This window comes from Niallia sp. WK069_GA_01 (assembly GCF_983173855.1).
Window position 1 is genome coordinate 4,152,342 of sequence record NZ_OZ470138.1, and the last position, 57,671, is coordinate 4,210,012.

49 protein-coding genes (2 of these 49 cut by a window edge) are annotated in these 57,671 nt (G+C 34.0%); 23 read left to right on the top strand and 26 right to left on the bottom strand.

The window, feature by feature from the left end:
- The 8 genes from AC5LWL_RS19360 to AC5LWL_RS19395 all read right to left on the bottom strand — a co-directional run.
- A protein-coding gene (locus tag AC5LWL_RS19360) for an ATP-binding protein (protein ID WP_493435838.1) crosses the window boundary here: on the bottom strand, positions 1 to 1,458 show its beginning. Its footprint begins 1,530 nt before the window's first position; the window shows 1,458 of its 2,988 coding nt (coding positions 1-1,458); the start codon lies at positions 1,456 to 1,458; its stop codon lies beyond the left edge, outside the window.
- A 15-nt stretch (positions 1,459 to 1,473) separates the two neighbouring features.
- On the bottom strand, positions 1,474 to 2,685 hold the full coding sequence (locus AC5LWL_RS19365; RefSeq protein ID WP_493435839.1) for a metallophosphoesterase family protein: 1,212 nt from the start codon (positions 2,683 to 2,685) through the stop codon (positions 1,474 to 1,476).
- A 235-nt stretch (positions 2,686 to 2,920) separates the two neighbouring features.
- A complete protein-coding gene (locus AC5LWL_RS19370; protein WP_493435840.1) occupies positions 2,921 to 3,793 on the bottom strand; it encodes a S66 family peptidase in 873 nt (290 codons plus the stop codon).
- Positions 3,794 to 4,071: 278 nt separating this feature from the next.
- The gene (locus AC5LWL_RS19375; protein ID WP_493435841.1) at positions 4,072 to 5,316 is read right to left on the bottom strand and encodes an ABC transporter permease; all 1,245 of its coding nucleotides are present in this window, start codon (positions 5,314 to 5,316) and stop codon (positions 4,072 to 4,074) included.
- A complete protein-coding gene (locus AC5LWL_RS19380; RefSeq protein ID WP_493435842.1) occupies positions 5,309 to 6,208 on the bottom strand; it encodes an ABC transporter ATP-binding protein in 900 nt (299 codons plus the stop codon). Before AC5LWL_RS19380 ends, AC5LWL_RS19375 begins: the two co-directional genes overlap by 8 nt.
- Positions 6,209 to 6,497: 289 nt before the next feature.
- Positions 6,498 to 7,799 carry an NCS2 family permease gene (locus AC5LWL_RS19385; RefSeq protein ID WP_493435843.1) on the bottom strand — a complete coding sequence of 434 codons (1,302 nt, stop codon included), beginning with the start codon at positions 7,797 to 7,799 and terminating at the stop codon, positions 6,498 to 6,500.
- A 404-nt stretch (positions 7,800 to 8,203) separates the two neighbouring features.
- Entirely contained in the window at positions 8,204 to 9,706 is a 1,503-nt protein-coding gene (locus tag AC5LWL_RS19390; protein WP_493435844.1) for a coproporphyrinogen III oxidase, read from the bottom strand.
- 186 nt (positions 9,707 to 9,892) lie between these two features.
- Entirely contained in the window at positions 9,893 to 10,759 is an 867-nt protein-coding gene (locus tag AC5LWL_RS19395; RefSeq protein ID WP_493435845.1) for a Cof-type HAD-IIB family hydrolase, read from the bottom strand.
- A gap of 358 nt (positions 10,760 to 11,117) precedes the next feature.
- On the opposite strand from AC5LWL_RS19395, the gene AC5LWL_RS19400 reads away from it, so the two are divergent.
- Positions 11,118 to 11,315, top strand: coding sequence for an alpha/beta-type small acid-soluble spore protein (locus AC5LWL_RS19400; RefSeq protein ID WP_493435846.1), 198 nt, complete (start codon positions 11,118 to 11,120; stop codon positions 11,313 to 11,315).
- 334 nt (positions 11,316 to 11,649) lie between these two features.
- Here the strand turns inward: AC5LWL_RS19400 and AC5LWL_RS19405 are convergent, their stop codons facing one another.
- Positions 11,650 to 12,000, bottom strand: coding sequence for a YlbF/YmcA family competence regulator (locus AC5LWL_RS19405; protein ID WP_493435847.1), 351 nt, complete (start codon positions 11,998 to 12,000; stop codon positions 11,650 to 11,652).
- A gap of 1,043 nt (positions 12,001 to 13,043) precedes the next feature.
- On the opposite strand from AC5LWL_RS19405, the gene AC5LWL_RS19410 reads away from it, so the two are divergent.
- From AC5LWL_RS19410 to AC5LWL_RS19440, 7 genes are all read left to right on the top strand, one after another.
- Entirely contained in the window at positions 13,044 to 14,417 is a 1,374-nt protein-coding gene (locus AC5LWL_RS19410; protein ID WP_493435848.1) for a YheC/YheD family endospore coat-associated protein, read from the top strand.
- A 1-nt stretch (position 14,418) separates the two neighbouring features.
- The gene (locus tag AC5LWL_RS19415) at positions 14,419 to 15,513 is read left to right on the top strand and encodes a YheC/YheD family endospore coat-associated protein (protein ID WP_493435849.1); all 1,095 of its coding nucleotides are present in this window, start codon (positions 14,419 to 14,421) and stop codon (positions 15,511 to 15,513) included.
- Positions 15,491 to 16,858, top strand: coding sequence for a YheC/YheD family endospore coat-associated protein (locus AC5LWL_RS19420; protein ID WP_493435850.1), 1,368 nt, complete (start codon positions 15,491 to 15,493; stop codon positions 16,856 to 16,858). Before AC5LWL_RS19415 ends, AC5LWL_RS19420 begins: the two co-directional genes overlap by 23 nt.
- A complete protein-coding gene (locus tag AC5LWL_RS19425; RefSeq protein ID WP_493435851.1) occupies positions 16,855 to 18,042 on the top strand; it encodes a YheC/YheD family endospore coat-associated protein in 1,188 nt (395 codons plus the stop codon). Before AC5LWL_RS19420 ends, AC5LWL_RS19425 begins: the two co-directional genes overlap by 4 nt.
- Positions 18,043 to 18,086: 44 nt before the next feature.
- Positions 18,087 to 18,260, top strand: a complete 174-nt coding sequence (locus AC5LWL_RS19430) for a hypothetical protein (RefSeq protein ID WP_493435852.1) — start codon at positions 18,087 to 18,089, stop codon at positions 18,258 to 18,260.
- 175 nt (positions 18,261 to 18,435) lie between these two features.
- Positions 18,436 to 19,338, top strand: a complete 903-nt coding sequence (locus AC5LWL_RS19435) for a PucR family transcriptional regulator (RefSeq protein WP_493435853.1) — start codon at positions 18,436 to 18,438, stop codon at positions 19,336 to 19,338.
- 132 nt (positions 19,339 to 19,470) lie between these two features.
- The gene (locus AC5LWL_RS19440) at positions 19,471 to 20,097 is read left to right on the top strand and encodes a metal-dependent hydrolase (RefSeq protein WP_493435854.1); all 627 of its coding nucleotides are present in this window, start codon (positions 19,471 to 19,473) and stop codon (positions 20,095 to 20,097) included.
- 1,027 nt (positions 20,098 to 21,124) lie between these two features.
- On the opposite strand, the gene AC5LWL_RS19445 is transcribed toward AC5LWL_RS19440, so the two are convergent.
- Together AC5LWL_RS19445 and AC5LWL_RS19450 are read right to left on the bottom strand one after the other, a co-directional pair.
- Positions 21,125 to 22,585: an ATP-binding protein gene (locus tag AC5LWL_RS19445; RefSeq protein WP_493435855.1), complete on the bottom strand. Its 1,461-nt coding sequence runs from the start codon at positions 22,583 to 22,585 to the stop codon at positions 21,125 to 21,127.
- Between the two features lie 288 nt (positions 22,586 to 22,873).
- Positions 22,874 to 24,097 (bottom strand): MFS transporter, encoded by a 1,224-nt coding sequence (locus tag AC5LWL_RS19450; RefSeq protein WP_493435856.1) that lies wholly within the window; start codon positions 24,095 to 24,097, stop codon positions 22,874 to 22,876.
- A 678-nt stretch (positions 24,098 to 24,775) separates the two neighbouring features.
- On the opposite strand from AC5LWL_RS19450, the gene AC5LWL_RS19455 reads away from it, so the two are divergent.
- Complete coding sequence (locus tag AC5LWL_RS19455) at positions 24,776 to 25,873, top strand: ABC transporter ATP-binding protein (RefSeq protein ID WP_493435857.1); 1,098 nt, start codon at positions 24,776 to 24,778, stop codon at positions 25,871 to 25,873.
- A 205-nt stretch (positions 25,874 to 26,078) separates the two neighbouring features.
- On the opposite strand, the gene AC5LWL_RS19460 is transcribed toward AC5LWL_RS19455, so the two are convergent.
- Entirely contained in the window at positions 26,079 to 26,321 is a 243-nt protein-coding gene (locus AC5LWL_RS19460) for a hypothetical protein (protein ID WP_493435858.1), read from the bottom strand.
- A 266-nt stretch (positions 26,322 to 26,587) separates the two neighbouring features.
- Between AC5LWL_RS19460 and AC5LWL_RS19465 the strand changes: the two genes are divergently transcribed.
- Positions 26,588 to 26,803: an alpha/beta-type small acid-soluble spore protein gene (locus AC5LWL_RS19465; protein WP_493435859.1), complete on the top strand. Its 216-nt coding sequence runs from the start codon at positions 26,588 to 26,590 to the stop codon at positions 26,801 to 26,803.
- Between the two features lie 72 nt (positions 26,804 to 26,875).
- Here AC5LWL_RS19465 and AC5LWL_RS19470 read toward each other — a convergent pair whose 3' ends face one another.
- From AC5LWL_RS19470 to AC5LWL_RS19480, 3 genes are all read right to left on the bottom strand, one after another.
- Positions 26,876 to 28,891: an ABC transporter ATP-binding protein gene (locus AC5LWL_RS19470; protein WP_493435860.1), complete on the bottom strand. Its 2,016-nt coding sequence runs from the start codon at positions 28,889 to 28,891 to the stop codon at positions 26,876 to 26,878.
- Entirely contained in the window at positions 28,888 to 30,648 is a 1,761-nt protein-coding gene (locus AC5LWL_RS19475; protein ID WP_493435861.1) for an ABC transporter ATP-binding protein, read from the bottom strand. The genes AC5LWL_RS19470 and AC5LWL_RS19475 overlap by 4 nt, the downstream gene beginning before the upstream one ends.
- Positions 30,649 to 31,115: 467 nt before the next feature.
- Positions 31,116 to 32,417, bottom strand: a complete 1,302-nt coding sequence (locus tag AC5LWL_RS19480) for an MFS transporter (RefSeq protein WP_493435862.1) — start codon at positions 32,415 to 32,417, stop codon at positions 31,116 to 31,118.
- Between the two features lie 276 nt (positions 32,418 to 32,693).
- Between AC5LWL_RS19480 and AC5LWL_RS19485 the strand changes: the two genes are divergently transcribed.
- A complete protein-coding gene (locus AC5LWL_RS19485) occupies positions 32,694 to 32,981 on the top strand; it encodes a hypothetical protein (RefSeq protein ID WP_493435863.1) in 288 nt (95 codons plus the stop codon).
- 200 nt (positions 32,982 to 33,181) lie between these two features.
- On the opposite strand, the gene AC5LWL_RS19490 is transcribed toward AC5LWL_RS19485, so the two are convergent.
- From AC5LWL_RS19490 to AC5LWL_RS19510, 5 genes are all read right to left on the bottom strand, one after another.
- The gene (locus AC5LWL_RS19490; protein ID WP_493435864.1) at positions 33,182 to 33,643 is read right to left on the bottom strand and encodes a helix-turn-helix transcriptional regulator; all 462 of its coding nucleotides are present in this window, start codon (positions 33,641 to 33,643) and stop codon (positions 33,182 to 33,184) included.
- A 291-nt stretch (positions 33,644 to 33,934) separates the two neighbouring features.
- The gene (locus AC5LWL_RS19495) at positions 33,935 to 34,111 is read right to left on the bottom strand and encodes a FeoB-associated Cys-rich membrane protein (RefSeq protein WP_493435865.1); all 177 of its coding nucleotides are present in this window, start codon (positions 34,109 to 34,111) and stop codon (positions 33,935 to 33,937) included.
- Between the two features lie 14 nt (positions 34,112 to 34,125).
- A complete protein-coding gene (feoB, locus tag AC5LWL_RS19500) occupies positions 34,126 to 36,123 on the bottom strand; it encodes a ferrous iron transport protein B (protein ID WP_493435866.1) in 1,998 nt (665 codons plus the stop codon).
- Positions 36,124 to 36,348, bottom strand: coding sequence for a FeoA family protein (locus AC5LWL_RS19505; RefSeq protein ID WP_493435867.1), 225 nt, complete (start codon positions 36,346 to 36,348; stop codon positions 36,124 to 36,126). It lies immediately after the preceding gene.
- Positions 36,349 to 36,641: 293 nt separating this feature from the next.
- Positions 36,642 to 37,943, bottom strand: a complete 1,302-nt coding sequence (locus AC5LWL_RS19510; protein ID WP_493435868.1) for a methyl-accepting chemotaxis protein — start codon at positions 37,941 to 37,943, stop codon at positions 36,642 to 36,644.
- 613 nt (positions 37,944 to 38,556) lie between these two features.
- On the opposite strand from AC5LWL_RS19510, the gene AC5LWL_RS19515 reads away from it, so the two are divergent.
- The 3 genes from AC5LWL_RS19515 (at position 38,557) to AC5LWL_RS19525 (ending at position 43,210) form a co-directional block, all read left to right on the top strand.
- Entirely contained in the window at positions 38,557 to 39,123 is a 567-nt protein-coding gene (locus tag AC5LWL_RS19515) for a GNAT family N-acetyltransferase (protein ID WP_493435869.1), read from the top strand.
- A 356-nt stretch (positions 39,124 to 39,479) separates the two neighbouring features.
- The gene (locus AC5LWL_RS19520; RefSeq protein ID WP_493435870.1) at positions 39,480 to 40,793 is read left to right on the top strand and encodes a hemolysin family protein; all 1,314 of its coding nucleotides are present in this window, start codon (positions 39,480 to 39,482) and stop codon (positions 40,791 to 40,793) included.
- Between the two features lie 1,031 nt (positions 40,794 to 41,824).
- Positions 41,825 to 43,210 carry a hemolysin family protein gene (locus AC5LWL_RS19525; RefSeq protein ID WP_493435871.1) on the top strand — a complete coding sequence of 462 codons (1,386 nt, stop codon included), beginning with the start codon at positions 41,825 to 41,827 and terminating at the stop codon, positions 43,208 to 43,210.
- Between the two features lie 285 nt (positions 43,211 to 43,495).
- Here the strand turns inward: AC5LWL_RS19525 and AC5LWL_RS19530 are convergent, their stop codons facing one another.
- Positions 43,496 to 44,197: a winged helix-turn-helix domain-containing protein gene (locus AC5LWL_RS19530; RefSeq protein ID WP_493435872.1), complete on the bottom strand. Its 702-nt coding sequence runs from the start codon at positions 44,195 to 44,197 to the stop codon at positions 43,496 to 43,498.
- A gap of 411 nt (positions 44,198 to 44,608) precedes the next feature.
- Complete coding sequence (locus tag AC5LWL_RS19535) at positions 44,609 to 45,235, bottom strand: nitroreductase family protein (RefSeq protein ID WP_493435873.1); 627 nt, start codon at positions 45,233 to 45,235, stop codon at positions 44,609 to 44,611.
- Between the two features lie 204 nt (positions 45,236 to 45,439).
- Here AC5LWL_RS19535 and corA point away from each other — a divergent pair, with 204 nt between their 5' ends.
- The 5 genes from corA to AC5LWL_RS19560 all read left to right on the top strand — a co-directional run bounded on the left by corA (position 45,440) and on the right by AC5LWL_RS19560 (position 51,012).
- The gene (gene corA / locus AC5LWL_RS19540) at positions 45,440 to 46,390 is read left to right on the top strand and encodes a magnesium/cobalt transporter CorA (protein ID WP_493435874.1); all 951 of its coding nucleotides are present in this window, start codon (positions 45,440 to 45,442) and stop codon (positions 46,388 to 46,390) included.
- Positions 46,391 to 47,003: 613 nt separating this feature from the next.
- Positions 47,004 to 47,906 carry a YitT family protein gene (locus AC5LWL_RS19545; protein ID WP_493435875.1) on the top strand — a complete coding sequence of 301 codons (903 nt, stop codon included), beginning with the start codon at positions 47,004 to 47,006 and terminating at the stop codon, positions 47,904 to 47,906.
- A gap of 430 nt (positions 47,907 to 48,336) precedes the next feature.
- Positions 48,337 to 49,131, top strand: a complete 795-nt coding sequence (locus tag AC5LWL_RS19550; protein WP_493435876.1) for an SGNH/GDSL hydrolase family protein — start codon at positions 48,337 to 48,339, stop codon at positions 49,129 to 49,131.
- Positions 49,128 to 50,039, top strand: coding sequence for an ABC transporter ATP-binding protein (locus AC5LWL_RS19555; RefSeq protein ID WP_493435877.1), 912 nt, complete (start codon positions 49,128 to 49,130; stop codon positions 50,037 to 50,039). The genes AC5LWL_RS19550 and AC5LWL_RS19555 overlap by 4 nt, the downstream gene beginning before the upstream one ends.
- Positions 50,032 to 51,012 carry an ABC transporter permease gene (locus AC5LWL_RS19560; RefSeq protein WP_493435878.1) on the top strand — a complete coding sequence of 327 codons (981 nt, stop codon included), beginning with the start codon at positions 50,032 to 50,034 and terminating at the stop codon, positions 51,010 to 51,012. Before AC5LWL_RS19555 ends, AC5LWL_RS19560 begins: the two co-directional genes overlap by 8 nt.
- 101 nt (positions 51,013 to 51,113) lie before the next feature.
- On the opposite strand, the gene AC5LWL_RS19565 is transcribed toward AC5LWL_RS19560, so the two are convergent.
- Positions 51,114 to 51,452 (bottom strand): DUF3889 domain-containing protein, encoded by a 339-nt coding sequence (locus AC5LWL_RS19565; protein WP_493435879.1) that lies wholly within the window; start codon positions 51,450 to 51,452, stop codon positions 51,114 to 51,116.
- Positions 51,453 to 51,479: 27 nt separating this feature from the next.
- The gene (locus tag AC5LWL_RS19570; protein ID WP_493435880.1) at positions 51,480 to 52,478 is read right to left on the bottom strand and encodes a M14 family zinc carboxypeptidase; all 999 of its coding nucleotides are present in this window, start codon (positions 52,476 to 52,478) and stop codon (positions 51,480 to 51,482) included.
- Positions 52,479 to 52,728: 250 nt separating this feature from the next.
- Between AC5LWL_RS19570 and AC5LWL_RS19575 the strand changes: the two genes are divergently transcribed.
- Positions 52,729 to 52,974: a YhdB family protein gene (locus tag AC5LWL_RS19575; RefSeq protein WP_493435881.1), complete on the top strand. Its 246-nt coding sequence runs from the start codon at positions 52,729 to 52,731 to the stop codon at positions 52,972 to 52,974.
- Between the two features lie 433 nt (positions 52,975 to 53,407).
- Here AC5LWL_RS19575 and AC5LWL_RS19580 read toward each other — a convergent pair whose 3' ends face one another.
- Positions 53,408 to 54,946: a GNAT family N-acetyltransferase gene (locus AC5LWL_RS19580; protein ID WP_493435882.1), complete on the bottom strand. Its 1,539-nt coding sequence runs from the start codon at positions 54,944 to 54,946 to the stop codon at positions 53,408 to 53,410.
- Positions 54,947 to 55,192: 246 nt separating this feature from the next.
- Between AC5LWL_RS19580 and AC5LWL_RS19585 the strand changes: the two genes are divergently transcribed.
- Entirely contained in the window at positions 55,193 to 55,645 is a 453-nt protein-coding gene (locus AC5LWL_RS19585) for a disulfide oxidoreductase (protein WP_493435883.1), read from the top strand.
- Entirely contained in the window at positions 55,642 to 56,112 is a 471-nt protein-coding gene (locus AC5LWL_RS19590) for a thioredoxin family protein (RefSeq protein ID WP_493435884.1), read from the top strand. Before AC5LWL_RS19585 ends, AC5LWL_RS19590 begins: the two co-directional genes overlap by 4 nt.
- 147 nt (positions 56,113 to 56,259) lie before the next feature.
- Here AC5LWL_RS19590 and AC5LWL_RS19595 read toward each other — a convergent pair whose 3' ends face one another.
- Positions 56,260 to 56,667 carry a DUF5365 family protein gene (locus tag AC5LWL_RS19595; protein ID WP_493435885.1) on the bottom strand — a complete coding sequence of 136 codons (408 nt, stop codon included), beginning with the start codon at positions 56,665 to 56,667 and terminating at the stop codon, positions 56,260 to 56,262.
- 176 nt (positions 56,668 to 56,843) lie between these two features.
- Here AC5LWL_RS19595 and AC5LWL_RS19600 point away from each other — a divergent pair, with 176 nt between their 5' ends.
- A protein-coding gene (locus tag AC5LWL_RS19600) for an RluA family pseudouridine synthase (protein WP_493435886.1) crosses the window boundary here: on the top strand, positions 56,844 to 57,671 show its 5' portion. The gene runs 93 nt beyond the window's last position; the window shows 828 of its 921 coding nt (coding positions 1-828); its start codon is at positions 56,844 to 56,846; the stop codon falls past the right edge of the window.

Genomic DNA, 57,671 nt, shown 5'->3' on the forward strand with positions numbered 1-57,671 from the left:
CATAGCTGCCGTTATCAGCCAAAACAGGGAAAATAAAGTCCATTGAACAGTTTCCTGCTTTTTCTTTTGCTGCGTCTTTTTAAGGCGATTTTTTATCTCCACGAATTCTTTTTCAAGTGACTGATATTTTTCTTTATAAAAGGAGTAATGACGTGCCGAATCAGCTCTTTCTTCTAATTGCTTCCTCTTATCGTTTGGCAATAACACGGATTCATGCACTTGTATATCCTTTTCGAGTCGTTCCAGCAGTTTTTGCTCTTCCATTAGACGAAAATCAAGTTCATCCCTAAATTCTTTTAATCTCTTTTGGGTTGAACTAGCATTAGCGCATTGTTCTTTTAAGAAAACACTTGTATTGCTTTTTAACAAGTTGTTACGGTCAACAAAATGAAGCTTTTCCTCTATCACATGAAGTTCTGTTTCCAACGCCTCAGCTTGTATTAACAAGGAACTTTTGCGGCTAGTCCATTGTTCTGCTAATGGCAGCTTTTCCATCGCATACAAGATTTCACTTTCTTTATTTAACAAGCTGAAATTTGGAGACAATTCTGTTTGTTCTTCTTCTATTTTTGTTATTTTATTGTCTATCTGCTGCATTCCACTTTCAATCGCAAGTATTCGTTCTTTTATTTTTTCCCATCTATTTAATCCATCTATAGGAAAGGATAATTCTTTATATTGCTCTATTCGTTTTTTAAGTTCCGTTTTTTCTTGCACTAATGGTTTTATTTTTATCCATTCTTCTAGCTGACGTTTGTTTTTTTCCATTTGTCGCTTCGTTTCATCCGCTTGTTGTATCGATTCTTCCAAATTCCCCTTCTGGTTAAGCAGCTGCTGATATTGGCTATTTGTTTTTTCTGCCATTTTCAACTGTCGATACTTTTCTTTTAATAAAGCTAATTTTTCATTAAGCTGCGGTTTTTTTCCATTTGGTCTAAATCGTTGATCGAGTTCCTTTTGCAACTCATTTTCTGCCTTTAACAAAGCATCTGATCCTACTGCACCCGTTGAAAATAGAAACCTTCCCAGTTCTTCTCCTCTTAATTGATGGACATTTTGTAATCCTTGAAGATTAAAAGAAAAAACAGACTGAAAAAGTGCTTTATCCACACCTTTTAACAACTCTTCCAGTAATTCTTCCTGCCCTCTTCTGCCATTTTCTAATGTGACCGTTACATCTCCTGCTGCTTTTCCTTTTACACGTTCAATCGTAACTAATCCATAGTTTGGAAACAATCCAGATAATTTTCCTCCGTACTTATGCTGATGTTTTGGTTCATATCGTAGTTCTGATTGCTGCTTCGTGGGAAAGCCAAATAATATGCTATGTATAAAACTCATAATCGTTGATTTTCCTGCTTCATTTTCCCCGAAAAAAACTTGAAGAGGACCATTAACAGAAAATGATTGATTCTCAAGCTTGCCATAACCATAAATCGTAATCGATTTAATAAACATCACTTCACCTCCTATCTATCGCTTATATAGTAAACTGATTAGCAAATTCTCTGCTTCTTCCGCCAGGTCTTTTTTGTCTTCTTCTGTCAGCTCTGTTAAAAAGCGATGAGCAGCTGGATTTTGATAAAGAGGTGCTACTCCCTTTACCACTTCTGTCCTATTTTCTGCTATTGTAAAAAGCTCTTTATAAAAATCAGACTCATTTATGACATTATCCTTTATCCAGGTAGTATCTCTTTTTAATTTAATCGAAGAGATCCATACAAACTGCCTTTCTTCTGCCTCTTCCATTTCTTCCGTTTGCAATATTTCCAGTAAATCTGTCGGATAAACCGACTCCATGCTTACATTTGTTATTTCGACAAGAAGAATACTAGAAACCTTCTCTTTTCTTTCTTCCTCTATTTTTTGCCTGCATAATAAAATAAGCTCATCAACTGTTTGCACACTTGCGGCATCCAACTCGATTTTTTTCCATATAACATCTGCCGTTGAAAGAAATATGGATTCTGTTCCTGTCTCGTTCAATCGAACATAGTAGGCACCTTTTTCGCCTGTTTCCTTTTTATGTCTGCCTTGAATATTGCCGGGATAAACAATAGGAGGAGAAGATTGCAAAACCTCTCTTTTATGTATATGTCCAAGCGCCCAATAATCCATTAATTTAGAGTTCAAATCATGTAATCGAAATGGAGCATACGGACTGTGGCCGCTTGAACCTTCCACGCTGCCATGCAGTATGCCTATATGAAAGTCGGTACTATCCTCTTTTTTATAGGTATCTATTTTCCGATCATAAATATGTCTTGTCTCATAACTAAAACCATATAATGAAACAGTCGCATTGTCATTTGTAAAGACTGCTTTTGTTACTTCCGCGGGGAAAATATAGACATTATCCGGCCACTGTAAATGCACCCAGCTTCCACTTAAATGATCATGGTTACCATGAACGATAAATACTTTAATATTCTGTTTTTGAAGACGTTCCAATTCTTTTTTAAAACGAATTTGTGCTCTTATACTTCTATCTTCTCCATCATAAATATCGCCTGCAATAATGATAAAATCAACTTGTAGAGAGAGTGCTTTTTCCACTAGTTTTGCAAATGCAGTAAAGGTGCTTTCCTGCAGTCGCTTCTGAATAGACGAAGGTAAATTTCTAAGCCCAATCATCGGACTGTCTAAATGCAAATCCGCACAATGGATAAAGGAAATCTCTTTCATCCTAACACGCCCCTATCTTTTTCTTCTATTTTATCATGACAAAAAAACGAATGCACGTTCTGATATTTTTTCTTTTTCTTGTCGTATGGGAAGTTGTGCCATTGGTTTATCTTCTTCATTCACATCGCTTGCAGAAAAGCTTCGTCATGAAATTCTTGCTTTCTTTCCGCCTGTCTCGCTTCAACTGGAGTTTAGCTTAGTGCTACATAAATAGATGCTTTTTTAAGATTGTCCTTTAATCAAATGTCATTTTTAATCCTAATGGCAAGCAATGGGCATTTGTTCCATGACCTAAAAAGGATGTTTTAGCGACTGGCAGCTGATGCAAATGTGTTACTTCCAAAAGAAGCTCTTCTGCAGTCGGCATGCTCCCTTTTGTTTCCATTTCTGTGAATTCACCTAGCAGAATCCCGCTGCATTTTTCAAAGATGCCGATTTGCTCTAATTGCGTAAATAAGGACATTAATCTTGCCGGCCCGCCTCCTAGGCTTTCTAAAAATAAAATTCGATTACTCCCATCAGGCAAATACTTTGTTCCAGCTAATTTTAGAAAACATCTTGTATTTCCCCCTATAATTTCTCCTTCCATAAACTCTCCACGAATCCAGGTATATGGGAAAGTCTTATAGCTAGCTCCATCCGTTATATCAGAAAAAAACAATTCCTTAAATAAGCTGAGTTGTTCTTGCTTATCTGCCTGAACTAAATTACTTATTTGATAATGATAAGCAGGAATACTGCTGCATGCTACAATAGCATTATTGATAACAGATAAGTCACTTAATCCAACAAATGGTGTTTGACTTTTTCTGATTCGTTCAAAATCTAAATATGGCAGCACTTGATTGGCTGCATCCCCTCCTGAAATATCAAATATTACTTTCACAGCTGGATCAGTAAATAGATTCATTAATGCTTTTGCTCGCTCTTTTGGCGTACCGCTAAATGGTGTTCCATTCACACTATAAATAGTCTTGGCAAACTTAACTTCTAGCCCCATTTGTTTTAATGTTATTTCCAAAGCATCCATCTGCACTTTCGCTTCGATTGGTCTCCCATTTGAACAAGCAATCAGACCGACCGTTTCTCCTTTTTTTATTATTGCCATACAAAATCGTCTCCTTTTTTATTTTCTTTCTATAACGTAACATATTGCTTCCTACAACATAAGAAAAGCGCAAGCGCCTTGTTCAGCCCCGAAGAAAAATGTTCTCTTGACTCAAAAAGTGTTCTTTACTTTTAGAGGCAAGAGGTTATCTTTCACAGGGGCTAGGCGCTGGAGCTAGACAGACTTCTCATTTCAAAAATTTTATGCTTTTTTATCTCCCCAAAAAAGCACTTTTCTTTATCAGAAAAGTGCTTTTTTCGTAATTTTACATTTTTAAACTATTCTTTTTTGGTAAGCTGTAGTGCTTTTTTAATATCCTTATAGGAATTTGATTTTCCATACATTAATACGCCGCCTTTATATACTCTTCCTCCAAATGCAGCCAGTATAACAATAGAAAGCACTAGAATGACAACGCCCAAAATTGGCTCCCATACAGGAAGATTTAACATTCCTACTCTCATAAACATAAGCATAGGAGTGAAAAATGGTATATATGAAGTAACCGTTACAAATCCTGTATCAGGAGCATTCAATCCAAACATGGCAATCATAAAACCGGCCACTACTAATAAAGTCATTGGTGTAATCATTTGTTGAACATCTTCTATTCTGCTGACAAGAGAACCGAGAAGAGCTGCCAATGTTGCATATAAAAAATAACCTAGAATAAAAAAGACTGCTGCATAAATAATGGTAGAAACAGGCACTTCAGCAAAACCTAAAAACCCGCCCATTGAACCTAAATCTTTATTATTTGTCATAAAATAATAGCCAACAGAAAGTAAAAGGACCAATTGTGTTAAACTTAGAAGTCCTACCCCAATTATTTTAGCAAACATATGCTTAATCGGAGACACACTTGAGATAAGAATTTCCATGACACGAGAAGATTTTTCTGTTGCCACTTCCATCGCAATCATATTGGCATACATAATAACAGCAAAATAGATTAGAAATAATAAAACATATACAAGTCCACGTGCCTGATTTAGTTCTTCAGCTGTTTTTGCATTTTGTTCCAGTGCCACTTGGTCAAAGGACACAGGTTCATTTAATTTCGTAAGCTGATCAATCGTTAAATTTAATTGCGCTGCTGCTAAATTTCCTTTTACCGCTTGAATACTCGCCATTAAATCACTTGATACAGAAGAATCAGCAATATTCATAGAATAATAAGTAGCAACTGGAAGCTTTTCCTTATTATAATCTACTACTAATAATCCTTCGTAGTCCTCATTCTCTACCGCTTGTTTTCCTTGTTCTTCACTGCCTTTATATTTTTCAAGCACCGTATCACTATTCGACTGCTTAGCCACTTGTTGAATTGGTGTAAATAATTCATTTGTTTGATCAATAACAGCAATCGTCGATTTATCCTCCTTATCAAAAGTATGAATGATAGACTGCATATTGGATAAAGCGACAATGAGTACAAGGGTTACAGCTGTAGTAATAATAAATGATTTTGTTTTTAATTTACTTACATACGTATGAAAAAGAATAATCCAAAAGTTATTCAAGAGAAGCACCTACCTTTTCGATAAAAATATCATTTAGTGACGGCTCTTCTAATGCAAACTTTCGAATAAATCCTTTATTCACAATATCCTTTAGAATTTTCTCCGCAATTTCCTCTCCTTCAATTTGCAAAGAAACGCCTTCTGTTGTCTGCTTTAATTTCACTACACCAGGGTAATCTCCTAAAAATGCAAGATCAAAATCAGCATGTATCGTTACATTCTTTTTTCCAAAGCTTCTTTTCACTTGCTTTAACGATCCATGCACAACTGGTTTCCCTTTGTGCATAATGCAAAGGTGTTCACACATTTCCTCGACATGCTCCATACGATGACTGGAAAAAACAATTGTAGTTCCGTTATTTTTCAAATCAATAACCGCGGATTTTAGTTGCTCTACATTAATAGGATCAAGACCGCTGAATGGTTCATCTAAAATTAATAACTTCGGTTTATGTAAGACAGCACTGATAAATTGAATTTTCTGCTGATTTCCTTTTGAAAGCTCCTCCACCTTTTTATTCAAATATTCAGGAACCTTAAATCGATTTAACCAATATTCTAATTCGTGCAGCGCTTTCTTTTTATCCATTCCCCTTAATCTCGCCAAATAGACTAGTTGATCTTTTACTTTTAGTTTAGGATATAATCCCCTTTCTTCTGGGAGATACCCAATAAAAGGACTTGTTTTGTAGTCAATTCTATTATTGTCCCAAAGAATTTCCCCTTCGCTGTTTTCTAAAATCCCAAGTATCATGCGAAAGGTTGTCGTCTTACCAGCACCGTTTCCCCCTAAAAATCCAAACATCTCTTTTTCAGGTATAGAAAGGGATAAATTGTCCACTGCAAGAAAAGACCCAAACTTTTTCGAAACATTTTTTAATTCTAACGTCATTCCGCTCTCCTCCTTCATTCTTTTTACGATTAAAAAAGGAAAAGGTTTCAAGTATTTAATAAGAAAATCGCAAGCTCGTTGTTTAGCCATAAAGAAAAATGTTCTTTTGACTTACAAAAAGTGTTCTTTACTTTTAGAAGCAAAAGACAATAGTCAATACTCACTAGAGCTAGGCGCTGGCCGGCTAAATATGCGTAAAAAAGGACATTCTCCAAAATAGAAGAATATCCTTATGTTTTACATTTAAATTTTATATATTTCAAGCTAGAGAGCGCTTCTGTTTTCTTTTTTAATGCGGTAAAAATACTAGTTGATATAAAAATAAAATGGCAAATACGTATACTAATGGATGAACGGATTTTCCTTTGCCTTTCACGAGCTTCATAAGCGGATGTGAAATAAATCCTAATGCAATTCCTGTAGCAATACTGGATGTAAGTGGCATGCTTAATATAACAAGGAAGGCAGGAAAAGCCTCATCAAATTCTGACCATTTCACATGAGCAATGGCACCCATCATTAAACTTCCAACGATAATTAAGGCAGGAGCTGTAATGGCAGCAATGCCAGAAACTGCACCGACTAATGGAGCAAAAAAGGCTGAAATAATAAACAGCACTGCAACAACAACACCGGTTAATCCAGTACGACCCCCAGCAGCAACACCTGCTGTTGACTCGATATATGCAGTTGTCGGGCTTGTTCCAAAAATTGCACCAACAGTTGTTCCAACAGAATCTGCTAATAACGCTTGTCTAGCTCTAGGAAAATGATTGTTTTTTATCAGACCAGCTTGTTCTGCAACGCCAACCATTGTTCCAGTCGTATCAAAAATAGTCACCAATAAAAAAGAAAATACAACTGCATATAGACTATGTTGAAAAATATCCCCAAATGCATCAAGTGGATTACTAATAATAAATCCTTCCGGTAAATGTGGGGCTGCAAGGAACCCCTCTTTAAATTCAAGCTGTCCAGTGAAAAAGGCGATGATTCCTGTAACAATCATCCCTAAAAATAAAGCGCCTCTTATATTCATCGCATATAAAATAATCGTGATCGCAAGCCCAACAAGTGCCAATACGACAGAAGGAGACTGCAGATTGCCTAGACCTACTAAATTTTCTGGATGTCCGACAATAATTCCAGTTTGCCTTAATCCGATAAAAGCGATAAATAAACCAATCCCAGCTGTTATGCCGTGCTTTAAGTTTTCAGGGATTGCCTCAATTAATTTTGCCCGAAACGGGGTTAACGATAATATAATAAAGATAATTCCGGCTACAAATACTGCAGAAAGTGCCGCCATATAATCAATTCCACCATGAGACCCTACAACAGAATAGGCAAAATATGCATTCATTCCCATTCCAGGAGCAATTGCAATCGGATAGTTTGCCAATAGCGCCATCCATAATGTTCCAAGTACAGCTGAAATAATAGTGGCCAAAAATACCTGATCAAAAGGCACACCTGCACTGGATAAAATAACCGGATTCACAATCACAATATATACCATTGTTAAAAAAGTAGTAAAACCAGCAATAACCTCTGTTTTCACATTTGTATTATTTTGCGTTAGCTTAAACATAAATACCTCCAAAAAACGAACATTTAAAAACAACATTATCTATAGTATTCGTTATTTTATAAAATTGCAATGATTTTTGAATAAAAAAGCAGGAAACCATTACTCGTTTACTTAATCAGTTGAAAATACAATATTAGAAATATAACCGTTGGTTTAGTTTTTACATTCATGCTAATCTCATTCATTTCTACTTTATTTTTTTTAATAGCTTTTACTTTTAGAGGCATGAGACAATACTTACAAGCACTAGGCGCTGGCCGGTTAAATACACCACGTCCAGTGGAAGCGCCGGCACTTGTACATCTTGTACGGCGAAGCTAGACATTTATCAGACTTTAGAAAACTTATCCTTTCTTGCTTTATAAAAAACAGCCCTCGCTGCTGCAAGGACTGTTTCGCTCTTCTTATTTATTCGATTCTTCCGTTAAAAAATGCTCGTTTAATAGATCAATTTTACGTTCTGTATATTCTTTAAAGCTATCATTGTACGTTTTAGGATCTTTTGGGTTAGAGAATTGAGTGATTTTTCCTGTTAAAGGATGGATAAACTTGCTGGATGCTCCACAGCCAATACCAATTACTGTTTGCAACTCTTCCATCATTATAATATTGTAAATACTTTCTTGATTACGTTTGGAGTATCCTACATTTTCTAAATTTCCTAAAATATTTTTTTGACGATATAAATAATACGGAACATACTCAAATTGTTCTGTCCACTCTTCTGCCATTTTCATCATCTTTTCAATTTCGCTTCTTTCTGCCACCTTATATTTTGCTTTATTTCGTGTCATTTCAGATGCACGTTTAAAAGATAAAGTATGGACCGTTAACGATTCTGGCATCAGTTCCTCTGTTTTTGCCAACGTATGTTCAAACTCTTTTATTCCTTCTCCTGGCAGACCAATAATTAAATCCATATTAATATTATTCATCCCATGCTTTCTTGCCATATGGTATTTATCAATTGTCTCTTCCACCGTATGATGACGCCCGATGGCTTTTAACGTTTCCTGCGTGTAGGACTGTGGATTAATACTGATTCGATCAATATTCCATTTGTTCAAAACGGCTAATTTTTCAGGAGTAATTGTATCTGGACGTCCTGCTTCCACAGTAATCTCACGAATATTTTCTACATTTGGAAAAGATGCCTGCATTTGTTCATAAAGCAAGTCCATTTCTTCTGCTGTTATACTAGTTGGTGTTCCTCCGCCATAATACAAGGTTGTAATCTTAATATTTTTTTCTTTTAGCCATTCTCCCATTTTTTGCATTTCATAATGCAATCCACCTAAAAAGGAAGTAACCGATCCTTGTCTGCCATTAATGGCATAGGCCGGAAAGGTGCAATACGCACATTTAGTTGGGCAGAATGGAATACCAATATAGATGCTTACTTCTTTTTTCAAGTCATATAAATCTGGTATAACCGTTAATTGTCGGTCGATAATTTTTTGCATTAATTCTATTTTTTCATCCGACATCAAGTATTCTTCTTTTAATGATTGATGTGCAACATCCATTGGTACTTGATTTTGCATATGACGATGTAATAATTTAGTCGGACGAATACCAGTTAAAATTCCCCATTTCTGAACCATGCCTGTAAACTCTTGCAGCACCATTAAGTACACTTGAGATATAGCATTTTTTTCTTGTCTAAAACGCTCTTTGTCTGTAAGCTGCTTGATATTTTTTGTACAGCTAAAAGAAGGTCTGTTGATTATTTGTCCGCTTACTGTGTACAGATCATCAGAAAGACTTGCTTCAAATTGTATGGTAATATCTGCTTCCTCATCCTCGATAAACATCACTTTTGTATCTTCAAAAAATAAATTGCCTATATGTTCTAATGGTCTGATTAAACGGTCATCCGTTAAACCACTTATAGAAATTACTTTCATTTTTATTCACCTTTTATTTTGGATTCTGTAAATTTTAATTATACTTTAGTGTACAAAAAGTAACTAGTCCGGTCAAAAATTTCTTTTAGATTCTGTTCCGCGTTCCTCCCATTTACAGAACACAAAAGATCCTCCGTTTTTCAACGTGAGGATCCCATTAATAATAAATAAAATTATAATATCTGCTTACTTGATAATATTCATTTTACGAAGAAATTCTATTGGCTGTTGTTTTCGGAAATGTTCTTTTACCATATAGGCTACACCATGCTGGTCATTAGATCTTGTTACCCAATCGGCTGCTAATTTTAATTCATTTGATGCATTTCCCATTGCAACACCAAGTCCAGCTGTTTCAATCATTTCTAAATCATCCATACTGTCGCCTATAACAACCATCTCTCTGCTTTTTATACCGAGATGCTCACCTAAATATAATAAACCATTTAATTTTGAAACACCTTCTGGCAATATTTCTAAACGTAACTCATTTATTTGCACAATATTGATATCATCAAACATTTTCCCCATGACTTCTATTGCATCATGGCAGTCCTTTTTATCTTCAAAATAAACTTCAATTTTTGGTGTACTCACAGGTTCTTCTAGCAAAACTTCGCTCAGCACATCGACAAATTGATGGGAATAAAAGACTGGATCACCTGACGAAAAAACAGTTTTTGCCAACATATTATGATTTAACTTCGATTTATTCGCAAGAGAAAATTTTTCATGAACTAATCGAATTTGACAGATAAATCCTTCTAAAAAACGGACTATATCATACGTTAAATCATCTGCAATTCTTTTTACATAAATGGTTTGTTCTAAATTATTGGCAATTAACGCCCCTTGATGTGTAACGATATGGCTATTTAAGCGTAATGCTTTTGCCACTTTTTTTGCAGATGGAAAACTCCTTGATGTTACTAATGTCACATATATTCCTTTTTGCTGAACATATTCAATTGCATCTTTTGTTGATTTGTTTATACGACCATTTGACTGCAGGAGAGTGCCATCAATATTTAAAGCTAATAAGCGATAAATCATTTTTTTCCCCCATTTCTAGGATGTTTTGTCTTTATATATCATGTATGTCATAAACAAGCATAATAGAACTGAGCTCCTAAATTATCATAATCCTCTGTACTTATTTAGCATATCTAACAACAACTGTTCAGGAGGAAAAATACAAGTATTTCGACTGGTAAATAATAACATAACGGAATACAATCTTTCTCTAACAGCCTCGTAAAATGGTGAAAAACCCTTTATACCAACACTATGGAATTTTCTAGTATTTTAATGGAAATAATTTCACAAAAAATATACGTATAAATTGTGACAAATTTTTTAAACTAATATATGTAAGGCGCAACAAAAACACTTAAAGGAGGAAACATTCATCATGGCAAATAGTTCAAATCAACTTGTAGTACCAGGAGTATCTCAAGCATTGGATCAAATGAAATATGAAATCGCAACTGAGTTTGGAGTAAGCCTAGGTGCTGAAACAACAGCTCGCGCTAACGGTTCTGTTGGTGGAGAAATTACAAAAAGATTAGTTCAAATGGCTGAGCAACAACTTGGCGGAAGTAAATACTAATACTTTATATGGCTAACAAAATTCCCACTCCTTTTTAGGAGTGGGTTATTTTTTGTATGCGGTAGTCGATACTGACAAGCTTTTTATTGGACACTAATCGGCTTTTTCCACCCCTTTTTGGTCCTGATTCACCTTTTTTCGGACAAATCCACGCTTACTTCATCCTATTTGTCTTACTTCGGATAAGCCACATTAATTCCTACCAATTATGAACAAAATAAACTTTCTACAAATCAAACAAAAATTATAAGAATTTTTCTCCCTATCTCTTCTAAACCAAAAAGAAGAGTGAACTTCTCCCGCAGGACAATTTCACTCTTCTTCCTTATTCTACTTATTGTGCAGGACCATAAAGATCTTCTAATGGTTTCATAATAATTTGATTTAACTCACCAATAACCATGCTCATACGTTGCTCTGCTTCCATCAGCTTTGAAATCTTTTCATGCTGTTGGACAAGTGCTACTGTTTTTTGGGCTTGCTCTACTTCTTCTTCTGAAATTTCTTGCCCAGTCATTTGTTTTTGTTGTAATTCGATTTGAATCGTACGGAAGTTATCAAACATTGCTTTCGCAGATGCATCTCCATTCACTTCATCATACATTTTTTTCAAATTATTATATTCATCACTTTGACGAATCGCCTTTTCCAATGAGTAGGCAGAATCATGCAAATTTACCGTCATTTTAACAACTCCTTTTTAACAATTGACTTCACTATAACAAACTATAAGGTAGATTGCCAGAATGAAGAATTAAATGATGCTTCATCTATCTACTAGAACTAACTACTAATAGAAATAACCTCCCTATTCCATGCCCTTAGACACCACCTATTAAACCAACAAATAAATATTAACTACTCAAAAACTTCGCACCATCAAATTCGTTTGCAAGTCTTGATATTAGTCGGTTTAAGAACAATAAAATAGGAGGCTTATTTTTAGTGTGGGGGGTTGCTTTCCACTACGGGTTGCTTCCCTTTCCGCGGGTGGGATATGAGCCTCCTCAGTGTTGCCTTGCGGGGTCTTTAGCCTTCCCAGATTTCCCGCAGGAGTCTTCGCACCCTCCGGTTACAAGCAACCTGTTTTAGAATAAGTTCTTGTCTTCGAATTTCATTACAAGGTATGATGACTAAACACTAGTAGCATTGATTTTTTATGTTATTATTCAACGTTGTTCTTCCAAAATGTGCACTGTTAGTCTATTTCTATCAGATGGATGTTTTCACCAGTTCAACGACAGCAACTAATGAATCAAAACGGCTTGATTGGAGTGTAAGGTGCGAGACTCCTGTGGGATTAGCGGGTTAGATGAGACCTAAGCAGGCGCTTGCACCGAGGAGGCACATCGCACGCCCCACGGAAAGCGAGCATCCTGAAACGAGAATCTTGCCCCTATTTATAAGGAATAATGTTTGCAAGATTAATCAACCACCCTTTTCTAATTGCTCTAAACCAAGTTATGCTAATACATGAAACATGAAGAGGAATGTATAACTGCGAAGTTTGAGTTAACTTTCTGTTTAAAGATAATTCATCTAGATATTTATCACCATTTTTCTTTTTTTTCATACGATACCGTATCAACTCGCCTAGATTAGAACCTATTACAAGAAATAGTGAGGCTTCTCAACTGGATTTTTACAAACATAAACAGCTGAAATAGCAATTCTCACGCTTCATTTGCATTTTTTTAATAGGTTTTACAGGGTAAATGAGGAATTTTTATGACTAATCATTTCTTACAGATTTCCATAAAAAAAGATTCTTCTCTGTCAGGATATACGATTGCACTGAGTCCTTCTTTACTTCATTATTGGAGAATCAATCAAAAAAAGCCGATCTACATCCGCATTGGAATATCGAAACTGCCAGTATTAATTCAGGAATTGCCACTAGAAAAACAAGATATTTCCTTTAGTGAGGATCTATTCGCTGCATTTAAAATTCCTAAGCAAAATATATCTTTTCTCGCTCAATTTTCCAAACATACACAAACAATTTCTCTTGGTCCCATTATTGCCATATTAACAGAAATAAAAGACAATAATGGCTCACCAAATTTCCGTTCTATTCATCAGCTCTGCGAGGAATTAACGGAAGAAATCTCATTAATTGGCGGTTTATTGTATGTTTGTGGATTTCAAGATTTTTCTACTGATTCCATTAATGGCTACTTTTATCATCAAGATAAATGGGAAAAAGTAGAACTTCCTTATCCAAATGTCATTTATAATCGGATACATTCTCGTAAATTAGATAGTAGTAAACATTTTCAAGAGTTAAAAAAAGTGCTGAAAGAAAAGGAAATTCCATTATTTAATTCACAGTTTTTTTCTAAATACGAAACACATCTACTATTAGAAAAAAATACATTGTTGCACAAACATACACCTGAAACGGAACTACTATCAAATGAAACCACCTTGAGGATGTTAGCTAAGTATCCTTCTATTTATATAAAACCCGTTCATGGCAGTCAAGGTCGCCATATCCATCATATTCGCAAAATAGACAATACGTATAATGCTATATCCTCATCTGGCAAACAAAAGGGAAAAAACTACTATTTTCTTTCGATAGAGAAGCTATTGAAATGGATACAGCGTTTTACTAAAAATAAAACCTATCTTATTCAACAAGGAATTGCTTTTCAACCATTTCAACAACGTTCCCTTGATTTCCGAGTGCTTTGTCATAAGAATTTTTATAATCAATGGAAAGTGACTTCTGTTGTCGCAAGAGCTGCTCAGAAAGATTCATTTGTTTCAAATCTTGCGCAAGGAGCAGAAATTCTACAGGCAAAAGTTGTTTTAAATGAATTGTTTGGGAAAGAAAAATCTCAACAATTATTAGCTGAATTAAAAAACTTAGCATTGGACGTTGCAACGGTGATTACAGAAAATACAGACGGCTATTTGGGAGAAATGGGTATTGATATCGGCATCGATACAACAGGAGAATTATGGATTATTGAAGCAAACTCCAAGCCTTCTAAAAACCTTGATGACCAGTCTGCTAAAATCAGACCTTCTACTAAAGCACTTTTAGAATATTTCATCAGACTTTCTTTTCCACATAAAGATAAAGGAGACAACTAACATGAATCATTTCGGTATAATGACACTTTCTCTAGATAGTGAATCTAGTTATATAAATGAAATCGCCAAACATGCAGATCCCTCTTCCTTTCTTATCTATCATTTTGTTCCATCTACTTTCCATCCATTTACAGAAAAGGTAAAAGGCCGCATCTATAAACATGAAACAAATTCATGGGTGTCAGGCGAATTTCCTATTCCAACTATTCTGTATGATCGTTGTTTTTATCATGAAAGCAGTCATTCTAATCAGTGTAAAAATATTGTCACTTGGTTAAAAAAAAGAGAGGATATTGCTTTCATCGGAAATGGTCTGCCAAATAAATTAACCCTATATAATGTTTTAAAACAATCCAGCTTGCAAGCTTATATACCGAAAACGAAAACATTGGATCATGCAGAATCTTTACTTGCTGAACTTTCTCCTGCTTATCCTGTCATCATCAAACCGATTAACGGTTCACAAGGAAATGGCATTTATTATATCGAAAAAAGACATAAAGAAATTCTTGTAAAAACAGATAAAAAAGACAAACAGGTAGAGCATATTTTTTCCCATTCAAAAAAATTCACTTCCTGGTTAAACAGCTTATTAGCGAAAAACGCTTATTTAAGTCAACCCTATTTGCCTTTATATAATAAAAAGAAACAGCCATTTGATATTCGTTCCCTTTTACAAAAAAGCCCTTCTGGAAAATGGAAAATAGTAGAAAAAGGGATTCGGGTAGGGGAAGCAAATCGAATTATTTCCAATTTAAGTGCTGGAGCTGAGGTAATTCCCTTTCAAGATTGGCTGAAAAACACTTCCTTTCCTCTTAAAAACTTTTTGGAAAATGAGGTAAATGACATTCTCTCCAGTATCCCAGAAGTTTTAGAAAAAGCATTTCCTTCTCTTTTTGAAATTGGAGTCGATATTGGAGTAACAGAAAACGGATCTTTATGGATTCTCGACATCAATTCAAAGCCAGGAAGAAAAGTAATCTTAAGCGCCTATCCTCAATTAGCAGAACAATTGTATAAAGCTCCTACACTTTATGCAGCAACTGTTTCCTTGAAAAAAGGAGGAAAAGTAAATGAAAAAACATTATCCGATTGAGATTACAGCCAACTCAAGCAATGTTATATCTATACCAAATGATTGTGAAATTGCACTTCCTCTTCAAAAGGTGTCTTTTGGCTCTATTAAAATCGATGCCATTGTCAAAAAACAAGATTCTAAAAAAAACAGCATCAGCATCAGTCAAGATTTAGCCAAATCCTTACAGCTCCCTATAGAATCATCTGCAGTTCACCTTTTTTTTGATCATGATACCCTTTATATTGGCCCATTAATAGGCATCTTTACTTCTGGTTTTTCATCTATTAAGGTAAAACCAATTGGCGAGAGAACGCTTATCTTCTCCAAGCTTCTATCTGTTCAAAAAACTGCTGGAGTAATTGCCTTTTTGTTTGGAGAACAGCATATCAACTGGGAAACCTCTACCATCAATGGTCTATTTTATTGTGATGGCGGCTGGAAAACGATGGAGGTTCCCTTCCCGAATGTTGTGTACGATCGAATTCCCAATCGAAAAAGTGAAAAACAGGCACGGATAAAAATTGCTAAAAATCGATTGCAAAATGATTACTCTATTCCTTGGTATAATCCCGGTTTTTTTAATAAACTAGATATTTATGAACGATTGCTGCAAGATCATTCCATTTCTGATTACTTGCCTGAAACACAAGCTTTCACTTCCTTCTCTACTGTAGAAAGAATGCTCTCAAACTTTGGGCATGTGTATATTAAACCGAAAAATGGCAGTTTGGGGAAAGGCATCTATCAAGTGATTTATGATAAAACAGAAAATAATTATTATGTACGATTCAAAGATAATGATGGGGAAAATCGATTGCAGAAATTTGAATCCCTTGAAAAACTGATGAACCATACATTTAGCAAAAAAAATATTTCCAATTTTATTATTCAACAAGGAATTTTTTTAATACGTTCTGATAATAAGCCGATTGATTTTCGCATCCATACAAATAAAAACAAATTTGGTCAATGGGAAGTTACCGCAATTGCTGCAAAAATTGCTGGAACAGGCAGTGTCACCACCCATATGAATAATGGCGGCATGATTAAATCGATAGAAGAATTAGATGAAATTAATATGGAAACTGTTGAAATAAAAGATAAATTAAGCACTGCCGCTTTAAAAATAAGTGCTGCATTAGAAAAACAGCTAAAAGGCATTGTTGGTGAAATTGGGTTTGACATAGGGATCGATCGTAAAGGAAGAGTATGGCTCTTTGAAGCAAACTCCAAACCAGGAAGAAGCATTTTTAAATATCCTTCCTTAAAAAAATATGATGTATTAACAAGAAGACTATCTTTAGAATACGCTGTTTTTTTGATGGAAAAAAGGATAAAAAAACCTGAGGATATTTATCGATGAATGTTTATTATGACTCCAACAGAAAGTGTTGGAGTATTCTAAATAAAATCGGCCTAACAATAGGAAGCAATAAAAAACAGCTTACTACCATCGAAACGGTCGAAAAACATCTTTACCGATTCCCTATCCTTATAACAGAAAAAAACGCAGGACCGATTGTAGGTATCCTTACTTCTTATAATAAAAAAAAGAATATTGTTGGAAACGCTCGTTTATTCACGGAGCTTCAAACTCTGTTAAGGACTCATGGTGGCATTATTATAGTATTTGCACCAGAGGACATCGACGAAAGTGGTATAAGTGGATTTGCCTTTTTATGCGAAGAAAATCGCTGGATACATGTGAATAGTCCACTTCCACATATTGTATACAACAGAATTCCTTTTCGAAAAACGGAGAAAGGTGTTCCTTTTCAAGATGCTTTAGATATTTTGTCTAATAATCATATACCATATTTTAATCCGTCCTTTATTAATAAATTTGATCTGTATGAAGGACTTAAACAGCATCCAGTTTTAAAAAAATATTTACCTGAAACAATTTTAATAACAACAGCAACAGATTTAATTCAATTTCTTCAACTGCATAAGGATATATATATTAAACCCGTACAAGGCTATAAAGGAAAGAACATTGTAAATCTTATAGGACATCAAGATTCTTCTATTACATGCATTAGTCCGACAAGCACTACTTCCTTTCCATCCTTTTCATCTTTTTGGCATAGTTTTCAACAAATACAAAAAAACACTTTATTTATTGCTCAAAAAACAATTAATGCGGCAACATTTAATCATCATCGTTTTGATTTTCGCATTCTCGTCACCTTTGATCATGACGGGTACGCATTAACTGGCGTTGGAATTAGACAGTCCGGTTCCCAAGAGGTTACGACTCATATACCCAAAGGGGGACAGCTTCTCTCCTATGATCTTGTCCAAACAAAAGAGCATGATGAATTTATCAAAATTTTAGTGGAGAATTGCGGTCCTGCATTATCTGAGCATTTTGGTTTTTTTGGAGAATTTTCAATCGATGCTTGTGTTGATAAAGAAGGAAACTATTATTTATTTGAAGTGAATAGCAAACCAATGCTGTTTGATGAAGCAGAAATCGAGGCAAAACGCTGTACACAGCTAGTCAATCTCTTTTATCAGCTTTCTCAAATAAAACTCCCCGAATGAAAATGGCTGGTGCAACCCATCCTACTAGTAAAGGGGGAACAAAAATGACAAAAGAAAAGAAAGAGTTACTTTATGAAGGAAAAGAAATAGCATATCTAGACATTGACCGCATGATTAATGAAGGAATGAGCGGCGGTAATGTTGTTCAGCGCTCTAAATCAACCAATATAGAAGAAGCGAGAGATCTTGCAAAAGAAGAACCACCTTATACGGTTTAGTGCTGTATACTAGTTGCTCGTTCTAAATCTTAAGCGTCACTTCAAAAAGAGAATCAGAAAATGCTGATTCTCTTTTTATTTATTGCCGCCTGCTTTTTTCTATTATAAAATGAAATGGAACAACTTTATTTACCATAAAAATTAAGCGCTTTCTTCATTGCTGACAGGAGGCATTATGAAACATAAACTATCTTCTTATTTCCAAAATGGGATGGAACAAACATCTCCGCCTGCGCCAAAACAGTTAGAAACCTATTATTGGTTTACACTTCCGGCACAAGAGGAATGGTTTGGCATTCCCAAGGAGGAAGTAAATGACTCACAGTTAGACTTGCTTAAAAACTTATTTGATTACTTTATACCAGAGGAAAAGAATCAAAAAGAGGAATCACAATGGAGCCAATTCCTTTACTTGCAAGGTGAACTGCCGCATAAAACAGAATCAGAAAAGATCCGTATTATTCAGTTTTCTATCAAAGGAAAAGAGTTAGAGAATAAACTATTAGAAGATGCATTTACCGATTTTATTTATGCAGATAGTTTGTTAATTTGGAAAAATTATCATGAAGGAGTCATCGTCGAAAGAAATCAGCATTATATACAGGAGGAAGCATTTCTTTCATTTGCCCAAGCAATACAAACTGACTTTTACGGGACACTTACTTTTTTTATCGGTAAAGAAGCAAGCGTTAACAAAGCATTGCCAGTTATCTTTACTCAAGAAAGGTTTTTATTTTCGAAAGGATTGAGTATTATTCCATCTCAAAGTGTCTTATCGTTGGAAAGAGTTCTTCCTCACCTGTTCATCCACCGTTTAGAAGATGATGAATTAGAGCTCTTTCATTATTGCTTTTCGATTTTTAAAGAAGATAAAGAGGTTCTCCTTACTATACAAACTTTTATTGAAAACAATGGTCACAGTACGAATACAGCAAAGCAGCTTTTTATCCACCGGAATACATTGCAATATCGTTTAGATAAATTCACAGAAAAAACAGGCTTTGATCTAAAAGATTTCAGCAGTTTTTTCACCACTTATCTTGCTTGCTTATTATTTAATCCTGGCAACAAGCACTAACAGCTCCCTTTTATCCGTAAAAAAAGCTTTTCCACCGGACAAGTTTCACCTATAATAAAAAATTAGACCATTGATTTTTATAAAAATTTAATGGTCTTTACATTATATTAATTAGGAACAGGTGAATGACGATTGAAGGGAACATCACATGCAGTAGTAGGAGCGGCAACAGGCTTTATCGTGGCTAATTCTATCCAAGCTACACCAACAACCACCGTTGTATTAGTCGGGTTAGGAGGAATTTCCGGCTTGATGCCTGATATGGATATTGATGGGAAATTAAGCAACAAAATAACCTTATCACATCAAGTATTTAAGAACTTGGCACAAGTTATTGGTTTACTGATGATTTTTTATAGTGTTTATAAAGGTTCTGTACAGGATATGTTGTATGGCATTGGATTAGGAAGTGCAATTATTTTAATTTCTTATCTTTTAAAACAGAGACATATGTTAACAGTAACTGGAATCGGCGTTCTTTTAGGTGGCATTTCTTTACAAGAACTTTGGCTTACTCTCTTAGGATTTTTTATCATCATATCCTCCTTTATTCCGCATAGAAGCTACACCCATTCTATCCTTGGCATTATTTATTATGGATATATCGCTTTTCTTTTGGAACAGTCCATAAAAATTGAAGGTGTATACTACACCTGCTTACTAGCATATATAAGTCATTTAGTTTGTGACTTTCGGTTGCTGCCATTTAATAAACGGGGAGTTAAATTATTTTTGCCTCTTTCTTCAAAAGAAATATGATGCTAAGAGCTTGTTATGATGTTTTCATAACAAGCTTTTTCATATAGAAAGAAATTGAATTTTCCTCTGTGGTAGTTAACAAATATTGATGCTTGAGTGTTTGTTTATTCTTAAAGTTAGAACTCTTCTTTTTCAAATATTATCATTTGTTTTTCTTTTTTTAATTTACTAATATTACCTTGAGACGTTTCCTGACAATTCCCCCTTTTCCAATAATTTCCCTTCGTTTAAATCTAAAAAAATAAGCTACCAACTAGGCAGCAAAGGTTATTAGTATTATTGTATTTCTAACATCCTTGAAATTATTAATCCTCTTCAAAATCAATCTTTTACTCCAACTAACTGTTTAGATATATTATAAGTTTACTTGAACCGGGTATATGCCATCTCCATAGCCAGACCTATGTATCCCGAAGATGAATACTAAGAATTCTGGGAATAGAACCAATTTTTTCTTTTCCCTACGTTTTGTACAGAAATTATTCCATTAGTTATTACAATTACATAATTATAGACATAGTGAAAACATTAGACTTGGGAAGCAAGTGTAATGTTTTCACTATGCAAGTTAATTCCTCTATCTTCATTGAGTTTACCCAGTCTCATAAATGGAGAAGATTAACGCTTTTACAAGTTACATGCAAGTTAATTTCCCTGCCTTCATTGAGTTTACCCAGTCTCATAAATGGAGAAGATTAACGCTTTTACAAGTTACATGCAAGTTAATTCCTCTGCCTTCATTGAGTTTACCCAGTCTCATAAATGGAGAAGATTAACGCTTTTACAAGTTACATGCAAGCTAATTCCTCTGCCTTCATTGAGTTTATCCAGTCTCATAAATGGAGAAGATTAACGCTTTTACAAGTTACATGCAAGTTAATTCCTCTGCCTTCATTGAGTTTATCCAGTCTCATAAATGGAGAAGATTAACGCTTTTACAAGTTACACGCAAGTTAATTTCCCTAACTCCATAAGGTTACCTAATAATAACTTTTATTTAACTTCCTAAGTAAAATGAACAGAATTTTCAAGCCCAAAAAGGTATATATTTCATATATCTTGGTGCTGTATCAGGATCTAGTAATTTTATTGTTCCGGCTTCAACCGCATCTCTAATTATTCGGGATGCAACAGAGTTATCTTTATCAGCTAATCCAAACCTCTGCCTCAGACTAGCATTTGTCATGTGTTCTCTAGTGACATATTTTAAACTTGCATGTAAGTAACATGCATGAATTTTCTCTTTACGTTCCATTTCTTTAAACGGTTTATATGCAAAAAGTGTTACACGAGTGTGGGAATCGGTTACTTCAATAAGTGGGGCTGGTAACTGATATAGTTCAGTTAAAGATACCACTTTATCAATTCCACTTCCCCTTTCTTCACATATGCCTACACGTCTTAAAAAAGACGCAAGCGTTTCATTTCTTGACCTAGGTGGGCTATCTAAAAAACGTTCAGTTTTTACAAGAGGTATACCGGGATTGGTTATCTCCATCCTATCTGAAAAAACCTCAATTGTTGGACCTGTACCTCTTAATGAAAAATCTTGATGAATAATAGCATTTGCAACCAATTCCCGTACCGCAAGCTCAGGGTACATAGGGACCTCCTTACGGAATGCTTTGCCTATAACTTCATTTCTCGGTAATAGGTTGTCAATAAAGCCTATTAATCCTTCGAATCCGGAGGCGTAGCCCTTTCCTCCTTCTTGTTCCCGTTGTGTTTCTATTCTATTCTTTCCTTTATAAATAATTACTCTAACTGATTTCCTTTTTAGGTTAGAGAATTGGGCTAAGTTCTTAGCAAATAAAATTGCTCCCAAATTGGTAATGTTCCATTCTCCTGAGTCCCCTCGAACAATCATTTGATCTTCAACTAATTGTTCCAAGATGTACTTTCTATTCTCTGGTAAAGGAATATCCAGTAATTCAAAATAAGAAGGATAGTCGAGATAAGATAAAACTTTATCTTCCGGAACGTTATCCATTGCTATTGCTTCTTCAAAGGGTTTCTGGCCAAATATTCGCCAAAGTTCCCTTTCTTTTTCTGGATAATCCTTTAGGGATTTTTTATAAGAACCTATTCGAATATATTCTTGTCCTTCAAATCGAACGGGTGTATGGTTTGCTCTTTCTATTTCCAGTATAACAACTCTTCCACTGTCATTATCCAATTCATAAAAAGCAAAGTTAATTCGAGGGTTTAAAAGCCTTAAAAGCCAACTTTCTAACTCTTCATTACCCTTTTTAGCCTCACCTGGTCTGAATTCAGTTCCGACAATATTGTGTGTTACATCTTCAATTCCCCAAACCATATATGCATAGTTTTTTCCAAATAAAGCAGCAGTATTACTTAAGGCGGAGATATATTGACCGATGATATTTGGCTCAACATTGTTATGTTTAAATTCTACCCATCCAGTTTCCGTTGGAAGTGACCTGAGCTCACTTAATAAACTAGTTAAATATTCTTCTGTCCTTATCATGACATTCACCTCTTTTACTTTATAGTCAATAATTATTTAGACTATCTATATGTAATGAATTATATCAATAAAAGACATTATAGACATAAGTTTTAAAATTTAGTTACTTTAAAAGCAATTGTATAAGAATCCAACTGTATACACCTTTTATAAAACAAACGCCCCCGTTTGTTTAAGTGAAACACTTTACAATCAGTCCTTTTTGTACTACTTTATTAAGGGATTTTGCTTCATTTGTTCCATAATCTAAAAAAGCTAGCTATTCAAGGCAGCTAGCTTAGAATTACATTACTCACTTTTGTATTGATTAGCAAATAAATATTTACGATTCGACATTCCTACTATTAAGGAAATTAGAAAAAAGATTGTAGCAACTAAAAAGGTAATTCTCACACCAAAATTTTCAGTAATCCAACCTAATGAAACAGAAGAGATACCAAAAGCAGCATAAATTAAGGTTCCTCGTGATGAGAATACTTTTGCAAGTAATTCCTTTCTTACACTTTTCTGTACGATAGATACTTCAGCTACTTCCCTTACCATCTGAGGTAATCCATAAAGCAATGAAATAGTTAGTGCAAACCATACATTAGAGAGTATGGCAAAAATTAATGTTAGTAAGGTTAAGAAAAAGGTAGACCACATAACATATTTCCCTAATTGTTTTTCTAACTTATCGGAGACTCTATATACTATTAAACCACCTAAAAACATACCAGCGAAGAAGAAGGCATTTATGACGCCCCACCAATACTCCTGTTTCTGAAGAACTTTCTCTACATAAACATAAAGAATTGCAGCAATCCAAACTCCATTAGCAAAAGTCTCTAATATATTCATTATACTAATCGTTCTTAGTTGTTTAGAGTGCCAAATAATAAGCCAACCTTCTCTTATAGATCCCCATTTAGAAATTGAAGTTTCTTTAATCGAATGATTGTTCTCTTTTATAAGAAATATTAAAATAGAAGAAACAATAAACAAAAATAAAGTTAACCAGAGAAGCCTACTTCCTCCCCATATCACTAAAAGTACGCTTCCTATAGGCCAAGCTATCAACTGAGTTATTTGATCAAGAATAGCTAGGAAACTATTTGCTTTTACAAGTTTATTCTCCTCTACTAAAACTGGAATTAATGCATTCCTTGCAGGTGTAGCACACCCATCTAGTAAAGAGATCATTGCAATAAGTATATATAAAATCATAAGATTTTCAATCTGAATCGATGGAATAAGTAAACAAAGAATTAAAAGTAACGCAGTTTTACCACTTTGTGAAAAAAATAAAATCCATTTAAGCTTATATTTATCAACAATAATTGGTGCAAGAAAACCACTAAATAATGCCGTTATGGTAATTACGAATGGTACAAGTGACATATAAGTAACAGAATTTGTAACTTTATATACAATTGTAGTTAAACTTACAGTATAAATAACATCACCTAGGTTAGCTAACATTTGTCCAAACCAAAGAAACCTAAATGACATCTCAATATTAAATTTTGACATAGGTACCCCTCACTTCTTATTCGTTTTTAAATGTATAAGAGTGGGGAATTCTACATTGGACTGCCTCCTGTCAAAATATTCTATATTTAAGTTAACATAAACACTTCTATTTATAAACCCCAATTGCACTAATCTGCCATGCTTCTTCCATATGCTAATTTTCATTTATTACAGAAATACTTCCGAATTTAAAATAGCAACCTGCATAATGGCTTATTAAAAATTTCTTCTCAAATGAAACAGCTCTTCCTTCTCTTCTTTAGACATTCCAATAAAAAACTTTTTAAGTAATCTTAGTTCCTTTTTTGGAAATATCCTCTCTAATACAGTTAATGCCACTGGGGTATGTTCAGTAAGTGAATTACTCTTCCGGAAACCATTCAATCTCACTAATAACTTTATCATTAAGTTGCTTTATATTTTCTTTCTGGTAAGCGAAACAGCCTCTTTTTTTGAAAGCTTTCAATTGTTCTCCATGCACTGTGTTTATAACGCTATTATTTCTTTTTTGTGTTTGGATAGAGCAGGAGAAAAAGAAATCTTCCTGATAGCTTTCCAAAATGTAAGCGCTTAGGCAATTTGCTTAATAACAGCGTATTTTTTTTATGCATTCCGCCAATTTGAAAACGCATTCAAAAATGTTACATTATACATATAAAAACAGAGGAGGAACAAAAAATGGCAGAATTAAAATTAGATAGCATTTATAAAATATATGACGAAAAAGTTACAGCGGTGAAAGACTTTAATTTACACATTCAGGATAAAGAATTTATTGTATTTGTTGGTCCTTCTGGGTGCGGAAAATCAACAACATTAAGAATGATTGCTGGGTTAGAAGATATTTCAAAAGGTGACTTTTATATTGATGATTTGCGTGTAAATGATGTTGCACCAAAGGATCGCGACATTGCCATGGTGTTCCAAAACTATGCCCTCTATCCACATATGACCGTATATGATAATATGGCATTCGGTTTGAAACTTCGAAAATTTCCGAAGGCAGAAATAGAAGAAAGAGTGCAAAATGCTGCTAAAATTTTGGGACTGGAAGATTATTTAAAAAGAAAACCGAAAGCGCTATCAGGCGGTCAACGCCAAAGGGTTGCCTTAGGTCGTGCTATTGTCCGCGATGCAAAAGTGTTCTTAATGGATGAGCCCTTATCTAACTTAGATGCCAAACTACGTGTTCAAATGCGTGCAGAAATATCCAAGCTGCACCAAAGACTGCAAACAACTACAATCTATGTAACACATGACCAAACTGAAGCAATGACAATGGCCACTAGACTTGTTGTTATGAAAGATGGCATTATCCAACAAGTTGGAGCACCAAAAGATGTATATGAAAAACCAGAAAATGTTTTTGTTGGTGGATTTATCGGTTCTCCAGCAATGAATTTCTTTGATGGAAAAATAGTAGGAGATAAACTTATTATCGGAGAATCCTCTTTTGCTATCCCTGAAGGAAAATTAAAAATAGTAAGAGAACAAGGCTACGTTGGCAAAGAAATAACTTTTGGAATTAGACCAGAAGATATCCATGATGAATTATTATTTTTATCAAGTTCTGAAAATACTACATTTAATGCAGTAGTAGATGTTTTTGAATTAACTGGAGCGGAAAGTTTGATCTATTCCACTCTTGCTGGTAAGGAATTTGTTGCTCGACTTGATTCTAGAGCAAGCTTATCGGCTGGAGCAGCTATTCAATTAGCATTTGACATGAATAAAGCACATTTCTTTGATAAAGAAACAGAAAGTAGAATTCGTTAATCACCCTTTAAATGCGGCTTCACAGCATAGCAGCTACTGACCATTGCTATGCTGTGAAGTTTTTTTTCTTGTTTAGAATGGTGGAATCGAGATACGAGGCTCGTGTGCGTTTTTACTATGGATAAAAGCGCGAGGCGTCTTGTTTAGCCCCGAAGAAAAGTGTTCTCCAGACTCCAGAAAGCTTATACTTTCTTACCTTAAAAAATTATTCCTCTACAAGCTCTATTCCTTCATATCCACACTCTTTGCATTGTACGAAATGGGGACATAGATGCTCTGCTAAATCATTATAACCATCTTCTAGTTTCATTTGATCGATTGGCATATACGCACTATAATCATCGTAATAGTCCATTATTCGTCCGTTGTCCTCTACGATTTGTTGACAGTTAGGGCATTGCTTATCTAGTTGTTTCCATCCATTACATACCGGGCAAATTGTCGTCATGTTTCACCTCTGCTTCTTTTCATTTCTTCATTATTTTTTGATAATAATAAAAATCTATTCTCCTTCATTTGAAATACATGGAAAGGAATAAATTCCCTTCAAAAAAAAGGGAATAGTAAAAAGAATTCCACCCATAATAATAGTACAAGCAACAAATTACATGATTAAATCATTGGGTTATGCCAAGTGGCAGTAAGATTTACTTATTTGTTGGTGCGAATCCAGCTAACCCAACCCTAAAAAATTTTATGAGGAGATGGAACATAATGAACAATACATCAAGTAGAGGCAATTCCTCAAATCAACTTGTAGTACCTGGAGTAGCACAAGCATTAGACCAAATGAAATATGAAATTGCAAGCGAGTTTGGTGTAAGCTTAGGAGCAGAAACAACTTCTCGCGCTAACGGTTCTGTTGGTGGAGAAATCACAAAACGCCTTGTACAAATGGCTGAGAAACAACTTGGCGGAACACAAGCTTAATTAAAAATTTTATATAATTGGCTAAAAGCCCCCAAAATTACTTTTGGGGGCTTTGCTTATACTCTCACTTCTTTATCCTACTAATGATGAGCCTTGCTGAAGCTGATACATTTGATAATATCTTCCTTTTTTCTTCATCAATTCATCATGATTTCCTTTTTCAACAATTGCTCCATGATCTAACACGATTATTTGATCTGCATTTCGAATCGTTGATAAGCGATGGGCAATAATAAAGGTTGTTCTGCCTTTTTTAAGCACTTCCATGGCTTTTTGAATAATCTGTTCTGTTTCTGTATCAATACTGCTAGTAGCTTCATCTAAAATCAAAATGGCTGGATCAAATGCTAAAGCACGCGCAAAAGAAATAAGCTGTCTTTGACCACTTGATAATGTACTGCCTTTTTCAATTACTGGTTCATCATAGCCCTGTTCTAAATTTTTCAGTACACGATCTGCTCCAACATCTTTTAATGCCTTTTCCATCTTTTCTTTTGAAATAGAAGCATCATGAAGAGTCACATTTGTTGCGATTGTTCCTTTAAAAAGAAATGGATCTTGCAACACGATTCCCATATGCTTTCGCAAATCCTGTCTAGACATTTCATTTATATTTTTTCCATCAATCATTATTTTTCCTGATTGAATATCATAAAAACGAAATAATAAATTCATAATGGAACTTTTTCCTGATCCTGTATGACCTACTAGCGCAACAGTCTCTCCATGCTTGGCTTCAAATGATATATCTTTTAGTACATAATCGTTATCTTTATAAGCAAAGTTAACATGGTCAAATATCACATTTCCTTTATAACGCTTCATCACAGCTTCTTCTACATCTATTCCTTCTTCTTCATCGAGCAGTTCAAATACTCGGTCAGCTGCTACAAGCGCCTGCTCTAAATTTGCCAACTGATTAACAATTCCCGTTACCGGCTGAAACAACCGATTAATATAATCAACAAATGCATAGAGAACACCTAAAGAGATAGCTGTGGAAACCGTTAATGACTGCCCTGCAACATACCAAATAAATGCAACAAAGATAATATTTCTTAATACATTGACAAGATTATGAGATGTTAAGCTATTCAAATTTAACAGCTTGTTTTGAAAACGAAAATGTTCCTCGTTTAATACTTCAAACTCTTCTTGTGTTTGTTTTTCTTTTCCAAACGCTTGTATGATATTCATTCCTTGAATCGATTCATTGACCATTCCATTAATGTCACTGTTTCGTGCTCTAATAACACGATTGTAACGAGCAGCGAATTTTCGATAACCTTTCATCCAAATAAATAATAAAGGAATTAAAATTAAACAAATGGCTGCAAGCTTTGCATTAAGAATAAATAACGCCACATAGATACCTATTATATAAATACCACTGGAAAAGAAGTTAGAAAGCACTGTTACATATAATTCTCTAATTGCTTCTGTATCATTTGTCACTCTCGCAACTACTTTTCCTGCAGGAAGATTATCAAAATACTTAATCGGCAGACGCTGAATCTGGGCAAATACATCTTCTCTCATTTTTTGAATAATGCGATTAGCTGATTTTTGCAGAAAGAAATGCTGGCCATATTGAAAGAACGCTGCTACAATGACTAACGCAAAATAAAATAGCATCAACTTGATAATAAATGGAATTTCCGGTTTGTAAAAAGAAAATACTTCTGCTCTTGATAAGCTTTCTCCTTCATATTTAGCCGCTTTTCCATCCTTGTTAATCGTTAGTTCTCCATCTTTAAACGTTCTTTCCCCATCAAAGGAAATATTGCCTTCTATAAAAATAAATTGTCTTCCTACTTGCATAATTCTTGCAGGTTTTACTTTTTCTTCTGCATTGGTCACATACTTTTCCTTTATATATAGCTTTCCGTTAAATGAAACCGCTTGATTAGCTGAGTTGGTTTCATACCAAACTGATTCAATGCCCATTATATGATCATCAATCACCTTTTTTGCAATAAATGGCCCTGCCAAATCTGCAATAACGGCTATGGTCAGCATAATGAGTGCTAATATAATAATATGTTTAAATGCTAAGGCATAATTTAATAATCGTTTTCCTGTACTCATGCCTGCACCTCCTGCTGTACAGATTGTGCTTTTGTTTGTTGAATTACATACTGCTCCTTATACCATCCATTATTCTTCATTAACTGCTCATGGGTTCCATGCTCTACTATTTTTCCATCTTCTAATACAATTATTTGATCCGCATGTTGAACAGCAGTCATTCTATGTGTCGTAATAATGGTTGTTTTTCCTTGTCGCTCACTTTTTATGCTTTGGATAATATTCTTTTCTGTTTTTGCATCTACTGCTGATAAAGAATCATCCAAAATTAATATTTCCGGGTTTCTTATAAGCGCTCTTGCAATGGAAATCCGTTGTTTTTGACCACCAGAAAGTGCTACTCCTTTTTCTCCAACAAGGGTATTTAATCCTTCTGGAAGCATTTCAAGATCTTGTTGGAATGAAGCTAACTTAATTGCTTCCTCCAGTTGTGCTTCTGTTGCATTTTTATGTCCAAACATAATATTTTCTTTTACTGTTCTAGAAAATAAAACATGATCCTGGGGAACATAGCCTATCCAGCTGCGTAGACGTTCTAATCGCTGCTCCTCAATGTCTACCCCATTAAAGCTGATTTCCCCTTCTCCTTTTGGATATTCTCTAAGCAATTGTTTAATCAAGGTTGTTTTCCCACTGCCAGTTTTACCAACGATGCCAATTGTTTCCCCTTGATTTATGGTAAAATCTATATCCTGCAAATTATTGGTTTTAGAAGATGGATACTGAAATGCCACCGAATTAAACACAATATTCTCAGGTGTTTCCACCCCTTTGGTCACCACTGAATCATGGACATCTGCTTTATAATTCAATGTTTCTTGTACTCGATCTAAAGAGGCATTTCCTCTTTGCATGATATTCATCAGTTCTCCAACAGCAAACATTGGCCAGACAATCATGCCTAAGTACACATTAAAGGTCACAAGCTGCCCAATCGACACCACCTGCTGAAAAACTAAATAAGCGCCATATCCTAAACCAATTAAATAACTTAATCCAACTAGAATACGTATCGTTGGTTCGAATAAGGAATCAATTTTAGCAACAGAGATATTTTTATGATAAACATCTTCTGTTAACTGATGAAATTGTTTTTCATCCTCTTTCTCCAACACAAATGCACGAATAACACGAACACCTGCTATAGATTGCAAAACCGAGTCATTTAATTCTCCAAAAGCATCCTGCGCCTCTGTAAAACGTTTATGAATACGATCACCATATATCTTCATAATAAAAGCCATAATCGGAAGAGGCAATATCGCTGCTAAAGTAAGCTTCCAACTAATAGTTATGCACATAGTCACCAAAATAGTTAACATAAAAACAGTAGAATCAATTAATGTTAAAATTCCAAATCCTGCAGTAACGGAAATGGCCTTTAAATCATTTGTAGCTCGAGCCATTAAATCTCCGGTACGATTTTTCTCAAAAAAGGTAGGTGTCATTTTCAAAAGATGCCCCATAAAATTACTTCTCAGTTTTCTTTCTAAAAGAAAAGCACCGCCAAAAAGTTTATACATCCAAAAATAAGTAATACAATAGGTGCTTATCGTAATGCCTATAACAGCGAGGATATAATAAAGAGATTTTTTAGCTGTTAATGTTCCAACATCAATTTCATCAATAAACATTCCTAATAGCCGTGGTGGCATTACCTCAATTATCCCAACAAAAATAAGCAAAACCACTGCAATCGTATATCTTTTCCAATGTTCTTTAAAAAACCACTTTAATTTAAAAAGTATCGAAAACATGCCATCTGTCCTCTCCTATTTGTTCCATTCCTTTTTACTAGCCACTTTCTAAATCCTTTAAGTTTGTTCCATTTTGCTTCATGCATACAATCATGTCCCTCTTCCTCCTTCATAAGTTTTTATTTATAAGAAAAGCGTAGGTCGCTTTTTCTCAACAAATATATGGGGTTAGGCAGGGAATAAAAGACCCCCTGCCTAAAAAATTATTGCAGAAAAACAAAAAAAGAGACAGACCGCAACCATGCGATCTATCTCTTTTCAAGAACTGCATATGCTACATCTAAAATGCAGCCTATGCATAATTATTTATAAATGTATGGAAGGCTACAAGAATATTCAGTTGTATGCGTATTCATCATTATTACATTTTTCATGATAAACCCTCCATTTCTTTTAGATTAATTTTCCAATATAACTGAAGATTACCATGTTAGAATAATAAAGTCAATTGCAAATATTTCGACAAACTAATAATTCAATCGAACCTCTTTTTCATTTTCTACCATTTTTCTCCTATTATCCTCCTTTTCTTTAACTTTTGCTAATCGGGGCAATACAAAGCTATAATAAATTCCTACACTTAGAAAACATCCACCGACTAGCCAAAAGATAGCTTCCACTGAAAAAAACGTTGGAAAACCTATTGTAATAGCACCAAGTGTAATCGATTGTGAAAGCATCATTAGCGGACTAATCCACCCTTGCACCCTTCCGATCATTTGTGGCTCAATTATTGCAGGCATCCAACCGCCGATTGCAATGTTAAGCATTGGCAAAAAGAAGGCAATCAGAAAATTAATACCGAGAAACAAGATTATATTATTCACAAATGCTGCCATAATGGTAAAGAAAGCGATTAAAAAAATACTAGTAATAATTAATTGATACAATTTAACCTTCTGTGTTAAATAGGAAGAGACTACACTGCCAATTAAAACACCCGATCCAAAAACAATGCCAAAATAAATAGAAATTTGTTCATAATTTGAGGGCGCCAATTTGTATTTTAAAATAAATACTTGCATTACACTGTAACCACCATTTACAATGCCAAATGCAATAAAACCAATGATAAGAGATAACAATAATTTATTTTTATACATATATTCAAAACCTACCTTAAAATCTTTCCATACAATAGAAAGATTCAAATCCTTGATAGAATGGCTACCATTTGGATTTCGGATGCTTTGCTTAATTTTCATTGCTTTTATACATAGCCCACTTATAACAAGCGTAATGATATCAATGATAACTGCCCCATAAATCCCCAGGTACCAATAAATAAAGATTCCAAGTGCATTGCCGAATAACATGAAAACACTCTCTATTAGCTGATTTATTCCAGCAGCAGCAGTGAAATCATCTTTTTTTAAGATTCCTTGCAACAGTCCTTGCTCCGCTGGAAAGAAAAATTTCTGCACTGCACTTCTAATGAAAAGTACAAAAAAGATAAGTGGCATCCATCCTAAATAAATTGCAACTAATAACCCAACAGATAAACAAGCTGAAATCCAATCACAATAATAAGCAATCTTTTGCCTATCCAGCCGATCAGCGAAAACTCCTACAAGAAAAAACACGCTCAAGGTTGGCAAAGAATACATTAATTCTGTAATAGATGCATAAAAAGGCTGATTAGAAAATCGATCTAATACATAATACATAAAAGCAGTTAAGCCAATAACACTGCCCATTTTTGAAGTGACATTCGCATAAAATAATTTTGTAAATTGGCGATTATGAAATAGCCTGATAAATTGTCTCATTTTAATCCCTCATCTTGTATTTGATGAGATAATTTTATAATTATTTTTTTGGAAAATTAAGGTACGCTTGATGGGTTGTTATTCCGTCTAAAGTCTGAATTCATATAGGAAGTTAGACATATTTTCCGCAATTTAAGATAAAAATTGTTTACCAAAATGCATATTGGGTATTTGTGTTTTAAGAATAAAGTTAAATTCTACACATCTTAGCAATTAATTAATCTCTTTATATTTTTTTGAAAATAAATTAAAAGGAAAAAGGAGCGGTTACGAAAAATGGAGACATTCTCAAAGAAATTAACACTTCAAGAAAAATTTACAATGGATGATATTTTGTCCTTTTACGAAGCATCCAAAGAGTTTAACGGAAATTGCCAATTACTATGTAAAAAAAGTGTTATTGAAGCAACTAATCTCCCTAAACTGGTTTCTTTTTTCTTAACGGCGAATAAAAGACAAGCAGTACATATTAAATTAGAAGGGCAGCAAGTAAAAGCCTTTTGGAAACAATTTGTAAGTAAAAATAATTTATCATTCCAAAAAATTGCCTATATAGAAGACTAAAAAAACAATAGGTTATGGAATATACTCCATTTCTTAAAGCACCCCAATAAAAATACCAGTTCACTTAGGAGCTGGTATTTTTTATTGGAGTATCTGAAATTTCCGTTTTCTTCTCAATAGTTCTTAATCTGACTACTAACTTGATTCCTTCGAGAAGCATCCTATTTTTCTCGAATTGGCTTTTTTTTGTTTAAATAATTCTACTCTTCCAATTTTTTTGTTAATTCATGAAATCTTTCTGTTGATTCCTGTTCATCAAAGCTGCTGAAAATACGAAAATGATCTTCGTCTATAATTCTATAATGCTGACTAATGATGTTTTGTTGAAAAATAAATCCACTTCCTCTTTCTATTTCTCTCCACCATACTTTTCCGCCAAGCGTTTTTTCTTTTCGATAATCCATTCCATCACGAGCCACTGTTTCTAAAACTTCTAACGGTTCATTACCAAATAAAAAACGAACTGTTTCTGTTTCTCTAAAAAGAGCACATACCGCTACAACTGTTGACCATCCAGCGTTTAATCTACCTTTTTCAATTTGCACAAGTGTTTTCTTTGATAATCCAATAACTTCAGCCATTTTATCTTGAGTGTAGCCTGCTTCTGTACGAATCAATCTCATTTTTTCCGAAACATTAAATATGATCTCTTCTCTAGTCAAATGCATTCATTCCCTTATTCGTTATGTGTAATTTTACACCAATACTTTTATTATAAGCCTCTCTTATATAAATTTCAATTTTTAATCACAACTATTTTATTGGTGTAAAAACAACCATACATTTTCTTTATTCTCTCATTATATAGAAGAAAAGTACAAGTACTCCGTTCTTTTTAAAATAGGTGTACCTCCGATTTACCCGAAAAAAAAGCTGAGAAAAGGGATATAGAAAGAAGATCGCTCCCTTTCTTTATCCTTTTCTCAGCCTATTAAACTATTATTCACTACTGCTTATTTATTTGCAAAGCTTTCTGTTTCGTTTACACCACTGCAACAGCTTTTAGCTTCACAAGATTTACTGATAGAACAGCTTGCACATTTTCCCTGTTTTGACTTTTGTACAAAACGATAGAGAGCAAAACCGGCATATAGAAAAATCAGTCCACCAATTAATACATTTATAAACATGAATACATCTCCTCTTAAGATAACCCTAATAGTTTCCCACCTTGATAGATTAATAGTGCAATTACATATGCAATTGCTAATGAATAACCTACAGAAAAAGCAGACCATTTTTTAGAGCCTGTTTCCTTGTAAATAGTTGCCAATGTTGCTAGACAAGGAATATAAAGTAAAATAAAGACCATAAAACTATACGATGCTAATGGTGTAAACACATCACTCATTAAATGCTGCAAAGAATCTGTATCTGGTACGGCATAAATAATATTCATTGCAGAGACAACTGCCTCTTTTGCTAAAAAACCTGTAATTAAAGATGCTCCAGCCTGCCATGTTCCAAAACCGATTGGGATAAGTAAAGGCGCTAACACCTTTCCAATATAAGCTAAATAACTATCATCCATATCCACATTGACTCCACCTGGACCAATGTATGACAAAATCCAAATAACTACGGACCCAGCAAATATAAAGGTGCCTGCTTTTTTCAAAAACCCTTTTCCTTTATCCCATGTACTTTTCCATAAAATCTTTAAACTAGGCATTCTATATGGAGGAAGTTCAATAAAAAATAAAGACTTTTCTCCCTTTAGAACGGTTAAAGAAAGAATTTTTGCTAGAAGAAGTATAACCAAAATACTTAATACATAAATGGATAAAACAATTAATGCTCCTTGTTTGGCAAAAAAGGCACCAATAAATAATGCATAAACTGGGAATCGTGCAGAACATGACATAAATGGCAATAATAAGATCGTTAGTAATCTTTCTTTTTTTGTTTCTATCGTTCTTGCAGCCATTACCCCCGGAACGTTACAGCCAAGGCCAATAATCATTGGAATAAACGCCTTACCATTTAAACCTGCACTTTCCATAATCTTATCCATAACTAGGGCTACTCTTGACATATATCCTGAATCCTCTAAAAAAGATAAGAAAAAGAAAAGAATAAATATTTGTGGTACAAATACCAAGACTCCGCCTACTCCTGCAACAACTCCATTTATAACTAATGCGTGAATAAACGAAGAAGCATTAACTGCCGTTAAAAAATTAGAGATTGTATCCGTTAGAAAACCAGAGATAAAGCCATCCACTAGATCAGAAAGTGGTGAACCAAACCAATCGAACGTCAGCATAAATATTAAATACATCAGCAGAATAAAAATTGGCATTCCTAAGTATCTGTTTGTAACGATTCGATCCACCTTACCAGTAAATGTACTGCGATTTATTTCTTCAACTATTTCTACCTTTTGTAGTATTTGGTCTACAACTGCTTTTCTCGCTTCAAATACTAGTTGCTCCAATCCTTTTCCTGTCCTTTTTATCTCTAATTCCAGGTCATTTATAAAACCTTGAATCTCTTCTTCACCAATTAAAGAATGTAAATATTTATAAATGGTTGAATTTCCTTCTAACAGCTGCAATGTCAACCATCTAACAGAAATAACTGTTTTGTTTTCGAGTAATGTTTCCATTACTGCAATACTTTTTTCAATTACTTCTCCATATTTAACTTCAATTAGTGCACTGTTCTTATTCTGCTGTATGGCTGCTTCCGCAATATCTGTACAACCATGACCACTTCTTGCGCTGATTGGAATAATAGGAAATCCGATCATCTTCGCTAACTCTTCTGCTTTAATTTTTTTACCATAATCTGTTGCGACGTCCATCATATTTAAACCAATAATCATCGGTTTTCCATATTCAATTAGCTGAAGAGTTAAATGAAGATTCCTGCTTAATTGAGAAGCATCAATAATATTAACAATTTTTTCAACATGTCCTTGCAGCAAATAATCAGTTACAACTGCTTCATCCGCAGACAATGGATTAAGTGAATAAACGCCAGGTAAATCTACTAAATTTGCTTTTTTATTTTTAAACAACCCAATCTTTTTCTCAATGGTAACACCATTCCAGTTACCAACATATTCATAAGAACCTGTTAAATGATTAAATAAAGATGTTTTACCTGTATTTGGATTCCCTAATAATGCTACTTCCATTTATATTATCTCCACTTCTATATTTTGTACTTCCTTTCTTCTGATCCCTACTTTAGAGCCTTCATACTCTAAAATATAAGGACCACTGAATGGCATAATATTTTGAATTGAAACTACTGTACCTTCTGTAATACCAAAATCAAGCATTCTTCTTTTTACAAGTGAATTAACTTTAGACAAGTTCTTGATTTGTATTTTTTCTCCAATTTTTACCTTTCCAATCATTTTCCTTCCCCCTTAATGAGAATGATTATCTTTCTTCTTTAATATAGTTATATCAGGAAAAAGAAGACTCTACAATCGAATATCCGATCAAAATATGACAATTTTCTGAACTTTGCAACAATTTTCAAAAAATAACAAATATTTTGAATCCTAAATAAAAAATGGAAATATTATGATTTACAAACATATTATAGCGATGTTCAGGGATATTGCCCTTATCTAATTAAAATAGAAAAACTCCATAAATATACAAAAAAAGAAACAAGAGGCGCATCTCCCTCTCGTTTCTTCTGTCACAATGTATATTTTCGCAATAGTTCATTTAACTGCTCACTGCTTTTAATCATCGTCTCCGCAGTTGTTGTTACATTCGATATGGCCTTTATTTGCTCATCCGTAGAGGAAGACACTTCTTCCACCGCACCAGCAGCAGCTTCTGAAACTTCTGAAATATGGAATATAGACCCTAACATATGTTTGTTTTGTTCTACTACTTGTTTTAACTCTTCGCTTAAGTCATTCACTGCATTTATACTATCATTTACTGCAGAAGATATTGCAGAGAATTCATTTTCCGTTCCAATAACTGCTTTATTCAGCGCTTCGGATTGTGTTGTTGTTTCAAATAATGCCTGAACCGTTTTTTCCGTTTCTTTTTCAATACTGTAAATCATTTCTTGAATTTGCTTTGTCGCTATATTTGTCGCTTCAGCCAGCTTTCTAACTTCACTTGCAACTACTGAAAACCCTTTGCCATGTTCCCCTGCTCTTGCAGCCTCAATGCTCGCATTTAACGCAAGCAAGTTTGTCTGCTCAGAAATACTATTAATTGTCACCGTTATTTTAGAAATATCAAGAATTTTTGTATATAAATTAGAAATTCCAATGCTCACATGTTCTGTTGCATTTTTTGTTTGATCATTAGAAATCTTTAATTGTGTGATCATATCCTGCCCTTTTCTTGTTGCCAATTCAGAAAAATGTGTTGCCTCTTTAATCGTTTTATTTTTTTCATTCATTGTTTGAACAGATTGATTCAACTGTTCCATTTCTTGATTAACTTCTTCCAAATCTGATGCTTGTTCAACAGCTCCACGTGCCATTTCATTCATTGCTCTGCCTATTTCCTCTGAGCTTGCAGAGGTTTCTTCAAAAACAGCAGATAATTCTGAAGACGATTCCAACATCGTTTTGCTAATGAATTGTGTCTTTGTAAGCAAGTCCTGAAATTGTACTTTTATCTTGTTAAAAGCTAAACTAAGTTGCCCAATTTCATCTTTAGATTGATACATCCATTTTGAAGTCAAATCCCCTTTAGCTATTTGTAAAAATAAATTACTTACCTGTTGAAGTTTATTAAATCTTTTCTTCATATATAAGTAAAAAATAGTTCCATTTATAAGAATAAGGGCAATTGTCGTCACCAAGCTAATACCTGCTATCCCACCTAAATCTCCAAAGTCATTTACATTCGTTTTAAATAAGGATGATTTAGCAGCATAATAAGCAATTCCTCCACTGATAATAGACGCAAAGATGGTAAAGAGAGTAATAATGACAATCATTTTATAAAACAAGCTATCTTTTTTCCTCATTTTAAACGATCTCCCTTCTAATAATGCTTAACCTCAAGTTTGTCAACATATGAACTGGCGATCGATATACATTACTCGCTTCGTGTCATTTTTGAACATCACTTACTTTTTATTAAAATCTGCTTCTTTTCATGTGCCATGGTGCGAATCTCTATTAGCATGGATGTCTACCTTAGTTTGTGTATCTCATTGGACCTTTACGGTATTAGAAGTAAGATAAACTCTGTTCATCTAAATAAACAATTCGGTAGAAATATCCTTTGCTAAAGCGCTATCAATATATTCCTTAACTAACCTTCCTTCTTGTTAGATATTCTTCCTTATTATTTTCGGTTTAAAATGAAATAATTTTAGTTTCATTTATAGTTTATTTCTTTTTTTCGTTTAGCTTCTGTCACATAATGTTCTTCTTTTCCAAATGCTTGTTCACAAAAGTATAAGTATCAAATTCGATGTCCACTAACTTGTGTTCCACAACTTTCTTATTCTCTATAATCCAGATTTATCCCTTTCGCATAAACTACATCAAATACAATTATCTGCTTCTAAATTATTTCATCCCCTTTACCCATTTCTATGGTATCTATTCTCTTCTAATGAAAGGACGTTATTTATGTTTCAATTAATTGTAGACAACACTATTAATTTGCGTTTACTGGAAATACATGAGGCAACAAGTGCTTTTCAGCTAATTGATCAAAATAGGATGTATTTAAAAGAATGGCTGCCTTGGGTGGATCAAATTATTTCTCCTTATCAATATCATTCTATTATTCCTCAATGGCATCAACAATTCATTGAAAACAACGGGTTTGAAGCAGGAATTTTTTTCAATGAAAAACTTGTTGGAATGATTTCACTGCAACAAGTAGATTGGAAGAATCGGCAGGCAAGCATTGGTTATTTTCTAGATGAAGCATCTCAAGGAAAAGGAATCATGCAAAAAACAGTTATTTCTGTTTTAAATTATGCCTTTTACTATTTACACTTAAATCGTATAGAAATACGCTGTGGTTTAAACAATAAAAAAAGCATGGCTATTCCAGAAAGATTACATTTTAAAAAAGAAGGAATTATAAGAGATGGCGAGTTTTTATATGATCATTTTCATGATTTAGCTTTGTATAGTATGCTTCTAAAAGAATGGAAAGAAAAACAAAAGCTTGTACATCATTCATAAAGCGCGGGGCTCCTTGAACAGCTCTGAAGAAAAATGTACTTTTGACTCGGAAAGTGCCTTTTACTTTCCGAGTCAAGGGCCATACTCACAAGAACTAGGAGCAGTCGTTCGTCTGACTTTAAAAAAACTCATGTTTTTTATAAAATTATCGATAATCGTTTTCGAAAACAAAAAAATAAGTTTAGAATGGTAAGAAAAGAGAAATAGGAACAATGTATGGAATGTGATTTTATGGTGCTAATAGGATTACACATTATTTCTTTTTATAAATAGGAAATAAGGAAGAACCCATCCTTCCATTATATTTTACCTGCTTTTGTTTATTAACATTACAAATGAATGGTGTTGAAAGAAAAATGATTCTAACAAATCTTTTACTCATATGTTTACTAATCGCTTTTTCTGCATTTTTTGTTGCTTCAGAATTCGCTATAGTAAGAGTAAGGCCTACACGAATTGAACAGTTGATTGCAGAGGGGAACGCAAATGCTATTACAGTCAAAAATATTCTTGTAAATATTGACGGTTATCTTTCAGCATGTCAGCTGGGAATAACCATCACTTCTCTTGGGCTAGGCTGGTTAGGAGAACCGACAGTATTAAAATTAATTCAGCCTCTTTTAACTAAAGTGGCCATTCCTCCAACCCTTGCTCCTATTATTGCTTTTATTCTATCCTTTTCTGTTATTACTTATATTAATGTTGTGGTCGGGGAACTTTTCCCAAAATCAATTGCCATTCAACAAACAGAGAAAGTAACATTAATTTTTGCTAAACCATTAAGATTATTTTATAGATGCATGTATCCTTTTATTTGGATTTTAAATCATGCTGCCAGGCTTGTTGCAAGATTATATGGTATTAAAAATCCAAGCGGAGGGGAACCGGCACATTCAGAGGAAGAGCTGCAATTAGTTCTTGCTGAAAGCTATAAAAGCGGGGAAATAACCACTTCCGAATTTCGATATGTTAATAAAATTTTTGAATTTGACAACCGTGTTGCCAATGAAATAATGGTTCCACGAACAGAGATGGTTACATTAACAGAAGAGCTAACAATTGATGAAGTATTGCAGATCGTTCAAAATCAGCGATACAGTCGATATCCCATCACTAAAAATGATGATAAAGATAATATTATTGGTTTTGTACATATAAAACAGCTTTTAACAGATTGCATTAGAAATAAATCTATTGATGAAAAGCCATTAAAATCATATATTCAACCTGTTATTGATGTAATGGAGTTCATTCCTATTCAACTTATTTTACTGCGAATGCAAAAAGAGAATATTAACATGGCCATTCTTCATGATGAATTTGGAGGAACAGCTGGTCTTGTTACTGTTGAAGATATCTTAGAAGAAATAGTAGGAGAAATTCGTGATGAATATGATATCAACGAATTGCCCCATATTCAAAAAGTGAACGAGCATCATTATATTTTTGATTCTAAGCTTCTATTAGAGGATGTAAATCATATTCTTCCACTCCATTTAGAGCATGATGATATTCATACAATAGGAGGATGGCTTTTATCCGAATATCCTGAATTACAACAAGGTCAATCCATTTTATATAATCATTTTGAATTTAAAATTGCTAAAATGAAAAATCAACATGTTTGCAGCATAGAGGTTCGAGAAATCATTGCAAAGAATGCTAAATAACGAAAACCCTAATGCTTATAAAACAGTTGTGTTAACAAACTAATTATCTACCCTTTGCAATTGAGCAGATTTGTCAGAAACTTGCTTAGAAAAACGCCTATCCCTTCAATCAACAGGCAAGTTTAACAAAACGAGTAAAAAAAGGCTCTAAAATAAAGCTTTCTTTTTCATATTCAGTTGCTTTCAACATACAATATGAGAAAGAAAGCTTTTTAACAGGACTATTTCCTATGACTTTGTTGTTTTGAATAAAATGACAAAAAAAGTTGAAACACAGCCATACTTCTAAATAAAACAAGACCCCTCAGGAAAGCGAAGTGTATTCCGGCTGCGGACTTATTGAGAAAGCCAAAGCTTTTTTTCTCGGTAGACATCCATGCAAACAAATTGGCACCATGAACGATGAAAATAGCAGTTTAATTAAGTTCGGATTTGTTAAAGCAGAGAGCAGCCGAAATACACGAAGACTCCTATGGGATTTGCGGGACAGGCGAGACCCCGCAAGGAGCTTTAGCTCCGAGGAGGCTCGCCGCCCGCCCCATGGAAAGCGAAGTGTATTCCGGCTGCGGACTTATTGAGAAAGCCAAAACTTTTTTTCAAAGTAGACAAAGAAAAAAAAACACATAAAACATAATGACTGAATATTAAAAAAATACAAAGTTTGACTGTACAGTTTGCCTTAACGTATAATTATTGGTAATCATTTATGAAAGTTTGAGGTGGTATAATGGGGTTGTCTATGTAATAAATGAGAGTAAAAAACTTTCTATAAAACGATTAATTATTATACTAAACTCAAAACTAGTAAATACCTGAGCGTAAATAAAGTATAATGGGCGAAAAATCCAGCAATTCTAATCATAAAAAGCCTTATTATTAATCCGTTATATTGAAAGAAAAACATTTAAAAGCATTACACTTGCACGACCATACAGCTGCTTTGACCAATTAACTAACTGTATGTAAAAACTTAATAGATGTATTAATCAGGAGGTGACCCCTTACTCGTTCCCACGAGATAAGGAAACTTATTGGACATATTTAACTTGGTTTTTATAGCCATTTTGATTGCTTGTACTGCCTTTTTTGTAGCTTCAGAGTTTGCTATTATTAGAGTTCGCAGTTCAAAAATTGATCAATTTATAGAAGAAGGAAACAAAAGTGCAATCGCAGCTAAAAAAGTGATTAGTAATTTAGATGAATACTTATCTGCTTGTCAATTAGGTATTACCATTACAGCACTTGGCATTGGCTGGCTTGGAGAAGAAACCATTCAGCACATTATTAGACCTTTTCTTGAAATGATTTCTGTACCAGAAACGGCAATAAAAATCCTCTCATTCTCTTTAGCTTTTGCGATTATCACTTTTTTACATGTGGTAGTTGGAGAATTGGCACCTAAAACATTAGCAATACAAAAAGCAGAAACTATTGCTCTGTTAACCGCACGACCTTTAATTGGCTTCTATAAAATTTTGTATCCATTTATTTGGCTGCTAAATGGTTCTGCAAGAGTTATCGTAGGTGCATTTGGATTAAAACCTGTTTCAGAACATGAACTTGCTCATTCTGAAGAAGAGCTTCAAATTATCCTTTCTGAAAGTTACAAAAGTGGTGAAATTAACCAATCAGAGTTTAAGTATGTAAATAAAATATTTGAATTTGACAACCGAATTGCTAAAGAAATTATGGTTCCGCGAACGGAAATGATATCCCTTGAAAAAACAAGTACGCTAGAAGATTTATTAGAAGTGATTCACGAAGAGAAATTCACCAGATATCCTATTACGGATGGTGATAAGGATCATATTATCGGAATGATCAATGTGAAAGAGATCATGGCGGAATTGCTTAGAACAAGAGATTTAACTTCCAAAAAATTAGATCCTTATATAAGGCCTGTCATTAGAGTAATTGAGACTTTTCCTATTCAGGATCTTTTAGTTAAAATGCAAAAAGAAAGAATTCATATGGCCATTTTAATGGATGAATATGGTGGAACTTCAGGACTTGTAACAGTCGAAGATATTATCGAGGAAATCGTTGGTGAAATTCGAGATGAATTTGATATTGATGAGATCCCAAGTATTCAAAAAGTGAAGGAAGATCATTATATTATTGATGCAAAAGTTTTAATCACTCAAGTGAATAGCTTGTTGAATGTGGAAATGAACGAAGACAGCATTGATACTTTGGGTGGTTGGATTTTAACTTCTAATTTTGAAGCAACTGAAGGAGATACCATTACTTTTGAATCTTATTCTTTTAAAATCTTAGAGATGGAAGAACATCATATTAAATATATTGAAGTAACAAAAATTCCTGTATTATCATTAGAACAAAATGACGCTACAGAAATTCACCAGGTGCATAAGCCAGCTGTTTCTTCTGCATCTGAAGCTGAAATTGTTTCTTAACTAGAAAAAGGGAGTCTCCAAACTATTACTTTATAGTATTTGGAGGTTCTTTTTTATTTTGGCTACCCTGAGCTCTCTCAATGAGTCCGCAGCCTGCATACACTTCGCTTTCCTGCGGGGTCTCGTCTTTCTCGCATTCTCGCGGGAGTCTTCGTGTATGCTGACTGCTCCTTGCTTATATTTAAGAAAACTGCTTCTTTTTATGTGCCTTGTAAGCCCATGATGTAGTGTTAATAGCATTATGGTTTTTGTTATATGGTGATGTATGTTTTATGCTGTTTTCTATTACCCTTCTTTTTCTTCCCTCTCATCGAATTTATATCCTACACCCCAGATGGTGTGAATAAACGGCTGTTCTTTTGTGCCTATTTTATTCCTTAATCTTTTAATATGGACATCTACCGTTCGTTCATCTCCATAGAATTGATATCCCCATACTCGATCAAGTAATTGTTCCCTTGTAAAAACCTGTTTAGGATTACTAATTAAGAAATATAGCAAGTCAAATTCCTTTGGTGTTAAATTGGAAAGAAGTTGTCCATTGTATCGGACTTCTCTTGTTTCTTTACTGATTTTGAAATGCTCACTTGTCAAAAAATTTTGTTCGGTGGTATTCTTGAGATCCTTTTGATAACGGCGAGTTACCGCTTTTATTCGTGCCATTAATGTTAGTGGACTAAAGGGCTTTGTTACATAATCATCTGCCCCCATTTCAAGCCCTAAAACTTGATCTGATTCACTGTCTTTGGCGGTTAACATTATAATGGGAACCGAGCTTATCTCTCTTATTTTTCTGCAGATCGTTACCCCTTCCATCCCTGGGAGCATCCAATCAACAATTATAATATCCCACTCCTGGTTCTCCATAAAGTACTCTAAGGCTTCTTTCCCATTATGGATAAACTTCCCCTCATACTGTTCCTTTAGAAAAAACATTTCAAGCATGGAACATACACTTTCATTATCCTCGATAACAAGTATTTTCATCTTATTCATCCTCACTAAACTCTACCATTAGCCTTCCCTGAAAAGAGGCTTTGGCTCTCAAATAGTCCACACTTCGCTTTCCTGCAGGCTCATCTACGAGCCTCCCACGAAAGTCTTCATGTATTCTGGCTGCTCCCCTGTTCAACTAACAAAAAACTTAGGGAAACTGCTTCTTTTCAAGCGCCATGGTGCAAAATTTGTTGCATATTGTTCTTTATATCTTTATTATAGCAAAATTAATCAGTAAACTTTTATTGGATTTTCTCCATTATTCCCTTTTTCACTATAAGCATTCACCCTTTCCTATTGACTTAGATCAAAAAAAAAACAAGCAAATCAAAGATTAACTCTGATTTGCTTGTTTTTAACTCCTATTAACAGGCAGCAACCCGCACCAAGAAGGGCTTCACTTTATATCCATGTTGTAGTTTTACTTAATGGAAGTCGATCTGTTTCACGTCCTGGAGCTTTAGCCTTTCCAACTGTAATCAGCATTACTGGCAAATATCTTTCAGAAATCTGAAACTCCTTTACAAAAGAGTCACTATTAAATCCACCAATAGCGCATGTATCTAACCCTTTTCCTTTCGCTGCAAGCATTAACTGCATTGCTGCCAATGAAGCATTACTAATTGCTGCATCCCTTTTATATTGTTCGTTTTGATAAGCACCATTAATTTGCCCTTTTACTACTTCTGCAATTTCCGAAGTCATTCTTTCCTTTTCGATATCATTTGCAAAAATTTCGTCAGCATTTTTATTTGCTTCCAAATCACCTAAAATAGCAATAACAGCAGAAGATTGTGCAATTTGCCCCTGATTAAATGCAATCGGAAGTAATTTTTGCTGTGCCTCTTCTCCATGGAATACAACAAATTTCCATTGTTGTAAATTCCAAGCAGACGGTGCTCTTCCTGCAAGTGTAAGAAGATCTTCCACTTCTTCTTTTGATAATGTAAATGTTTCATCATAAACCTTTACGGCTCTACGTTCATTAAGAACAGTAAAAAAATCAACATTCGATATATTTTCAGTCATTTTTTCCCCTCCAGATAATACTTAACTTACTTTTTGTAACTTAGTGATTAAAATGATAACTTCAATTGATGAAATAGTCAAGTGAGACACACACTATGCATGGAGGTAAAATATTTACAAAACAACCATAACATTGCATAATAATAAATGATTTCGGTAAATTAGTCTTAAAAAATGGTTAGTTGTTTGAAAAAAGGAGTTCTTATGATCAATATAATGGCGATTACAAATGAAAAGAAAATCTTAACAAATATTTCAATTGAAAAATTGCATGAACATTCCTATGAATGGTATTGGATTGATTTTGACCAACCGACTGAAGCTGAAATAACTTATTTAAGAAACCCACTTCAGTTTCATCCTCTTTCAATAGAAGATTGTTTACACAATTTGCAAAGGCCAAAGATAGATTATTTTGAGGAGTATACTTTTTTTGTCACACATAGTTTAGATAGTAAGACATTCAAAAAAGATGAACTAAATCTTTTTGTTGGCGACAATTATATTGTTACATTCCATCATCATCAATGTATAGAAGTAAGCACTGTAAAAGAAAGTCTCTTACATGACACAAATCTTTCTAACTGGACGCAATATACGGTTCTTTATCAACTCTTGGATCAAATTGTAGATAACTATTTCCCCATCGTTTATGAAATTGAAGATTTTCTAACAGAAATCGATGAAAATTCACAGAAGAAAACAATGGAAGTACTGTTGGACGATTTATTTAAAACAAGACATCAATTGCTATCGTTAAGGCATACAGTCATTCCAATGAGAGATCTTTTATACAAAATGATTAATACAAATAAATTATCAGCTGTTTGGAATAAACGGGAATACTATTCTGATATATATGACCATTTATTAAAACTTACAGAAATGATTGAATCAAACCGAGAGATAACTACAGATATTAGAGACAGCTATTTATCTTATAATTCCCACCATTCAAATCGTATTATGCAGATTCTTACAGTTATTACAACTATATTTATGCCTTTAAGCTTTCTCGCTGGATTATATGGAATGAACTTTCAGCATATGCCAGAATTACAATGGAGATATGGTTATTTCTATTTATTAGCATTCATGATTCTAATTGTTATTGGAATGTTCGCATTGTTTAAGATTAAAGGATGGTTTAAATAAGAAACAGTGAGACTTCTAAAGTAATTCTAAAAAACTCTCCTCTTAATCAAGGAAAAGTATTTTTAGTTTTAAAGGAAAAAGCAAATACTTTCAAATGCTAAGCTCTGGCAGACTAAGTACGCAGATAAATAAAAAGCTACTTAGTCTGTATGCAACAAGGCTTTTATTCTCTTGCCGCATTGTTTTCTTGCCTACATTTCAAAATAGAGTTAAGTTTTTGTTCTTTGGTACTAATCAATAGGCGGGTCTTCCTCTCTTATGATAAAATAGAAATAGTAAGTTTCTTTTTTTAAATGCTTTAAGGTTTCCTTCACTTAAGCCTTTATCAACTCTTTCCTTAAACTCTACTCTGAAAAAAAATGGTTCCGCAGGTGGTATACACTTCGCTTTCCCGCAGGAATCTTCATGTGCCCAGACTGCTCCCTGCTTCAGCCTATCAACGTACTTAGTCAAATGGCCTATTATTCATCGTTCATGGTACAAATTTGGTTGCATGGTTGTCTACTCTTGCTTGTTTAAACTTCATTGGATACCCCTATTAGTTTTTATGTTTTATAAGGGATTATTTTTGGGTTAAATATTCGAAATTTTCATAACTTAAGGAGGAATTTAAATGGAATCACCAAGTTTTGATGCTGGTTTAACTTTACAGCAGCCTCAACATAAGGTTTTACCGAAAAAGATTTTAGCACGCCGCATTTTTTTTATTATTATAGGCAGTATCTTAATGGGAATTGGAATCGAAGAATTTCTTGTTCCTAATCAAATTTTAGATGGTGGTATTGTTGGTATATCCATCATTTTATCGCATTTATTAGAATTAAAGTTAGGCTATTTTATCTTCCTTTTAAACATTCCTTTTTTCTACATCGGCTATAAACAAATTGGCAAAACCTTTGCCTTCTCCACTTTATTAGGTATTTCTGTCCTTTCGGTTACAACCATTTTTCTCCATGACTTTCCTGTTTTCACAAAAGATTTACTTCTTGCCACTGTATTTGGAGGCATTATTCTTGGAATCGGAGTAGGTATTGTACTTCGTTTTGGCGGTTCATTAGATGGTACAGAGATTCTTGCCCTTTTATTTAGCAAAAGAAGCCCTTTTTCTGTTGGAGAAATTATTATGTTTTTTAATGTATTTATTTTTATATGTGCTGGTTTTATTTTCACATGGAATCGTGCGATGTACTCACTGATTGCTTATTTTATTGCGTTCAAAGTAATTGATATTGTCATTGCAGGACTTGATGAATCCAAGTCTGTCTGGATTATAAGCGATCGTGCAGATTTCCTTGGTGACACTATATTAGCGAGACTAGGTCGCGGCGTAACCTATCTAAAAGGAGAAGGAGCGTACACAGGTGATAACAAAAAAGTGATTTTTTGTGTTATAAACCGGCTGGAAGAAGCAAAGCTAAAAACAATTATTGAAGAAGCTGATCCCTCTGCCTTTCTTGCCATTGCCAATATCTCAGAAGTTCGAGGCGGAAGATTTAAGAAAAAGGATATTCATTAAGAAGCATATCAGTCGAATGGCTCAGGATTTATTAAATCCATTCGACTATCCATCTGATGTTTTATGTTTCTTGCTTCCTCTAATACTTATCGATTTTCTATGCATTAGTACCTCCTATCTTCTTCATACTCATATTTTTATTCAGATCCATACGAAGCAGCTGTTGACGAATTTTTTCCTAGCTTCTTTCCATCCTTCTCTCCCTTATAATCCCTTCATTCCTAATTTACAGTTAATCTTCTTTTAAAATAATGAAAGCACATCTTTATTAATCCATTATTTTTTAGGGTATATTTATACCAAGTGGTTTTTTTACATATTCTTTACACTTTAAGTTCGTGCCAACCTCTTTTAAAAATTTCTTTTTGTTTCTAAATTAGGTTTATTTCTTTTTTTATTAGTGAATGATTCTTTTATTAGGAGGACAAATATGAAAAAAAATTGGACATTTATCGTACTGATATTTTCCGTTCTTTTTTGTTTTACATGGATTATTGGGCTAGGTTTATGTTTAGTAGACTATTCTACTACTGCCAGTGCAAAGGTAGAAACGACTCCGACTAAGTCCAAAATAGATGCAGCAAAAAAAGATGGGATACAACTGCTCGCACTTGGTGATTCTTTAACACGCGGAACTGGTGATGATGCAGGAGAAGGCTATATTGGCTACTTAAAAGAAACACTTCAAGAAAAAACAAAAGAAACTATTTCCCTGTCTAATTATGGCGTAAAAGGACTAACTTCTAAACAGCTGGCCAAGCAGGTTACACAGCAAGAAATTCAAAGGCAAGTAAGCAATGCAGATATCCTATTTATTACAATTGGTGGAAATGATTTATTTCAAGGCGGACAAACGTTAAATAACCTAGATGAAAAATCCATTACAGCATTAGGGACAACGTATAAGAAGAATTTAGAGACTATTCTTTCCACACTTCGCTCAATGAATAAAGAAGCTCCTGTTTATCTAATTGGACTATACAATCCTTTTAGCGATTTAGAGAACCATGCCGCAACTTCTAAGGTTGTTAGAGATTGGAACAACGAAACAGCAGAAATATCTTCTGGTTATTCTAATATTATCTTTGTACCTACATACGATATTTTTCAACAAAATGTACAATCCTTTTTATATTCTGATCATTTCCATCCAAATACGAAAGGATATCATTTAATGGCTGAAAGAGTAGCATCCCTAATCTCATGGGAGGTGGAGGAAAAGTGAGTGAAATTACTTTATCTGTACACAATTTAACAAAAAAGATTGGAAAAAAAGAAATTATAAAAAATATCAGCTTTGAATTAAAAAGCGGTGAAGTATTCGGCTTTCTTGGACCAAACGGAGCTGGGAAAACTACGACCATTCGAATGTTAGTTGGTCTCATCAAACCAAGTTCTGGTTCTATTCATATTTGTGGCTACAATGTAAGAAGCAACTTTTCAAAAGCAATGGAGCGCTTAGGCTGTATCGTAGAAAACCCTGAGCTTTACCCCTATTTAACAGGATGGGAAAATTTAAAGTTTTTTGCCAGAATGTTAGCAAATGTTGATGATGGAAGAATAATGGAGGTCGTCGAATTAGTTGGGTTAAAGGAGCGTATTCATGATAAAGTGAAAACTTATTCTTTAGGAATGCGGCAAAGATTAGGAATTGGACAAGCACTATTAAGTAGACCCCGTGTACTAATTTTAGACGAACCAACTAATGGCTTGGACCCATCTGGAATTCGGGAAATGCGACAATTTATTCGCTATTTAGCAAAAGAAGAAGGATTAAGTGTATTGGTTTCGAGTCATCTATTAAGTGAAATTCAACTTTTATGTGATCGTGTTTCCATTATTCTAAACGGAAAAATTATCCATACTGAATATGTACAAACATTGTTAGCGGAACAAGAGAAACTAATCTGGCGTTTTACTCCATTTAGTACTGGCTTAAAGATATTGAAGCAAGTACTTCCTACAGTTAAAGTGGAAGGGGAAACAGTTATTACCCCATATATAGAGGATGATGTAAGCAGCTGGAGTAGACTGCTTTTTGAAGCAGGTGTCGAAATAAAAGAAATGAATCGACAAATACCTTCATTGGAAAATCTGTTTTTAGAGCTGACTGGTGGTGAATCAATTGAATAAGCTTATCTATAATGAAATGCTAAAATTGGTTAAAAGCAAACGACTTATTGTTATTACCCTTATTATCGCTGTTATGATTTCTATGTTTACATACGCGCAGTATCGTGAAATTGAAAATGTAAAAAAACGGCTTGGTGATTCGGATTGGCGGACTACTTTACAGCAATCTATTATTGATATGCAAAATCGAATAGGATCAAGTGGAATTTCGGATGAATGGAGAAACCAGCTGAAAGTTCGTATTAGTCAATCACAATATTATTTAGATCATAATATTAACCCACAGGATCCTGGAGCTCCTACTTTTTTGCGAATATTTCTTGATAATTCGATGCAATTGCTGCTTCCATTAATGGTGATGATTGTGGCTGCTGATCTTGTTTCATCCGAAAGAAGTCTTGGTACGATAAAGCTGTTGCTTACTCGGCCAGTTAGGCGATGGAAAATCTTATTGAGCAAATATATTACACTTGTTTTATCTGTCTCGCTGATTTTATTTATGTTCGGATTATTTGCCTACATTATTTCAGGGTTATTTTTTGGTTATAGTGGCTGGACAGCACCAGTACTTACAGGATTCACCGTCAAAGCTGGTGAATTAAATACAACAGGTGTCCATCTTATTCCTCAATGGCATTATATTTTAATGGTGTTTGGACTTGCATGGTTTGTATCTTTAGTTGTTGGAACATTATCCTTTATGCTATCCGTACTTATAAGAAGCACTGCAGCAGGAATGGGTGTCATGCTTGCATTTTTAATATCTGGAACCATTATCAGCTCTATTGCCTCTTCATGGGAATCGGCTAAATACTTATTTATGGTGAACTTACGTTTAACCGATTATTTACAAGGAAATATTCCTCCCATTGATGGAATGTCTCTTCCTTTTTCCCTAACCGTTTTAGCTGTTTGGGGGGCTTGCGGATTGCTTATTTCCTTTATTTCTTTTACTAAAAGAGATATTTATTAAAGGCTGTTTTTCCAGAGTTCATTTTCTTTTATTTATTATGATTGTGACAGTCCTAGCATTCGCTGGGACTGTCCAAAATGACTTTACTATTCAAAAAAAGATTATTTTTTATTTTGAGCTTCTTGTTCTTCCACTACTAAAGATAAAAATTTCTCTTTTTTAATATTATGGTTTATCGTCACAATTACAACCTTTTCATTTCCATTTTCTTTCACTTGAAATTTAAAGGAGTCTTGTACTTCCATTGTAGAGATTTTTTTTCTGCCTAAATATTCATAGTCTGTGACATTATCTTTTGGATAATCTGCCTTTACGACTGCAATTGCAATATTCCCATATTTTTCATAATCTAATTTTTGAACAGCGATATTATGGGATGGGAACATAAAGGCCATCAATAAAATACTTGCAATTAAAATAGGAAAACAACGATTTTTCATAAGTTCCTCCAAATTTATTTTTTCCTATTATTTGTTTGTTCTAATGTTTTTATGTGTCTTGTTTATTCTTTTTGCTTCATTTGCTAAAATATTCAACACTTCTTTATTTCTTTTCCATTCTTCCGCAAATGTAGACAGTGGCGGATTACTTTCTTCTACAAGGGGACAAATTTCTATTGTTAATGCCGGCAAATGATATTGCTGAATAAACCAATCAGTATATCCTCCTCCTATAGCATCTTTTTTCGGCACACTAAGCTTATATCCAGTAGAATCAGCAATTCTCTCGGCAATTTGTTTATCTCTTTTCAGATTGTCTCCATTTTTATATTCCCAGAATATTTCCTGCCCTGTAGCGTGATAAGAAACAGCAATCAACGGGTTAATTTTCTTTGTAAACTGAACGATTGCCTTCACTTCCTTCGCTTCTAACGGTTGTTTTCCTTTATAGTTTTTATAGGAAGGCATGCCGCTTGTTTCATTTAATTCATTCCATCCACTTGGATATTGTCTGTTTAAATCCACTCCCATTGCATTGCTTTTCCAACGAGAGAAATCAGAAGAATCATTGTTCATCCTTTTAATTGTCTTTTTTGCAAAAATAGGGAATTTTTGCAAATCACCTTGTTGGATTGTTATACCATCTGGATTTAGCATCGGTACAAACCATACCGATATATCATCTAATTGATTAGTTGGAATAGGAGAACTCACATAGTTTTCAACCATTTTCATAAGCATTAAAGAGGTTATCCACTCTCTTCCATGATGCGCACCAATCATTAATACATTTTTCCTGCCGTTACCAAGCTTAATGGCATAAATCTTTCTTCCATATTCGGATGTTCCAATTGTCTCTATTTGAATATTGTCTTTATATTTGTTCTTTAATTGCCAAACATCATTCTGAAAATCAACAAAGGAATAAGGTTCAGCAATATTAACAACACTAGTCTGTGCATTTGTTACGGTTGGTATAAAAAACAGGAAATAAAATGTTCCCAAAAATACGATTAATTTCTTCATAAAAAACACCTTTTTTACCTTATCTTGTGAAAACTTAACATTTCTATTCATAAGAAACCGAAAAAACATAATTTTCCTCTAGTTCCTTATTGATTGAGAACTCTCGCATCACCTTCCCCTTTTTAATAATGCTTTATACAGGTAAAAGATGATAACCCACTTATATCAAGATAACCAAGTTTTAGGGTGCAACGTTTTGATGATTTTTCATATACTATTATCATCTCCTTCAAATAAAGGAGGGCCTAAATTGAATAAAGTGGATTATGATCGCGCTCTGTACTATACACATCGTTCCGAATGGGACAATTTGTTAATATTAATGGTTCGCACAAAAGACAATTTTTTATCCAAAAAAATAGAGTTTTTCCTGCATGCCTATAACTTTGAACATGACTATGCTGTAATAGAAGAAAACCTGTATTCCTTATTACGCTATATCGAACACGCCAACGACTTAGCGATGGATGAACTCGTCCATACAAATTTAAGTTAACAAATAGAATTCCACCAAAAAAATGGTGCCTCTTAAGGCACCATTTTTCATAGCATAAACTTTCCATTTTTTATGTTGGCTCTAAAAGATTGTGTTTTTAGGTTGCGCCAATAAGAAAAGCGCAAGCACCTTGTTCAGCGCCGAAGAAAAATGTTCTCCTGACTCAAAAAGTGCTTTTTACTTTTAGAGGCAGGAGGTTATCTTTCACAGGGGCTAGGCGCTGTAGCTAGACATTAATCTAAGTTGAAAAATTTTATACTTTCTTATCTTTTAAGAAAAGCTCAAGCGCCTTGGTAAGCCCCGAAGAAAAATGTTCTCCTGACTCAAAAAGTGTTCTTTACTTTAGAGGCAATACTCACTGGAGCTAGACACTTATCAGACTTCAGACAACTTCTGCTTTCTTACCTTTAATAAAAGTTTTTTGCAGCAGTCTTTATTTTTTATATTCCACTTTATAAATATCTGTTCTTCTGTCTTTTAATTGTCTTACTGTACCATCTTGACGCTGTCTTCTCAAAATTTCTAAATCAACGTCACCAATCATTACCATTTCAATATTTGCATTCGTTTCTCCTACTATACCATCTCTTGCAAATTCGAAATCAGAAGGAGCAAAAATAGCAGATTGTGCATATTGAATATCCATATTCTCTGTTTGTGGAAGATTTCCAACAGTTCCAGCAATAACGGTATATATTTGATTTTCTACTGCTCTTGCTTGCGCACAATAACGTACACGTAAATAACCTTGTCGATCTTCTGTACAGAATGGGGTAAAAATGATTTTTGCTCCCATTTCTGTTGCGATTCTTGCAAGTTCTGGAAACTCAATATCATAACAGATCTGGATAGCAATTCTTCCACAATCTGTATCAAAAACTTTTATTTGATCTCCACTGTTTATCCCCCACCATTTTTGTTCATTTGGCGTAATATGTAGTTTATATTGTTTTTCAATTGTTCCATCTCGTCTAAAAAGATAAGCAATATTATAAATTTCATCATCCTCTTCTTTTACAAAATGGGAACCGCCAATAATATTAATATTATAGCGAATCGCCAAATTAGTGAATAATTCAATATATTGCTCCGTATATTCCGTCACTTTTCTAATCGCGTTGCTTGGAACCTTTTCATCTAGAAAAGACATAAGCTGCGTTGTAAAAATTTCAGGAAAAACAACAAAATCAGATTCTGCATCCGATGCGACATCGGTATAATATTCTACTTGATTTGCAAAGTCCTCAAAGCTTTTAATTTGTCTCATCATGTATTGAACAACACAAATGCGTACAGGGTAGCTGCTTTTAAAGAATCGTTTTGTTTGCGGCAAATACTCTACATTATTCCATTCCATCAAGGTAGCATACTTTTTTGATTGTATATCATCAGGCATATAATTAGGATTTATCCGCATCAAAGTAAAGTCATTTAATAGCTGAAAGGAAAGAACAGGATCATAAATCTTATGATGAGAGACTTCATGCACATACTCTCTTGCACTCATTTTATTCTCAAATTTATAGTAGTTTGGAATTCTGCCGCCAATAATGATGCTTTTTAAATTTAATCTGCGGACTAGTTCTTTTCTTGCCTCATATAAACGATGTCCAATTTTCATTCTTCTGAATTTTGGATGCACCATTACTTCAATTCCATATAAATTATAACCATCTGGATTATGATTCGTAATATAACCGCTGTCTGTTACATCATCCCATGTATGTCGATCATCGTATTCATCAAAATTGATAATAAGACTTGAACAGGAACCAATAACCTCCCCGTCGTATTCCGCTACAATTTGACCTTCCTGAAATAAATTCAAATGGCTTTCCAGCTGCTCTTTTTTCCATGGATCCATTCCTGGAAAACAAGTCGCTTGTAATGTTAGAATATTATCAATATCGCGATATTCCATATTCCGAATGATTAATTTTTTTTCAAATTTTGATAAATCTAACTTTGTCATTTCTTGATTAACTCCCCTTATTTTGTATATTTTCATTACAATTCCCTTTTTGTAAGCAAACTAATCCTTTGTTCTTCTCTTTATATTAACTTTTTTTGGTATCATAAGACAAATAACCTAATTTATTTACAGTATCCAAAAATTTCTTTATACTTTCTGTATGGAAAAGGAGTCAAAGTTGTGATTTTTTCATGGAGCTCTGACTCTATATTTATTTTGTAAAAAAATGGGACAAAGGAGACTTCTATGAATAGGAAGACCAAAAAGAAAACTGATCCTTGTGAGAACGTTCTTTTTCTTGCTTGGGCAGCAGCTGTCATTAGTATGTTTGGCAGTTTATATTTTTCAGAGATCAGAGAATTTGAACCATGCACCCTATGCTGGTACCAACGAATTCTTATGTATCCATTTGTCATTATTTTAGGGCTTGCTGTTATCCGCAAAGATTATCGAATTACCTTTTATACCATGATTATTGCCGCAATTGGTGCCTGCACCTCTTTATATCACTACTCTTTGCAGAAATTAAGCTTTGTAGCTAATTCTGCTCCTTCTTGTGGACGAGTTCCTTGCACTGGAGAATATATAAATTGGTTTGGCTTTATCACCATTCCCTTTTTAGCTTTAATTGGATTTATTATTATATTTTTATGCAGCGTCATTGTTTGGAAAAAAACAAAGGAGAATTATAAAGAATGAAAAAAATACTATTTTTTCTTATCTTCATCATTGTATTATTTGCCGGTGTTGCTTTTTTGTCTCATATGAAAAAAGAAAAGGCAATGGAAAACAGCCCTTATGGTGATAAAGATTTAGCTGCAGCGACTATTGAGCAATTAAATAATCCTAACTATCAAAACATTATCCAGCCAAAAGAACTGGAAAAAAACATAAAAGAAAAAAAAGATGTAACTGTTTATTTTTACAGCCCTGATTGTACCTACTGCCAGAAAACTACGCCTATTGTTAATCCTGTTGCAGAAGACTTAGGAATTGACCTTGTTCAATATAATTTACTAGAGTATGAACAAGGCTGGGATGATTACGCAATCGAGTCAACACCAACCATCGTTCAATTCAAAGACGGAAAAGAAACAAAACGAATAGTCGGTTATCAAGAAGGAAAAACTTTTAAACAATGGTTTGAAGACAATACTTTAAAATAAAAAACAGAGCTTTGGCAATATACTTGTCGAAGCTCTGTTTTTATTTAAAATATAGAAATCCATAAAGATCGCTTCGCATTCAAAAAAAGCTAGTTCTTCGGACTGCTAAGAACCACTTTTTCCTTTCTACAACCTTTAAATAAAACCCTAAATTAAAAAAGAATTAGTTGATTCAGAAAAAATGCTTAAAGTAGTTCCGTTAAATTCTTTAGCATTTCCTTCTCCTTTAAAATTTTCTAATTCAAAAGGAAAACATAATTCATTTTCCCGTAATATTTGTACATTTTTCGCAAATATTTGTTTATACTTATTTGTATTTTGTGGAACTTCTAGAATAGAAATAATCGTTTGTAAAGCTGTTATGATTTGATAAGAAACCTTTAACGTACCTATCCTGCCCATTTCTTCAGCTGTAGGCTTTAAAATATTTAAACTTGAAAACTGTTGAATTTCATCATCAGAAAAATAATATGGAAATATAGTGGAATAAAATGTTTGTATAAGTTCGTTAATCTTCTCTGCCTGTGTAGGTGTTGATGCATAAACTACCTTCATGTAAACGGACCACCCTTTATTTATAGTTGCGTGTTTTTTTTACTTAAAGTAATATCAATAGGATAACATATGGAGAGGCTCTTTTCCGTGGTAATTAAAACCATGATATGCAGTCTTTCATTATTTTAATACATATTTTGAATATAAATTTTTCGTCTAATGTAAAGGAGAAACATATGATAAAAACAGAACGAAAAGGAGAATGGCTTTTTATTTCTGTTCCTTCAAAATGGAATGGCAAATCGATAGAGGATATATTTGGAGAGGTTTTATTTGCTTCCAAAAAACAGATTCATCTGTTTAAAATGGAGAAAAAGGTAATGTTAAATACAAACTATCCTAATTGGAAAACAACTGTTCAAGAGAATGATCTTTTAAAAATTAAATTGTTTACTAATGATACACCTGCTATTCCACCTACTTATATGGATTTATCAATTCTTTATGAGGATGATTATTTATTAGTCGTTAATAAGCCCGCATACATGGATACACATCCAAATACACCAGATGATACCTGTTCTTTACTAAATGGTGTAGTATTTTATGTATTAATGAACGGAGAAGAAAGGCAAATTAAACATATTCATCGTCTTGATAAAGATACTTCAGGCTGTATTTTATTTGCAAAGCATGAACTTATAGGAACGATGCTTGATCAAATGTTAAGGGAAAGAAAAATAAAAAGAACCTATATGGCGATTGCCCATGGCAGCTTTTCCAACAAATCTGGAACCATTAATACGCCAATTGGCCGTGACCGTCATCATGGAACTAGAAGAAGAGTTTCTGTAAATGGACAAAAGGCCATTACCCATTATAAAGTACTAAATTATTTTAAGAAGGAGCATTTATCTTTAATCACATGTACCCTTGATACAGGGAGGACACACCAAATCCGTGTTCATTTGAGTTCTATTAGCCATCCTCTTGCTGGCGATGTATTATATGGAGGAAAAACGATTTATCCAAGACAAGCATTACACGCTGTTAAAATTCAGTTT

Excerpts from the sequence above, each read along its gene's own strand:
- AC5LWL_RS19410 (WP_493435848.1), top strand. The coding sequence starts at position 13,044 with ATGACTAATCATTTCTTACAGATTTCCATAAAAAAAGATTCTTCTCTG.
- AC5LWL_RS19570 (WP_493435880.1), bottom strand. The coding sequence starts at position 52,478 with ATGAAGAAATTAATCGTATTTTTGGGAACATTTTATTTCCTGTTTTTT.
- AC5LWL_RS19455 (WP_493435857.1), top strand. The coding sequence starts at position 24,776 with ATGGCAGAATTAAAATTAGATAGCATTTATAAAATATATGACGAAAAA.
- AC5LWL_RS19485 (WP_493435863.1), top strand. The coding sequence starts at position 32,694 with ATGGAGACATTCTCAAAGAAATTAACACTTCAAGAAAAATTTACAATG.
- AC5LWL_RS19400 (WP_493435846.1), top strand. The coding sequence starts at position 11,118 with ATGGCAAATAGTTCAAATCAACTTGTAGTACCAGGAGTATCTCAAGCA.
- AC5LWL_RS19450 (WP_493435856.1), bottom strand. The coding sequence starts at position 24,097 with ATGTCAAAATTTAATATTGAGATGTCATTTAGGTTTCTTTGGTTTGGA.
- corA (WP_493435874.1), top strand. The coding sequence starts at position 45,440 with ATGATCAATATAATGGCGATTACAAATGAAAAGAAAATCTTAACAAAT.
- AC5LWL_RS19595 (WP_493435885.1), bottom strand. The coding sequence starts at position 56,667 with ATGAAGGTAGTTTATGCATCAACACCTACACAGGCAGAGAAGATTAAC.
- AC5LWL_RS19530 (WP_493435872.1), bottom strand. The coding sequence starts at position 44,197 with ATGAAAATACTTGTTATCGAGGATAATGAAAGTGTATGTTCCATGCTT.
- AC5LWL_RS19425 (WP_493435851.1), top strand. The coding sequence starts at position 16,855 with ATGAATGTTTATTATGACTCCAACAGAAAGTGTTGGAGTATTCTAAAT.
- AC5LWL_RS19430 (WP_493435852.1), top strand. The coding sequence starts at position 18,087 with ATGACAAAAGAAAAGAAAGAGTTACTTTATGAAGGAAAAGAAATAGCA.
- AC5LWL_RS19470 (WP_493435860.1), bottom strand. The coding sequence starts at position 28,891 with ATGAGTACAGGAAAACGATTATTAAATTATGCCTTAGCATTTAAACAT.
- AC5LWL_RS19520 (WP_493435870.1), top strand. The coding sequence starts at position 39,480 with ATGATTCTAACAAATCTTTTACTCATATGTTTACTAATCGCTTTTTCT.
- AC5LWL_RS19545 (WP_493435875.1), top strand. The coding sequence starts at position 47,004 with ATGGAATCACCAAGTTTTGATGCTGGTTTAACTTTACAGCAGCCTCAA.
- AC5LWL_RS19390 (WP_493435844.1), bottom strand. The coding sequence starts at position 9,706 with ATGAAAGTAATTTCTATAAGTGGTTTAACGGATGACCGTTTAATCAGA.
- AC5LWL_RS19480 (WP_493435862.1), bottom strand. The coding sequence starts at position 32,417 with ATGAGACAATTTATCAGGCTATTTCATAATCGCCAATTTACAAAATTA.
- AC5LWL_RS19505 (WP_493435867.1), bottom strand. The coding sequence starts at position 36,348 with ATGATTGGAAAGGTAAAAATTGGAGAAAAAATACAAATCAAGAACTTG.
- AC5LWL_RS19515 (WP_493435869.1), top strand. The coding sequence starts at position 38,557 with ATGTTTCAATTAATTGTAGACAACACTATTAATTTGCGTTTACTGGAA.
- AC5LWL_RS19565 (WP_493435879.1), bottom strand. The coding sequence starts at position 51,452 with ATGAAAAATCGTTGTTTTCCTATTTTAATTGCAAGTATTTTATTGATG.
- AC5LWL_RS19460 (WP_493435858.1), bottom strand. The coding sequence starts at position 26,321 with ATGACGACAATTTGCCCGGTATGTAATGGATGGAAACAACTAGATAAG.
- AC5LWL_RS19580 (WP_493435882.1), bottom strand. The coding sequence starts at position 54,946 with ATGACAAAGTTAGATTTATCAAAATTTGAAAAAAAATTAATCATTCGG.
- AC5LWL_RS19550 (WP_493435876.1), top strand. The coding sequence starts at position 48,337 with ATGAAAAAAAATTGGACATTTATCGTACTGATATTTTCCGTTCTTTTT.
- AC5LWL_RS19370 (WP_493435840.1), bottom strand. The coding sequence starts at position 3,793 with ATGGCAATAATAAAAAAAGGAGAAACGGTCGGTCTGATTGCTTGTTCA.
- AC5LWL_RS19535 (WP_493435873.1), bottom strand. The coding sequence starts at position 45,235 with ATGACTGAAAATATATCGAATGTTGATTTTTTTACTGTTCTTAATGAA.
- feoB (WP_493435866.1), bottom strand. The coding sequence starts at position 36,123 with ATGGAAGTAGCATTATTAGGGAATCCAAATACAGGTAAAACATCTTTA.
- AC5LWL_RS19435 (WP_493435853.1), top strand. The coding sequence starts at position 18,436 with ATGAAACATAAACTATCTTCTTATTTCCAAAATGGGATGGAACAAACA.
- AC5LWL_RS19415 (WP_493435849.1), top strand. The coding sequence starts at position 14,419 with ATGAATCATTTCGGTATAATGACACTTTCTCTAGATAGTGAATCTAGT.
- AC5LWL_RS19445 (WP_493435855.1), bottom strand. The coding sequence starts at position 22,585 with ATGATAAGGACAGAAGAATATTTAACTAGTTTATTAAGTGAGCTCAGG.
- AC5LWL_RS19495 (WP_493435865.1), bottom strand. The coding sequence starts at position 34,111 with ATGTTTATAAATGTATTAATTGGTGGACTGATTTTTCTATATGCCGGT.
- AC5LWL_RS19380 (WP_493435842.1), bottom strand. The coding sequence starts at position 6,208 with ATGACGTTAGAATTAAAAAATGTTTCGAAAAAGTTTGGGTCTTTTCTT.
- AC5LWL_RS19465 (WP_493435859.1), top strand. The coding sequence starts at position 26,588 with ATGAACAATACATCAAGTAGAGGCAATTCCTCAAATCAACTTGTAGTA.
- AC5LWL_RS19585 (WP_493435883.1), top strand. The coding sequence starts at position 55,193 with ATGAATAGGAAGACCAAAAAGAAAACTGATCCTTGTGAGAACGTTCTT.
- AC5LWL_RS19405 (WP_493435847.1), bottom strand. The coding sequence starts at position 12,000 with ATGACGGTAAATTTGCATGATTCTGCCTACTCATTGGAAAAGGCGATT.
- AC5LWL_RS19385 (WP_493435843.1), bottom strand. The coding sequence starts at position 7,799 with ATGTTTAAGCTAACGCAAAATAATACAAATGTGAAAACAGAGGTTATT.
- AC5LWL_RS19590 (WP_493435884.1), top strand. The coding sequence starts at position 55,642 with ATGAAAAAAATACTATTTTTTCTTATCTTCATCATTGTATTATTTGCC.
- AC5LWL_RS19365 (WP_493435839.1), bottom strand. The coding sequence starts at position 2,685 with ATGAAAGAGATTTCCTTTATCCATTGTGCGGATTTGCATTTAGACAGT.
- AC5LWL_RS19475 (WP_493435861.1), bottom strand. The coding sequence starts at position 30,648 with ATGTTTTCGATACTTTTTAAATTAAAGTGGTTTTTTAAAGAACATTGG.
- AC5LWL_RS19420 (WP_493435850.1), top strand. The coding sequence starts at position 15,491 with ATGAAAAAACATTATCCGATTGAGATTACAGCCAACTCAAGCAATGTT.
- AC5LWL_RS19395 (WP_493435845.1), bottom strand. The coding sequence starts at position 10,759 with ATGATTTATCGCTTATTAGCTTTAAATATTGATGGCACTCTCCTGCAG.
- AC5LWL_RS19510 (WP_493435868.1), bottom strand. The coding sequence starts at position 37,943 with ATGAGGAAAAAAGATAGCTTGTTTTATAAAATGATTGTCATTATTACT.